A 52,993-nucleotide genomic window follows, 5' to 3' on the forward strand; every position below is an offset into this window, starting at 1 on the left:
CTCGCGCAGCAACCGCTCACGCTCGGCTTCGAGATCTTCCAACGACACACACGACATTGTTCCACCACCTGCCTGGTTGTTAAAGACACAACCAGACTAGAAGCCGACCTGGCCAAACCCCCGCAACCTACAAACGTGTCTCACACCCCGGACACGGCGTCGCCGGCTGCGCGACGGCCGGTGATCGGCCCGAGTTCACGTTTCGGTCCTTTTCTCACGGTGGTGTCGTGGTTACTGTTGCCGGTGGAGGGCCCAATGACAGTCTTCGTCACCAATGCGGGAATGCAGATCCTGGCACGCGTCACCTGGCGCCGCGCCACCGTCCTGCTGACCACCGGCGTGGCCCGCAATGTGGAGGGCACCCCGCTGGTGAAGGTGGTGCATTCGCCGACCATCACCCAGCCGGTGCACAAGGTGGTCGCCATCCGGCACGACGCCTACCGCCCGTATGCGGGCAAGTCGATGGACTCGTACGCCTCGTCGGAGGCGATTCTGCGACGCGACCAGTGGATCTGCGCGTACTGCGACGGTCCGGCCGACACCGTCGACCACATCGTTCCCCGCTCGGTGGGCGGGCCGTCGACGTACGGCAATCAGGTGGCGGCCTGCCGGGAGTGCAACAGCTTCAAGGCCGATCGCACCCCGCGTCAGGCCGGGATGGCGTTGCGCCACGCCCCGTTCGTCTACGACCCGTGGGCCCAGGACCAGAAGGAAGTCTGGGAGATGTTCGCCCTGCACGCCCAGCCGGCCTGACGCGCTACACGTCCGGGTGGCACCTACCTTTCTGCCAGCCGCGTTCCGAACGTAGGACACAGTGGTACCGTAACCCTGTACGATTAGTCCGGAGGTGTGCCGTGTCAATCAGCGCCAGCGAAGCCCGCAAGACCCTGTTTCCACTCATCGAGCGTGTCAATGACGACCGCGAAGCCGTTGAGATCGTGTCCCGCAAGGGCAACGCCGTTCTGATGGCCGCCGACGAGTACGCGGCATGGCAGGAGACGGCATACCTGTTCCGTTCCCCCGCGAACGCGCGCCGACTCCTCGACGCGTACGAGCGCGCACGGGCAGGCCGGACCGAGACGCACGAGCTCGATCGGGACGAGTGAATGCGGCTGGTCTGGGATCAATCGGCATGGGACGACTACAAACACTGGCAGACCGCCGACCGGCGGACCCTCAAACGCATCAACACGCTCATCGACGCGTGCCTGCGCGATCCGTTCGAGGGCATCGGCAAACCCGAACAGCTCAAGTATGGGGCGACGGGCGCGTGGTCACGGAGGATCACAGATGAGCACCGTCTGGTCTATCTGGTCGACGGCGACGACCTGATCATCCTCCAGGCCCGCTACCACTACTGAACCAGCCTGCCGCCCTCCGAGCACGTAAAGCACTCGGCCTCAACGCGACTCCTCAGCGCAGCTTCTTCCCGTACACGTGCCGCACGTGCAGCGCGGCCAGGACCCGCTGGTCGTCGACCATCACCTGCCGGTACTCGGTCCAGTCGGGGTGTTCGCCGGCGCCGAGCCGGTAGTACTCGACCAGCGCGTCCACGGCCGGACTGTCCGGGTCGTCGCTGGGTCCGTGCAGCACCACCTCGCCTTCGGCGGTGGCCCAGGTGTACTTGTCGTCGCCGGTGTATTCGATGGCCGCGCGCGGATCGCGGCGCAGATTCTTGGTCTTGGCGCGGTCGGCGGTCATCGAGATGTAGATGACGTCGGCGTCGCGGTCGTAGACGGCGGTGACGGGTGAGAGCTGCGGCAGGCCACTGGCTTTGAGGGTGGCCAGCACCCCGATCTTGGCGGAGGCGATCAAATCGCGCGGGTCGTAGTCGCTCACTTGACGGCCATCTCCCCCAGCTCGTCCCATTCGTCCCGGTCGATCTGCATGTTGCGCACCCGCGGCGTCTCCTGCAGCAGCGGCGGCAGATCCTGCTGCGCCTTGCGGAAGTGGTCGCTGGTCACGTGTGCTTCGGCGGCGTCGTCCTTGAAGGCTTCGACGAGGACGTATTCGTTCGGGTCGTCGAGGCTGCGCGACCAGTCGAACCACAGGTTGCCGGGTTCGGCGCGGGTGGCCTCGGTGAACTCCTTGGACAGTTGCGGCCAGTTGTCGGCGTGCTCGGGCCGGACCTTGAACTTGGCGACGATGAGGATCATGCCTCCACTGTGGCACCGATCCATGTCTGCTGTCATGTGCTCGCGCCGGCCTCGCGACCCGGGGCGCCGGTTCAGCCAGCGGGGGCCAGGTGCTGCGCCAGGTAGCGCCCGGTGACGCTGGCCGGGTCGGCGGCGATCTGGCCGGGAGTTCCGGTGGCGACGACGCGGCCGCCGTCGGCACCGCCGGACGGCCCGAGGTCGATGACGTGGTCGGCGTTGGCGATCAGATCCAGGTCGTGTTCGATCATCACCACGGTGCCGCCGCGGTCGAGCAGGCCCTGGAGGACGGTGAGCAGGACCCGCACGTCCAGCGGGTGCAGGCCGACGGTGGGTTCGTCGAACACGAACAGCGCCGAATCCTGCCGCCGGCGCAGTTCGGCGACCAGTTTGAGGCGCTGCGCCTCCCCGCCGGAGAGTGCCGGGGTGGCTTCGCCGAGGGTGAGGTAGCCCAGGCCCACGTCGATCAGACCGCTGAGTTTGCGGTGCACGGCCGGCAGGTCCGGGACGCGTTCGCGGGCCTGATCGACGGTGAGCGCCAACAGGTCCGGGAGGGCGACGGGGCCGTAGTCGGAGTCGCGGACGTGCTGCCAGGCGGCCGGGCCGTAGCGGCGGCCGTGGCAGTCGGGGCAGTCGATGTCGACGTCGGGCAGGAACTGCACGTCCAGGGAGATCTGGCCGGTGCCGTCGCAGCGCGGGCAGCGCAGCGATCCGGTGTTGTAGGAGAAGTCGGATGCGGTCAGTCCGGCGTCCTGCGCGGACGGGAGTCGCGCGTAGGCGCGGCGGAGCTCGTCGAGCGCTCCCGAGTAGGTGCCGACGGTCGAGCGCACGTTGATCCCGATCGGGGTGGCGTCCACCACGTCCACCTTGTCGATGCCGGCGGGGTCGAGGGAGAGCACGTGGGCCGGGTGCTCGCCGCGCAGGGCGGGGACGAGGGATTCGAGGACCAGCGTGGTCTTGCCGGAGCCGGAGACTCCGGTGACGGCGGTGAGGCGTCCGCGCGGAACGGTCACGTCCAGCGGGTGCACAGTGTGCACGGCGCCGGTCTGCAGCCGCAGGGTGCCGTCGCCGAAGACCTGTGCCGGGTCGGGGGTTTCGCGGACGATCACGTCGTCGGCTCCGGAGAGGAAGGGGCCGATCCGGGACTGCGGGTTCTCGCTCACCTCGGCGACGGTTCCCTGCGCGATGACCCGGCCGCCGTCGCTGCCGGCGCCGGGCCCGATCTCGACGAGGTGGTCGGCGCCGCGCAGCACCTGCGGGTCGTGGTCGACCATGAGCACCGAGTTGCCGCCGGCCACCAGGTCGTCGAGGACTCCCTGCAGGCCGATCAGGTTGGCCGGGTGCAGTCCGATGGACGGCTCGTCGAGGACGTAGAGCACGCCGGTGGTCTCGTTGCGGACGGCGCGGGCCAGTTGCACGCGCTGGCGTTCACCGGTGGAGAGGGTGGCTCCGGCCCGGTCCAGGCTCAGGTAGCTCAGGCCCAGGTCGACGAGGCGCCGGCTCATGCCGAGCAGGGTGGCGATCAGCGCGTCGCCCATCGGCTTCAGTTCGTCGGGCAGGGTCGCGGGCACCGTGGCCGCCCAGTCGATCACGTCGTGCAGCGGCAGCGCGGTGACGTCGGCGAGGTTGTCCGGGCCGATCCGCGGGGCGCGGGCGGCCTGTGAGAGCCGGGTGCCGCGGCAGTCGGGACAGGTGTGTTCGCTCAGGAACCGGCTGACCCGGGCGAGACGCTTCTCGGTGTTCGCGCGTTTGAGTTCCTCGGTGACGGTCAGGCGGGCGTTGCGGAAGGTGAAGTCGAGGTCGTGCACGCCTTTCACGGAGGTGACCGTGATGTGCTTCTTCTCTTCGGGGCCGCCCAGGACGATCTGTTTCTCGGCGTCGGTGAGTTCACGCCACGGGATGTCGGTGCGGACCCCGAATTCGCGGGCGATCTGCGGCTGGACGTTGAAGCCGAACATCTGCCAGGGGATGACGGTGCCGTCGTCGATGGACTTCTCGGGGTCGCGGATGAGGGTGGCGTCGTCCACGGCGCGGACGGTGCCGAGGCCTTCGCAGGCCGGGCAGGCGCCGGCCGAGTTGAAGGCGAGGGCTTCGGCGCCGGGGCCGAAGAAGCTGACGCCGCACTCGGGGCAGACGATGGGCTCTTCGGCGGCGACGGCCAGGGTGGGCGTCTGCCGGTGGCCGTTGGGGCAGACGTGGGAGGCCAGACGCGAGAACATCAGCCGCAGCACGTTGAGCAGTTCGGTAGAGGTGCCGAAGGTCGAGCGCGGGCCGGGGACGCCGGGGCGCTGGTGCAGCGCGAGGGCGGCCGGGACGTGCGCGACGTGATCGACGTCGGCGCGCGGGGCCTGCCCGATGCGGCGGCGGGTGTAGGTGGAGAGCGCTTCGAGATAGCGGCGTGAGCCCTCGGCGTAGACCACGCCCATCGCGAGGGACGACTTGCCGGATCCGGAGACCCCGGCGATGCCGACGAGTGCTCCGAGCGGGATGTCGACGTCCACGTCGCGCAGGTTGTGCACGCGCGCGCCGCGGATCTCGACGCAGGTCGGCGGGGTGCGGTCTCGGCGGCTGGTCATGGACACCTCCTGCCGTCCAGGGTGGCACAGGACATGCGCCAGGCCACCCCGGAGGTCACCGAGCATTCGCTCTGTGATCCGATGGGATGCGGACGACAAGTGCAGATCGCACTTCTCTGGCGAGCAGGAGGTCAAGGGGATGTCGATCGAGGTGACCGGCCACGCGCAGCGCGAGGCGTGGGCGAGCAAGGTGCTGCCGCCGGTCGAGGAGGTGCGGCCGGGCCTGTGGTCGATCCCGGTGCCGATCCCGGACAATCCGCTCCGCTACCTGCTGGCGTACGCGTTCGTCACACCCGACGGGGTGGCGCTGATCGATACCGGCTGGCTGGCCGACGACGCATGGGACGCGTTGGTGTCCGGTTTGCAGGTGGCCGGCCACGACGTGGGTGATGTGACCCATGTGGCGATCACGCATCTGCACCCGGATCATTTCGGGCTGGTGCCGCGGCTGCTGGAGAAGGCCGATCCGCAGTTGATCATCCACCGCAACGATGCGAAGCACCTGCGGTACTTCACCGACGAGGAGACCGCGGCGATGGACGCCGAGGACACTCTGGAGTTGGAGCGGCTCGGTATGCCGATCAACGTTCCCGATATCACCGGTCTGCCGACCTTCGTGCGGCTGCCCAAGGGACGGCGGGCCGACGTCGAACTCGAGCACGACGCGGCGCTCGACATTCCGGGATGGAATCTGCGGGCGGTGTGGACACCGGGTCACACGCAGGGCCATCTGTGCTTCGTCGACGACGATGCCGGCGTGATCGTGACCGGTGACCATCTGCTGCCGCGGATCAGCCCCAACGTGTCGACGGGTCCGTTCGGACGCCACAGTCCGCTCACCGAATACCTTGTGTCGCTGGCCAATACCGAGCGCATCGGAGACCTGGAGGCGCTGCCCGCACACGAGTACCGCTTCCGCGGCCTCGCCGGCCGGGTGACCGATCTGCTCGGCCACCACGAGGAGCGGCTGTCCGAGATCGCCGAGGCCATCGATGCGCATCCGCAGTCGACGGCCTGGGAGATCTCCCAGCGCGTGCACTGGTCGCGGCCCTTCTCCGAACTGTCCCCGCTCCTGTCGATGATGGCCCTGCGGGAGACCCACGCCCACCTCATCGTCCTCCGCGAGCGCGGCCTCGTCACCGAGACCTCCGGCACCCCCGCCCTCTGGTCCCCCGCCGCTAGCCGGTAATCGAGCGCTCCCCCTTCGCCGGTCGAGCGCCGTTCTTGGTGGTCGAGTGCTCGGCGACGATGCCGCCGTCCTGAGCATGCGCGGCGGAGCCCGCGACGACGCGCGGTCGAAGGGGACTGGTGTATCGAGACCCCTCCCCGAGCACCTAGTTCACAGTCAGCAGCGCAGACGCCTGTCGCGCGAAGCCCACCTGCACCGACGCTCCGCGCCGTACGTCCAGGCCGGCAGGCCGCGCGGTGAAACCGCCCTGCGCGTTCACCGCCGAGCCCGCCAGACGGGTCCCACGGACGGCGTGGATCGACGGTCCGGTCAGCTTCTGAACCGTGGCCGACGTGACGCCCGCGCCCCGGAACTTCACGGTCACATCTCCGCGCCAGCGCGGATCCAGGTTGTTGACGATCACGGTGATCCGCCCGTCGGGCATGCGTACCCCGTACGCAGTGACCTGTGCCTGCCCGTTGACGGTCGTACGCAGCATCCGTCCTCCCGCCACGTGGGAGACCATCAGCGCCGCATAGTAGTTCGGGTTCACCACGGCCGTATCCGACCGTCGCGCCGCCGCGGTGGGGAAACAGAAGACGGGATAGCTCTGGCAGTCGTCGACCTGGTTGTGCAGGTTGACTCCCGCTACCCCGGCGCGCGCCGCCGTCATCAGGTAGTCGACCGTCCACAGGGCCGCACCGAACGAGTTGGTGACGCCTTCGCGGCCCTCCTTCGCCGCTGAGTTCGTCTCCGACAGCAGTGGTTTCAGGCCGGCGCGGTGGGCGACGGCGGCGAACTGCCGCAGGAACCGTTCCTGTTTGGCGCGCGTCGCCGGTTCCAGCAGTCGATCGACGGTCGGCAGTGCTCCGGCCGCGTCGGCGGCACCGGCCGGCATCCCCAGCCGGGTCACATTGACCCACGGGTAGTAGTGCTGGTTGAGGTAGCGGCTCCGGTCACCGAAGGCGTCGACGTAGGCGTCGAGCCACGGCGCGACGACCTGGGACCACATGACGGGATCGACGGCGGGCACCCCGACCGAACCGGCCGCCAGGTCCGGTCCCTCGATCCGCACTCCGGGCGCTGCCGCGGCGATCGCGGCGCGGTAGACCCGCACATCGCGCACATAGCTGTCCGGAAGGTAGTTGCGCCGGTTGCCCTGGGGCAGATTCAGCAGGTAGGCGTTGGGTTCGTTGCCGATCTGGATCGATCGCAGTGACTCGCCGATCCGCCGGTGCGCGGCAGCAGCCTGATCGGCGGCGGCCGCCGGATCGAAGTGCCCCAGATTGACGCCGAGGTCCACACTCCACCCGGTCGCCCGCGCCAGCCGTCCCAGCCGGGAGAGATCCTCGGGCACCACGTGCTGACCGTTCGTCGTCCACGACGGTACCGGCTTGGTCGCGTCCGGCATCCAGGCGGTGTTATCGACCTGGTTCGCACTGAAGCGCAGGTTGCCGGTTCCCAGAGTGCGCAGCAGCGCGGCGACGTTGCCGCGGTCGGGGTCGGTCCAGGTGCGGTGCAGCTGGTCGGCCTCGAACGACAGTCCCACGAAGTCGTCCGGGATGAGCGTGCCGGGAGCGGCGGCGTCGACGATCACGGTGACCGTGGGCGACGGCGCCGCAGTGGCGGGGCCGGCGCCCAGCGTGCCGAGGGTGAGCAGAGCGCCCACCACGGTGGCCGTCGCGCGCGTGGCAGTTCGGACGGCCCCGCCGGACCGGAATCGGAGCATCATGACTGTGACCATAACGACGTCTCACCCGTCGCAGGGCCACAATCCGGGAGTGGACCGTGCCCCGGTCCGGCGGCCCTGTGGATCGTGATCTGGCAGTGTCGTCGCACGCCTCTACCCTGGGGGCCATGACCGACGGACCGATCTCGCGCCGACTGCTCACCAGGGTCCTCGACGAGTTCGATTCGGGAGCGCGGAACCGCGGCGCGGGATACTTCCGGCGCGGCTTCGCCACCGTCGTCTCGTCGGACGGCACCGAGCTCGTCGGCAACTGCCGCAACGACCGCGGACAGGTCTACAGCTGCACCCTGATTCTCGATCCCAGAGAACCGTACGCGCAGTGCAGTTGCCCGGTGGGCGCCTTCTGCAAGCACTGCGTCGCCGTGCTGCTCACCGCCGCCGACCAGGCTCCGGCGCGGCGCTCCCAGCGCAGTATGAACGACTGGCGCACCCTGATCAGCGAGCTGAGCACGCCGGCACAGCCGCTTCCGCCGGATGTCACGCCGCCGCGTCCGGTCGCCCTGATGTTCACCGTCGAGTCGAGCCACAGCGGTGACGTCGTCTCCGTGCGGCCGGCCACCACCGGCAAGACCGGGCGCTGGGTGACCTCCCGCCTCACCTGGCAGCATCTCCTGTACTCCCGTCCCGACGACGTGCACGATCCCGCCCACCTGGAGCTGCTGCGCCGCATCGCATCAGCTCTGCGCAACGCCACCGGGTTCAGCCCGTACACGGTCGACACGCTTTCTCTCGCCACCGCGTCGAGCGACTTCTGGGAGCTGCTGCGCGAGGCGACCGAGGCCGGCATCGACCTGGTCACCGCCACCGGACGCGGGCAGCCGTCCACGGTGGACCTGACCGACGGCTTCTCCACCGGGCTGCATGTCATGCGCGGGGAGTCCGGCGTGCACGTCGGCGTCCAGGTTCTGCTCGGCGGCGAGGTGATCGCGCCGCAGCGGCTCTGGCGCACCGGCCGGCCACGCACGACCGGTATCACCACCGTCCAGGCCGGTGAGGACGGCGACACACTGCTCCTCGGCCCCGTCGCACCGCTCTCCCCCACCGAAGAACGCCTGCTCGCCGGAAACACCACCCTTGTGGTCCCGCTCGACCAGATCGACGACTTCTCCCAGTCGCTGCCGGCCCTGACCGCCGCCCGCCGGGTGGCTGTGGACGACGGTGCGATCGTCCCTCAGGTCATCACCGGACCCGTTCTGGTTCTGCAGATCGCCGTCGACGACGATTTCACCAGCACGCTGCGCTGGCTCGTCGAGTACACCGTCGACGGTGAGCCCCGGAGCTTCGATGTCGCCGATCCGATCGGTATGGCCCGCTTCCGCAGTGCCGCAGCCGAGGCGGAGCTCTGGGACGCCGCGCGCGAGGACCTGACGGTGGTGACGGTCGACGTCTTCCCGATCTGGCAGCGGACCGTGCGCGATCTGCTCCGCGACCGGATCGACCGTCCCGAACCCTCGGACGACACGGGCGCACTGATCAGCGCGCTGAACCGGATCAGCCTGAGCGAGGATCCCAACGAGACCGTTGAGGCCGGCCCGGTCAGTCTGCTGGCGATCGCGCTCACTCTCCCGGCCATCGACACCGCCATGCTCATCGACCTGGTGATCCCGGAGGTGAGAGCCCGTGGCGCCGTGGAGGTCCGGATCCTCGGCGACGCCGAGTTCACCCTCGCCGAATCCGCGCCGGTCGTCCGTTTCGCCGGCAGCGTCGACGACAGCACCGACTGGTTCGACCTCACCGTCAGCATCGACGTCGACGGCCACCTGATTCCGCTCGCCGATCTCGTCGCCGCCCTGACTCTCGGCCAGGAGTACATGGTGCTGCCCGACGGCACCTACTTCCCGCTCGATGTTCCCGAGCTCGACGAACTGACCGAGCTGCTCGCCGAGGCCCGCGAGTTGGGCGAACTGGTCGGCGACCGCGTGGCCGGAGGCACCGTCAACGTCACGCTGTGGGAGGAACTGCTCTCGCTGGGCGTCGTCGACGATCAGCTGCGCGACTGGCAGGATCGCCTGACCCGGCTGTCGCAGGCCCGGCCGCCGCAGCCCGTCGGGCCGCCGGGCGGGCTCCAGGCCACGCTCCGGCCGTATCAGCAGGACGGCCTGGACTGGCTGAGCTTCCTGTGGGACAACGGGCTCGGCGGAATCCTCGCCGACGACATGGGGCTGGGCAAGACCGTGCAGACCCTCGCCCTCATCGCCCGGGCCGTGGAGCAGGATCCGCAGGCGCGGTTCCTGGTGGTGGCGCCGACCAGCGTCGTCGGGAACTGGGCTACTGAGGCCGCACGATTCGTCCCCGGTCTGGATGTGGTGGCCGTCGGCTCCACCGCCAAACGCTCCAGGAAGTCTCTCGGCACGGTGATCGGCGATGCGCAGATCGTCGTCACCTCTTATGCCCTGCTGCGGATCGACTACGACTCCTACGCCGGAATCGCCTGGGCCGGAGCGATCTTCGACGAGGGGCAGTTCCTCAAGAACCACAATTCGCAGGTGCATCAGGCCGCGCGGCGGCTGCCCGCTTCGTTCAAGCTCGCCATCACCGGTACGCCGATGGAGAACCGGATCATGGAGCTGTGGTCGCTGGTCTCGATCACCGCGCCGGGCCTGTTCAGCTCACCGAAACGGTTCAAGGAGCATTTCGCAGGACCCATCGAACGCGGCCACGCCCCGGAACGTCTCCACGTACTGCGTCGTCGGCTCAAACCGATCATGTTGCGGCGCACCAAAGACCAGGTGCTCACCGAGCTACCGGCCAAACAGGAGCAGGTGGTGGACCTGGTTCTCGAACCCACGCACCGCAAGATCTACGACACCTTCCTCGCCCACGAACGACAGCAGCTTCTCGGGCTGCTCGACGACTTCGACAACAACCGCATCCAGGTGCTGCGCGCACTGACCCGGCTGCGCCAGCTGAGTCTGCACCCCGGCCTGGTGGACGAGGCGCACGACGAGGTCAAATCCGCGAAGATCGCCTACCTGGCCGAACAGCTGCCGGTGCTGATCGACGAGGGCCACAGCGTGCTGATCTTCTCCTCGTTCACCGGTTTCCTCACCAGACTCGCCGGCACGCTGGATGGGGCGGACATTCCGTACAGCTACCTCGACGGCTCGATGTCCGCGGCCAAGCGCACCACGCAGATCGAGGAATTCACCGCCGGCCAGACCGGGGTATTCCTGATCAGCCTCAAAGCCGGTGGCTTCGGCCTGAACCTGACCACCGCCGACTACTGCTTCATGGCCGACCCATGGTGGAATCCGGCCGCTGAAAGCCAGGCCGTCGACCGCGCCCACCGCATCGGCCAGCAGCGCCCGGTGACCGTGTACCGCATGGTCTCAGCCGGGACCATCGAGGAGAAGGTGATCGGCCTGCAGAACCGCAAACGCGAACTCTTCGCCGCCCTCATCGACGACGGCGCCCAGTTCTCCGGTGCCATCACCGCCGACGACGTGCGTGCCCTCCTCGAGTAGATGACCGCCGGCTGGGTCGGTCTGACGCGGAGTCTGGACGGCGGGATCCCGGGAGGTCACGGCGCAGTCGGCCTCATACCTCTGGTGCCATAACCGCGAGGGAGCTACTGTTCGCCGGCCAGAACGGCGCGCGCTCAACCTTCATAGGGGTATCGAAACGCTGCCCTCGGACAGCTCCCGAACTAACGCCAGGCAGTAGGCAACTGCTTCGTCCTTCGCCTGCGTGGTCGCCTCGTGTACCTGACTCAGGATGTCATCCGGGAGCGCAAGCATGACCTCTCCAGCTTCCTCGGATACCGCCCGATGGTGACCATTCGGTGATCGGGACGCACAGATCCAGCCACACGCCCATGTCTCACAGCGGCATCTCGATCCCTTGCGGCAGAGCACTTTTCATCCGAACATCCGACACTCATCACCCCGGAAATGTCCGAAGCCTCGGATACGGTCCGAACTATCCCCCGAGCCCTCCACGGGCTCTCACGATCGGATCGCGCCAGGCATGCCTCGGGACAACGCGACCACAGGAAACCAGGAGGATCCATGAGCCGCGGATTCGCCGTACTCGATTTCGAGACCACCGGCCTCAATGCCGCCCGCTCGGACCGCATCGTCGAGGTCGGCGTGGTTCACCTCGACGACGACCTCGCCATCTCCAAAGCCCTGGAAACCCTGGTCAACCCGCGGCGTGACGTCGGTCCGACAAGGCTGCACGGAGTCACTGCACGTGACGTCTTCGACGCGCCGACCTTCGACCAGGTCGCGCCCGCCCTGCTCGACGCCCTCGACGGCCGCGTCCTCGTCGGTCACAACATCGCCTTCGATCTACGCTTCCTCGCCGCCGAGCTGCAGCGCCACGGACATGCCTGCCCCGAGGTGATCGCCCTCGACACCATGGCGCTCGCCCGCCGGCTCCTGCACGCCGACCCGCCGCCGTGTTACAAACTGCGCGACGTCGCCGCCCACCTCGGCTTCACGGTCGACGACGTCTTCGCGCACGCCACCGACGACGCCCGCACCGAGCACAGCGCCTACGGCGACGCCCTGGTCACCGCCCACGTTCTCGCCCAGTTCATCGTCGGGTCCTCCGGCTCCGACTTCTGGGCCCAGCACCTGGATCTGGCTGAACAGGTCCGCTGGCCGTCACGTCCGTCCGGCGGGTTCACGCCGGTCAAACTGCGCGGCCAATCTGCCTCGCAGCAGCCGCAGGCACCGACGATTCACGCCGTCCTGCGGGCCGTCTCCTCCGCGGCACAAACGCCGGTCAGCACCGCCCGCTATACCGCTCTGCTCCGCGATGCTCTCGCCGACCGGATTCTCGACGTCGACGAGGTCGACGCCCTGATCGAGACGGCCCATGTCCTCGGATTGGACCACGCAACGCTCGGATCGCTGCACCGCGGGCACTTCGACGCTGTCGTCACGCAAGCCTGGGCCGACGGAATTCTCACGCCGGATGAGGCCGCCGACATCATCCGGGTCGCCGAGCTCCTCGGCATCGACGGCGACTCGGTCCGCACCGCCCTACGCGGCCAGTACGACCACGCACCGGCCCAGTGCCAACCGGAGCCGGCACCACAGATCGTCCTCTCTCCCGGTTCGATCATTGTCCTCACCGGCGATATGACCGTCGCCCGCAGCGAGGTCGAAGCCGAGATCACCGCCCGCGGCTACGTCGTCGGCAAGTCGCTGACCAAGAAGACCGCACTGCTCATCGCCGCCGACACCTACACCCGGTCGACCAAGGCAAAGAAGGCCCGCCAGTACGGCATCACCGTCCTCGGCGAAGCCGACGGCCTCGCCCTGATCCGCCGCTGACAAGGACCCACACCGATGACTGTCGTCTCCCTCAAGGTTCTCGCCACCGCCGAGGACACCCGCGCCCTCTGGTCGGTCAACGTCCAGCACGACTTCGGCCCCGGCCGCCTCTGCGGCGCCTGGATCGACGCCGACGATCACACGCTCGCCCAGATCATCGGCGCACAACCGCTGCACCTGACCGCCGGCACCGACGCACCGACCGACCTCGACTGTGCCCTCCTCGACCTGCCGGCCACCCGCCAGGCGATGGTCGACGAGGTGGATCGCCTCGTCGAGCTCAACCGCGCGTCGAGAACCCCGAAGGGCAATCCGCGAGCACCGCTGCAGCGCCCGGATATCCCGGAACTGCCCACAACCGGAAACACCGACGAGGACCAACTCCGCGGTGTCGTCACCGACAATCCTGCGGCCCTCGAAGCCCTACGGTCAGCCCACTACCTCGCCGATCTCGCCGACGCCTGGTCCAGGATCGAAACCCTGCGCCTCAGCCGCGAATACCTCCGCGGCGATACGCCGCAGGCGCGCGAGTTTCCCTGCGTCACAACCGCAACCAGAGAAGCATGAAGTACGCCAAGCAGCTTCCGAGCAATCAACTCGTCAAACCTGGAGACGTTACCTCCGGCGATGCACTCGTGTGCCCGACCTGCGGCGCCGATGTCTTCCCACGAGGCGGCCGCAGCCGCACGAAACACTTCGCACACAAGCCGGGACTAGGTTCACCTGACTGCGACGAGTACGTTCCCGGTGCCGCTACCGGACGTGGAGTCGGCGTATCGGTGCTCCCGCTACAGTTGGTCGTCCTCGACAACGGGCAGTGGGAATTGTACGAATACGAGCAACTGCGGTCACCCCAGCGAACCGGCGCCTCGGCCGACTCTGGCGTCGCCGCCCGTCTCGCACACAACAACACCACCCGATTCACACGCTGGGCGGGCGACGGCAAGAACCCTGCGACTCAACCTCCCGAACGCCCGAGATCCGCGCGTGGGCAACCAAGCCGCACTTCACCACAGCGACAAAGCGAGATCGCGCCGGTCTTCTCGCGGAGCCGAATTCACATCTTCGTGCGCCACAACGGATCCGCTTATCGCGCACACGATCCAGCTCGAGACTCTCTCGTCTGGGGCGACGAGCTGATCATTCTGGTCGGCGAGAAGCGCCAGCACTTGCCGCTACCTGGAGCCAAACGGCTCCAGGTACAGAAGTTCGGTGACACAACCCTGCTCGCCTGGAGGTTCCAGCTACCGCGCGGGCCCGAAAAGACCATCAGCCGCTGGCTGTCCGATCACAGCATCCGTATCTGCTCACCCCAGGGTGTGCTGCGGATCGTCACACCGCCATTCAAGTACGACTCCAATGGCAACTGGTGGTACCCGGCCCGGACTCCAGTGACGGTGGCGACCGGCACCGCCCATGTCCAGATCACTGCTCGCGACGAGACCCGCGTGGTCGCACGGCGCAGGGTCGAGGCGACACCGTCGATCGTCGTCAGTGCTTCCAGCCACGGAGAGGTCACCGTCACGCCCGACGACGCCCAAACCACACTTAGCTACCACACCTATCGAAGGAAGACCGGACGGCCAAAAGTCCAAGAGTGGACGGTGCAGGTCGGGACCGACGAGTATCGGCCATTCTCCGTGGGCCAGTTTCCACCGGAGACACCGCCGGAAATCGTCGCCCCGAACACCGGCGTCCGATTCTCACTGGCCGCCGTTTCAGACGAGGGTGAGACGATCCAGCTCTTGGCCGCATCATCGTCTGAAGCAAACGACTGGCTGAAGTCGAACGCTTCCCGCACCCAAAGCATCGGGATCAGTGCGGGAGCGCTGGGAACAGTTCGGCTGGTTAGCGTTCCGTCGGCACAATCCGGCGATAGCTCACCGAACCTTGCGGCTGCCACCGCCCGCGACCTCGTATTGACTCCGGAATCACCCACGTCGGATGAGGCAGCCAAGCCCGAAGCAACGTCCGGCAGTTGGGCAGATCTACCGGCAGCGAGCGAATTGGCGCATCCTGGCGCCTTATCCGGGATGAGTCAGACTGCACGCCCCACCAATCAGCAGCGGAGATGGCCACTGGCCTTCGCCGCCGCACGACTAGATTCCGACGATCAGCCGATGCACTGGCAGATCCGGACTCACGTGCACACCCACAATGGAAGGACACGTCAGCGTTGATCAGGACAGGCTCAGTCGTCATCGGCCACCTCGAGTACGTCGATTCGCCCGCTAACTGGGGACGCGTCCAAGCAACAGCGATCAGCAACGGTGAACAGTGGCTGCCCGCCGACCCCGACGAATTCGGAAGCGGCTACGTCTACTGGTACGGCTGTGGCCGCTACGCAGAGGGCACTGTCGTCTGCTTCACAGTTGAGCCAAACTCCAAGGGCAAAGACAAGTTCATGGTCCGTCATCTAGTCCCGATCATTCGCATAATGGATCAGCGCAACAGCCCCTACGCCGAAGCGGTCAACAGACTGCATGCGGACAGGGTGCCGCTTCTCATAGGCCCCAATCAGGAACAGGCCTGGGTCGCGTGCGCGGACGACATCGTCGTCGGACCTATGACTATCGACAGGGACACCGCCGGCCAGGCTTTGCTGCGACCGAGTTCGAATCTCTCCGCGATTCACTTCCGCTCGGGTACTCGTCTCGCCGATCTCGCAGGATACGGACTGTGGATGCTCGCCGACACACCGAGCGACGGAGTTCTCGATTGCCGGTCAGATGTGGAGATTCTCCGATCCGCCTTGGGCGACGCTGCACGAGTCCTCAAGAATGACGGTCGAGATACTCCCGACTGGATCGCAACCTCCAAGCTCATCAGCGAGGCGATCACCAGCGAGAACGTCACATCACTCAGCTCCGCTGCTCAGGAACGGCTGAATCGGGCGCTCGAACTCTCCCAGAATCAGGCGACGGCGAACGCTTGTGCCGACAAGCTCGCCACAGTAGCCCTCGCTACCCCGGACGTCGCCACGGCCATCGACGAAGCGAAGGAGCGCGGTTACGAAGCGGGCTTTACCACCGCTGCCCATGACTTCGAGATCCGTCACAAAGAGGCCCTGGTCGACGTAGCGGAACTGGAGGCACAGACCACTGCACTGCGCACACAGCGTGATGCGATCACCGCACAGCTCGACCAGATGGAAGTCCATGTCGCGGAGACACTTTCCAGTACCTCGGCCTCTCTCGGCCGGACTGCTGCGGACGCGCTGCTCTTGCGTACGCTCGCTGGCGAGTCGACATCTGGACCCCGCAGATACCGGGTCGATTCTGCTCTGCCGCCTGTTCCCGCAGACGTACGGACTGTGAGCGCTCATCGAGTCTTCGGCCGCTCAAGCGATGTTTTCGGCGATAAAGCTCTGCGGACCGCACTCGCCCGGATTCATGCCGCACTGGGCGCCGGGATGTTACCGATCCTAACGGGCCCAGGCGCGACTGCGGTCGCCGAGATCTATGCCCGAGTCACCGTTGCAGGGAGAGTCGCCACCCTCCCCATCTCCCACGATTTTCTTCAGCCGCACGACCTTCTCGGCATCCGCTCGTCAGATGGTTCTCTCTCGCGCCCGTTCGGTGATCTCCTCGTGGCTGCGGCACGTGAAGTCTCGTCCGAGACCCCCGGTCTGGTGGTTCTCGAAGGCGTCAACCGCGCCCCGACAGAGACCTATCTCTCACCGTGGATGTCCCGACCCGGCCGAGAGATTCTTGTGCCGCAGTCCGCACGGACTGAGCTCGGCACGGACAGATTCTGCCCACCTCCCGAACTCCAGTTCATCGCTACGGCCGTGGCTGGATCCACCTGCGCGCCAGTGGGACTCGACCTCTGGACCCACTCCGTCGCAATTGAGGCCCCGGTCCCAGCCGCCCTGGACGACGACCTGCCTGTCAGCGTCGTGCTGGGTCGTCCCGTCGATACAAGTACGCCCAGCGCCAAGGTCCTGAGCACGATCGCGGAGGGCAAGGGAATCGCCGACAACCTCTGGCCACTCAGCACCACGATCTGGAATCAAGCTCTTCGCTTCGGATCCGAGCTTGAGCAGAACGACCGGTGGCGCCTCACGCAAGCGGTCACGCAATCGTTGCTACTCCCCGCGCTGGCGTCCGCCTTGCACGGTGACGATCTCATTCAAGCCAGTGAGATCATCTCGCGTTGGGCGAAACCACAGGACCAGATGTGGCGCAATCTCTGCATGAAGCAGAGCCTCCGACTGAATCGGACCTTCGGATGATTACACCGCTGCAGGTCGTTGCTGCCGAAACGGACGATCAGCTTCGGCAATTGACGAACGATCTCGGACTCGCCCCGACGTCTGACCTGTCCGCGGTCATGTACGAGCTGCTCCGCGCCGTATTGACGGCGTCGTCCATCGACGGCACGTCGATCGACGGGACCACCCTGATCGACCGCACCGTCGAGCTGATCCGGCCGGCGGCTAAACAGAAGGCTTCCCAGGTTCGGGCAGAGGCTGTTAAGGCTCTCGATGCCCTGCACCGGATCGGCGATGCCGGCAACGTCGACGACGACCGGTGGATCGGCTCGCCGACCTACCAGGTCGAGACCGAACGCCCTAAACGGACGCTGCTGGTATCCGGGCTTCCGCTATATCGCCTTCCTGAAGAGATCCGCCGCAGCACAGTCTCGGACGGGCCAGTACGAATAGTCGGGCCGAAACCGGCAAAGAACGCCAGACGAGTCGCAGCCGACCGATGGCTTTCCCCACCAGGTCAGCCGCTTGCAGAGTGGACGACCACGGCGCTCAACTCCGGCGGACTAGAAAGCGTCGACAAGTCGACCCTGACGTCCGCGGCATGGCACTGCTATCTCCCGGAGAAGGCCAAAGCCAGCACTCTGCAGCAGCAGCGATGGCGTGGCCTCCACAAGGGGGTCATGGGCCGCGTTCTCACTCGAGCGCAGCACCACGACCGAATCATTTACCTCATCGCGGCGTGCGAGAAAGGAGTGATCCGCCAGGCGCGGATCATCGACAGCGATTCGGCGCTGCGCCTCATGTACGGCCTCGACGCACGCGCCAGGAAGCCGACGGTCGCTCACCTAACGTCCAGTGGGCCCCGGCTGGAGTTGACCACCACCAACCCGCTTCCGATCCACGAAAGCCGGTCACTGATTCTCGCTGCAGACTCGGTCACCGGATCAAAATGGATACTTCCAGCGGACTATCCCCCGGAGATCCCGCCCCTGCGCGACCTCCGTGTGACTATCCGGCAAGATCCAGCAACGCAGGGAGCCTGAGTGACCACCTCGACGTTCATCTGGATGCAGCTCGACGCCACCCAGGCCGAACCCCGCCGGGAAACTTGTCCGTGCGCTGAGTGGGCCGCCCACGCAGGACTTCTTCGGCGTCGGACAGGTCCACGGAAGCTTCGCAATCGCCTTCTTACCGAGCATCCGGAGATCGTGCGCCGGCCCGGTCCGATCGCGATGAACGGCATGCTCATGCCGACAAATACGGCAACGTCAACTCCACGCACACAATGGGTGCCACGATGATGAACGGTATTCGGCGGCTCCGTCCGGGAAGAAACTCGGCACGCCCGCACGGGCCTGGTCGAGCGTGCGTCCGTCCGGCAGCTCGATCGGCGTGCCCGGCCGGACCAGCCAACCGTCGTCGGACGCGTCGAACGCCACCTGATCGGGGTAGATCCTCACCTGCGGCACCAGCCCGGTCACCGACAGCTGCGCCGATCCCGTTCCCAGAAGGCCGATCTCGCGATCCTGCACCGTGTCCGCACAAAAGCTGCCGTAGCGCTCACCGGCGTCGTCGACCAGATCCGCCACCAGGGTGTTCTCCCCCTCGATCAGACCGAACCCGGACGCCGTCGTCGACGCCTCGGCGAGGAAGCCGGGGACGGCACGGACCTGTCCGCTCGGGTGCAGGGCGGCGGCGATCATCACGCCCGACGGGTCGATCCACTGCCCGTACGCCCAGCCGTCGTCGTCGGGCCCGGCATGTCAATCGACCTCACTGCGATGCTCGTGCACGAAGTGCGCCACCGCCGCCCATCCCAGCAGCGGCAGGCCGACGCTCCCGAACAATCCGTAACTCATGGCTGGAGATGGTGGCAGAAGGTTCAGACACCTGTGCGTCGAACCCGGATCATGTCGTCCTGTGACTTGTATGGACCGTGGCGATGTCGCGATGCGGAGCGAGTCCGCAGCACTGTCCGAGCAGTGCCGTACGGTCACAGGGCAGTTCAGATCAGGGGGAAGCTCATGTCCGAATCCACGCCGACGTCCAACCGAAGTCCTATCGAGCTCCTGCTCGCAGTACTCGGCATTCCCGCCGGCGGCGTGGTGCAGGTGTGGATGGACGATCACAACGCCGGCCTGTACCGGATTCCCGACGACGATCACTTCGCCGCCGTGATCGGCACCGGAACGCTGACCCGCGCACTCATGGCCCCCGGCCGCTGCCGCGAGATCTGCCAGCTTCAGCCGAGTATCGGACTGCTGGTGCTCCAGGAGGATAGGCGGGCGAACCGCCGCACCGATTCCGGTTATCCAGCCGGCTACGGCTCCTACCAGGTCTCACCGGCCACCGAGGTGATCGGCGACCCGTGGAAGGACTTGAGCGAGTTCATCGCCCGGATCCTCGAACCGGCGTTCACACGCGGGGAACTCATCGCCGTCGAACCCGGCGGATGGCACCACGACCGGTCCGCGCCGTTCGTACTCATCGGTGCGACGATGATCGACGGCCAGACCCGTCTCGTCATCGAGACGCAGCCACCGGTGACCGACAGCGACATCTGGCCGCCGTCGGACGACCCGGAGGGCCCGAGCATCGCCGCGCCGCTTCACGACGGCACTCTCCGCAGCTGCGGGGCCTTCGCCGTCGACGCCGTCATGCGCTGGGGCGTCGAACCGTGGGATGTTACCGTCACCTATCTGGATCCGGAAGAGCTGCCGGAGTTCCGCGACTGAGCTGCACCTCCGCTGCGTCCCTCGCGCTACGTCGCCGACGGACGTCTCCCCCACTCGAATCTCCTCTTCAACGGTGCCACTGAGCCACAATTCAGACCATGTCCGAAGCAGACGCGAACTCGTCGCCCACTCCTCGCCCGCCCCGCCTCACCGGATCTGAGCCGTTACATTCCGGAGACGGCACACCGCTCGACCGGTCCCCGTCGACTGTCCTCGACTTCTGGGCATGGTCATCCTCCGACCTGATCGGCAACTCACTGCGAGGCGTCCTCGCCGAGTTCATCGTCGGCACGGCTATCGGCTGTATCGACACGAAGGACACCCGAGTCGAATGGGACACGGTCGACCTGCTCACCAGTGACGGCATCGGCATCGAGGTGAAGTCCACCGCGTACGTGCAGTCGTGGGGCACGACAACGCCCCAGTCCCTCGGTTTCACAATCAGACAGACACGCAAGTGGGACCAACCGACACGTACCTACGCTGTCGAACGAGAACGGCACGCCGACGTGTACGTGTTCTGTGTCTACAAACCGGCTGACAATGACAAGGCGGATCCACTCAACGTCAACGACTGGAGCTTCTACGTCGTCTCGACTCCCACGGTGAACGAGGTATTCGGCGAACAGAGGACCCTGACACTGTCGCGGCTCCGCCATACCGCCGAGCTGGACAACCGAATACGACGATGCACCTATGCGGAGTTGAAGTCCACCGTCGATCACTGTGCACCGCCGTCGTCCACATAGCGCCGGAGCGGATCGTCGCCGAGACGCCGCTCGGCCGGGAGCAGTCAGCTGTCGCAGCGAGCACCCTGCGAGAACGTGCAGGCGACCGACGGTGAGGCGTGCAGCACCGCCGAGATCGTCTCCTCACGCCCCTCGGGCGCGACGACCTCGGCACGGATCTGCGCCGGGACCGGCACCGTCCGCGTCTGTCCACGCACGGTGGCCGTGACCGGCCCTGCCGTGTAGTTGTGCGCCGACGAGACCAGGATGGTCTCGGCACCCGCCGAAATCAGCTGCTGCCGCAGCTGGTCGTCCAGCTCGGCCCGGTCGAGGATCGCGGTGAGCACCACTCCGGCCCTGCGGCCGTCCGCCCGTGCAGGGTGCTGAGCCCCGTCGCCGGGCGCCGCGATCGGCGGCGCCACCACATAGGCGCTCGAATCCTGCTGCACCTGATCGATCCGGTCTTCGTCCTCCGGGCGCACTCGCAGCCCGATCGTCCACTCGATCAGGTACGCGAGGACCAGCATCAGGCCGAACGCGTAGCCGATCACCGCGAGCAGCGCCACCACCTGATGGCCGAGCAGCGCACCGCCGCCGCCGGCGAAGATCCCGTCCTTGCCGGTCGGATTGACCGCCGCGTCCCCGAAGAAGCCGACCAGCAGCGAGCCGAGAATACCGCCGATGAAGTGCACAGCGACCACGTCGAGCGCGTCGTCATACTTGAAGACGTTCTTTAGGTGCAGCGCCAGGTGGCAGACCAGACCGGCGATCAGTCCGATGGCCACGGCGGCCGCCGTGCCCACGTAGCCGGCGGCGGGGGTGATCGTGGCCAGGCCGGCCACGCCCCCGGTCACCGCGCCGAGCACTGTCATGGTCCGGGTGGTCAGCCATTCGATCAGCAGCCACACGGCCATCGCCGCGGCACCGGCGACCTGGGTGTTGAGCATCGCCTGTGCGGCCAGACCGTCGGCACGCAGACCGTCGCCGGCGTTGAAGCCGAACCAGCCGAACCACAGGATGCCGGCACCGAGAATCACCAGCGGCACCGAATGCGGCAGCGGTGCGCGATCCGGGTACACCCGTCGACGGCCGAGCACGACGAGCAGCGCCAGCACCGCGGCACCGGCCGAAGTGTGAACGACCATTCCGCCGGCCCAGTCCTGAGCACCCATTTTGGTGGCCCAGCCATCGGTGGACCACAGCCAGTGCGCGATCGGCGGATACACCACGATCGACCAGGCGGCCAGCAGCACGATCCAGCCGAACGCTTTGAGCCGGTTGACCACCGCGCCGCTGATCAGCGCAGGAGTGATGATCGCGAACATCATCTGATAGGCGACGAAGGCCAGCGTCGGGATCGCCAGATGGCTTGCGGCATCGACGATGTGCCGCGGATTGTCCGGAGCCTGCCCCAGGTCACCGAGCCCGAACAGCTCGAAGTTCCCGATGAAGCTGGCGTTGTCCTTACCGAAGGCCAGGCTGTAGCCGACGATTATCCAGGTCAGGCTGATCACCGCGATCGGCAGGATGTTCTGCTGGAGCATCACCAGCACACTCCGGCGATCGACCATACCGGCATAGAACACTGCCAGCCCCGGTGTCATGAACAACACTAGAGCGGCACAGATCAACACCCAGGACGTATCGCCGGCGCTGACCGAGACCTGCTCCGCCAGAAGCGATTGCACACCACCATCCATGAAATTTTCCCCCTGCCGAAGACCTCGGCCGGATACTGCTATCGAGGCACACCGTACGGCAGTCGCAATCGGCGCGTAGCCGATCGGCGAAGCCTGGTCCAGATGCCCGTCCGCCGCCTCGCGTCGGACACCTACAGGCCCGACTTCACGACCTTGCCGTCGACGGTCACCGTCGTCTTGCGGGTCTTGACGTTGTAGGTGATCTTCCCGTGCTCGAAGGTCGTGGTGCGCAGATCACCCTTGGCGACCTCGTCGCTGGTCACCGCGCCGAGCGGGCCGGCCGAACCGTTCTTGCCCGACAGCGACGGCTGACCGTCCGCGTCGCGCTCGACGTTCCAGGCGTCCCGGATCCGACCCCAGGTGATGTACGCCGGAGTCCCCTCGTGATCGTTCTTCGCGGTGATCACTCCGCCCTCGAACTGCTGGAAGACCACACCGCTGTCGCGTGTACCGGCATTGTGATCACCGTTGAGCGGCTTACCGAGGCCGTCCTTCTGCTCCTCGGTCGCCGACGCGTACTTCTTAGCGATCGGCCCCGACAGCGTCACCTTGAAGCCGTCCTCGGCGGTCAGCTCCACATCGCCGGCCGCCGCCCCTGCGGCCGAGGCGCTTCCGCTGGTCGACGCCGATCCGGTATCCGTCGTCGTCGACGTATCCGACGCCGCCACCGACGATCCGGTGGTCGACGTCGCGTCGTCGCTGTCCGAGTCGCTGCACCCGGCCACGACGAGTGCAGCGGCGGCCAGGCCGGCGACCAATGCGCCGGTACGACGATGTGCGGTCAGAGTCATGCGGTTCCCTCCGGGTTCTTCACAGCCGGCTCCCCAGGCCGAACGCGGTCCGGTACGACTCAACCAGAGGCTGCGGGCGGTGTCGACCCACACGCGGGCCGGACGGCGCCGGCGCCCGGGCCTACCGCGCTCGTCGAGACGCCCGCTCGACCGATCAGCGCAGTCCGATCATCGCCGATCACTCTGCGCACCTCGGCCCGGACTCCCGACGGTCTCCACCCCACCAACTCGGCTCCACCCCACCGACTATTCGGCGGGGCGGACCCGATTCGGCAGGGCGGACCCAACTCGGCAGGGCTGAACCACACCCATCGGACGCGTGACCTGGAACAACGCGCACCCCTCCGAATTCGGTGACACATTTGTATTTAAATAACCCAAGTTGCGGCTTACTGTGGAGCTATGGCCGACACCACAACGACGAGTCCTGTGCTCGAATCCCTCGAGCTGTACTCCGAACTCGCCGGCGAACCCACCGCCGCCGTCTACCAGCGCTTCTTCGCGCTCCATCCCGAATCGAAGGAAGAGTTCGGCGGCGACGAGATCCTCGAGCAACGCATGATGGCCAGCCTGCTGCAGATGCTCGCCGACCTCGCCGACGGCGATCGCGCCCCCGCCGAATGCGACTACTGGGTGTGGGACCACATCGCCTACGAGGTGGACCTCACCATCGCCTTCGACATGTTCGGCGCCATCGTCGACACCCTGCGCGAGGGCGTCGGCGATCACTGGACGCAGAACATGGAGGACGGGTGGCGGGAGCTGATCGACTCCCTGCGGCCGGTCCTCACCACCACCTTCGAGCAGGCGCAGGGCTGACCAGACGCTCATCGAAACGGCTCCGCAACGCGCCGGACACACCCGTGCGCCACGATGGAAAGACGTGGACTGAGGAGCTGGTGCATGGCGGTAGACGATTCCCCCGCACCCGCTGTCTGGGAACCGGTCCGGCACCAGCTGCAGATCGCCGCCGACACCACCGGCACACGGATCTGGCTCGTCCTCGACGGCCTCGCCCTCGCACACACCACCGACCCGGACATCACCCAGCTGCGCAAGATCATGGTGCACGGCCGCACCCCCGCCGGCGCCCGCACCGACGCCGCAGCCCTGCTGATCCCCGTCCCGCAGACCGGTTCCGTACTCGCGATCGCCAATCCCGACCGGCACCGGCTGCCGGTGCGCGCATTCACTGAACTCGCCGAACAGGTCGATGCCCTCGCCGAACCCGTCATCGCCGCCCGCGAATCCCGCGCCGGTCTCGAAGCAGTCCTGATCAGCGAACTCATCTCCGCCACCCGGGACAGCGCCACCCTCGACCCGTGGACCCGGTCCTTCGGCCTGGCGCCCGGTCAGCGCGTCAAAGTGATCGCCGCCCGAGCCGAAACCGGCAGCAGCACAACCGAAGACGCAGGCGACGCCCACCAGCAGGCCATCGTCCGGGCGTTGCGGGATCTCGGATCCGTCTACTCCGGCCCCACCGTGGCAGGCCTGCACAACCACACGGTCTACGCGATGATCGGGCTGGCCGCGACCGAGACCGGCCCCTCGGACGTCTTCGCCGAGAGCGTGGAGACCATGCTGGAGGTCTTCACCCACCGGCACGGCGCACCGTTCGTCCTCGGCTCCGGAACCACGATGATGACCGGCCCCGGCGACCTCGCTCAGGGCCTGATCAACTCCCGGTCACTGCTCGAACGGCAACTCCGCGCCGTGCCTGCCACCGAGAACGACGACGCTCTGCCTCCCTCGCTGGCCGGCACACTGCTCGCCGACGATCCCGGTCAGACGCAGACGCTCGTCCGCTCCCTGCTCGAACCGATCATCGACTACGACAGCCGGCACGACAGCGACTACCTCAAAACCCTGCGCTGCTTTCTCCTGCACGACGGCGCGATCCGCGCCACCGCCGACGACCTGGGCATCCACATCAACACCCTGCGCTATCGGATCGACCGGATCGAACGCCTCACCCTGCGCGGCCTGTCCCGGATCCCCGACCGCGCCGACTACTACCTGGCGCTCTACCTGTACGAGAGCCCCCGCCGATCCGAACGATCCGACCACCACGGCTGAGCCGCCACCGGATCGAAGCCGGCGATCACCTCGTAGTCGCCGCCGCGCGCCCGGCCGATGTACGCCGGATGCGTGCTGTAGTGCTCATCGTCGAACCCGAACGCGATGCCCTCCGGGTTCTCGTCGACGGTCACCGAGCGCAGCGCCGACCGCATCTCCGCCACCTCGTCGCTGCCGGTCAGTTCGTAGGCGAGCGCCGCCGCCCGCACCCCGTTGTAGGCGCCGACCTGCGCGGCGTGCGCGCGGCGCTGTCCGCGTGCGGCCAGCTCGGCACGGAAGCGCGCATTGGCCGGCGATGTGAGTCCCGAGAAGTAGCTCGCGGCCATGTAGTGCCCGTCGCTCACCTCCGTCGGCATGTGCGCCAGATCGATCTCCGTGGTCACCGTCGCCGCGATCGGCATCGAGGCGGCGGTCAGCCCGGCCCGCCGGTGGGCGGTGTAGAACGAGGCCGTCGACTCCGCTCCGACCAGATTGCAGATGATCACATCGGGGGCGGCTCGGGCGATGTCCTCGATGACCGCATCGAGTTCGGTCTCTCCCAGCGGTGCGAACCAGTCGCCCACCGTCTCCAGCCCGCGCCGCCGTCCGAGCACCTGAATCGCCTCGCCGAGCACCCGCGGATAGATGTAGTCCGATCCGACGAGATACATTCTGCTGCCGAGATTGCCGGCGATCCACTCCAGGTAGCCGCCCAGGAACTGGTTGGGTGACGCACCGCAGTAGAAGACGTTCGGATCGGTCTCCTCGCCCTCGAAGTACGTCGGATAGAGCAGCAGCGCGTCGACCGTCTGCAACGCCGGGCGGACCGCCACCCGCGCCGCCGAGGTGTAGCCGCCGACGAGAACCTTCACCCCGCCGGCCCGCAGCGACACCGCGCCTTCGATGGTCCCGGCCACGTCGGAACGGGTATCGGCGATGACCGGTTCGATCGGCTCCCCGCCGATTCCGCCGGCCGCGTTGATCTGGGACACCGCGGCCAGCGCACCGTCGAGAATCGACTGTCCGATCTCCTGCCGGCGCCCGGTCAGCGAGCAGAGCACACCGAGTTTCACTGTCCCTCCTCACTGCTGTGCCGGGACCGCCCCCGCATGATCCGAGTCTATCGGCGCCGGTCTCCGTCGGCGCCCGAGGCGAACCCCGCACCTGTGACATCGGTGTTCCGATCACGTCTCCCGTGTTTCCGGCCGATGACCACCTCACCTCACAGACCTCCGGCCGCGGGCGTGAAACCCGCAGGTGAGAGCGCCGGCAGCCGATGCGCTGTTGGAGCTTCCTCCAAGCCCCCACCTGGCCGGAGATCCAATTGCCGTCCACTTCCCACCCGGCTTTCATCGGTGCACCAACCACCGACACCACCGGCAAGGAGACCACTCATGACCGAAGCACTCGCACCGGAAACCACTGCGGGACAAAATGTCCGGACCGCCGTCGACATCGGCGGAACGTTCACCGATGTGTTCGTCCAGCGCGCCGACGGACAGATCGTCACCGCCAAATACCCCACCCAGACCGACCCCATCGAAGGCGTCCTGGCCGGGATGCAGCAGGCCGGCGTGGACTGGGCCGACGTCGAGTTCTTCTCGCACGGCACCACCATCGCCACCAACGCGTTGATCACCCGGTCCTTCCCCAAGATCGCACTGGTGACCACCGAGGGATTCCGCGACGTCATCGAGATCCGCCGCGGCGACCGCGAGTCGTGGGACCCCTACCAGGAAGTGGCCGCACCGTTCGTGCAGCGGCGCAACCGGCTCACCGTCCCCGAGCGGATCGGCTACGACGGCGCCGTCCTCACCCCGCTCGACGAGGAGAAGGCCCGCGAAGTGGCCCGTGTCCTGCGCCGCCGCGAGATCGAGACCGTCGCCGTCTGCTTCGTCAACTCGTTCACCAACCCGGCCCACGAGATCCTGATGGCCGAGATCCTCGCCGAAGAACTGCCGGGCGTGGCGATCACCACCTCCTCGGATGTGCTTCCGGAGATCTTCGAGTACGAGCGCTTCTCCACCACTGTGGCCAACGCGGCCCTGGTGCCGATCATCGGCCCGTACGCACACACCCTCGAGGAGCGGCTCGCCGAGTCCGGCTATCAGCACGACGTGCTGCTGCTGCATTCGGGCGGCGGCGTGATGACTCCGGCGATGGCGGAGAAGTACGGTGCCCGCCTGGCCGCCTCCGGTATCGCGGCCGGCGCCATCGCCTCCCGGCACATCGCCCGCCAGTGCGGATACGAGAACTCCATCGGCTTCGACATGGGCGGCACCTCCACCGACGTCTCGCTCACTGAGAACGGCGTCCTGGGCACCACCAACACCTGGAGTGTCGAATTCGGCTACCCGATCTGCTTCCCCAGCATCGAGGTACTCACCATCGGCGCCGGCGGAGGCTCCATCGCCTGGCTCGACGACGCCGGCTCGCTGCGCAACGGCCCCCAGTCGGCCGGCTCCGATCCCGGCCCGGCCTGCTACGGCGGTGACGGCCTGCTGGCCACCAACACCGACGCGAACCTGGTACTCGGCACCGTCGGCACCACCCTGGCCGGCGGCGTGAAGACTCTGGACGTGCAGCGCGCCAAGGAGGCCATCGCTCTGGTCGCCGAGCCGCTCGGCCTGGACGTGGAGACCGCGGCACAGTCGATCATCAAGGTGGCCAACGCCAACATGGCCGACGCCGTCCGGCTCATCTCCATCCGCAAGGGTCACGACCCTCGCGACTTCGCTCTCGTCGGCTTCGGCGGCGCCGGACCGCTGCACGCCGCCTACCTGGCCAAGGACCTGGGCATCCCGACCGTCATCATCCCGCCGCACCCCGGCGTCACCTCGGCGATGGGCTGCATGCTCGTCGACGTCCAGCACGACATCACCAAGATGTACCTCGCCGACACCGCCGAGGCCGACCTCAAGCACCTCGCGGACTCCTTCGTCGAACTGCAGCAGGAGGGCAAGCAGCGGCTCGTCGCCGAACACGTCGCCGAGGAGGACATGGTCTTCGAGTACTTCCTGGACATGCGTTACGCCGGCCAGTGGCGGGCGATCGAAGTTCCGGTCACCATGCCGCTTACCAGTCTCGACGACGTCGTCGCCACCTTCCACGCCACACACCACAAGGAGCACAACTTCGCCGCCGAGGACGAGGCCGTGGAGATCTACCGGATCTCGGTGCGCGCGATCGGCTTGACCGCCAAGGGCGACGCCGCGCCGGCCGAACTGATCGACCCGGCGTCGTTCAGCCCGGAGGCGATCGACGGCCGCGAGGTCCTCTTCCCCGATGAGGACGCCCGGATCCTCACCCCGATCTACGACCGCGCCATGCTGCCGCCCGGCGCCGAGTTCGCCGGTCCGGCCATCGTCGACCAGCTCGACACCACCACCGTCGTGCCTCCGGCCACGCACGTCAAGGTCGACGAGTACTCCAACCTGATCATCACCTACACCGACTGAACGTCCGCACCGAAAACCGCCACACACCAAAAGAATTCAGGAGAACGTCATGCCTACCAGCCTCGATCCCGTGACCTTCGAAGTGATCAAGAACGCCTTCGTCAACACCGTCGACCAGATGGCCGAGCAGATCTTCCGCACCTGCTACTCCTTCGTCATCTACTCGCGCGACTTCTCGTCCGCACTGTGCGACACCGAGGGCAACACCGTCATGCAGGGCACCGGTGACATCGCCGCCCACGTCGGCACGCTGCACTACACCGCCAAAGCCGTGATCCGCGACTTCGCGGGCGACATCCATCCCGGCGACGTCTTCGTGATCAACGACCCGTACGAGGGCGGCAGTCACTTCAACGACACCCGCATCATCCGGCCGATCTACTACCGGGGCGAACTCCTCGGCTACGCCCAGGCCAACGGCCACTGGGCCGACGTCGGTGGTGCCACGCCCGGCTCGTTCAACGTCAAGGCCCTCGACCACATGGGTGAGGGCCTGCGCATCCCGGCCACCCGGCTGTGGAGCAAGGGCGAGTTCCTCACCGACGTGGCGCAGCTGATCGCCAAGAACACCCGCAACCCGCGCGACATCATCGGCGACATGCAGGCGCAGGCCGAGGCGACCAAGGTGGCCGAACGGGAGATGGTGCGGCTGTGCGACAAGTACGGCGTCGAGACCATCAAGACCGCGATGGTCGAGGTGCAGGACTACGTCGAGGAGCTCACCCGCGCCAAGATCGCCGACCTGCCCGACGGCGTCTGGTACACCGAGGACTACATCGACCAGGATCCGGCGCTCGACGAGGGCCTGATCCCGGTCACCATGAAGATGACCATCTCCGGCGACTCGGTGCACTACGACCTGTCCGACTCGCACGCCTCGATCTCGTCGATGCTCAACGCCGGCTTCGGCGGATCGTTCGCCGGCATCGTGGCCGGCACCAAGATGCAGTTCCCGGACATCCCGCTCAACTCCGGCTTCTACCGTGTGGTCACCGCCGACCTCGGTCCGATCGGCACCGTCGTCAACGCCGAATGGCCCCGGCCGTGCGCCGGTTTCTGCTCCGGTCCGTTCGAGAAGATCATGAACTCGGTCTTCGAGATCTGGTCCGACATCCAGCCCGAGCGGGCCATGGCCGCCACGTTCAACCTCGAGTACCTGCTGGTCGGCGGCAAGGACAATCGCAACGGCGGCAACGGAAACTACATGTGGTACGACTGGATGATGGGCGGCTGGGGCGCCCGCAACGGCGCCGACGGCTACAACGCCTCCGCCCCGATCTTCGGCGTCCAGTACGGCACCCAGCCCTTCGAAGGCCAGGAGCGCCTGGCCCCGGTGCTCACCTCCTGCCACGACCTCGTCCCCGACTCCGGTGGTCCCGGTAAGTTCCGCGGCGGGCTGGGCGCCGAAAAGGGCGGGCGCCTGTGGGCCAGCGACAACACCGTGATGTCGTACTGCTGCGACCGGGAACGCTCGGTCACCTGGGGTCTGTGGGGCGGCCTGCCGTCGATCCCCCACGGCGTCTGGCTCAACAAGGGCACCGAAGACGAGGAGTACCTGGGCTCGATCTTCGCCGCGGTGCCGATCAAGTCCGGCGACGAGTTCACCCGGCCGTCGGCCGGCGGCGGCGGGCTCGGGGATCCGTTGCAGCGCAGCGTCGACGAGGTCCTCGAGGACGTGATCGACGGCTACGTCACCATCGCCCGGGCCGAGGCCGACTACGGCGTGGTGATCACCGAGATCGACCCGGAGATCTGCGAATACGCCGTCGACGAGGAGGCCACCGCCCGGGCCCGCGAGTACATCCGCACGCACCGCAAGGACTGGATGGTCCGGGATCCGCAGGAGGTCTCGGAGGAGTACCAGCGCAAGCTGATCAACGAGATGGACTGCGTCCGCCGGTTCGGTGTCATCCTCGACTGGGGCACCGGCGAGGTACTCGAAGAGTCCACCGCACAGTTCCGCGACATGCTGGCCCGCCGCACGCTCGTGCACTGGACCGACGACCCCGATCAGCCGTACGTTCCGGGCACGCTGCGTCCGCACGACGCCGTGATCGCCTGACCCGGACACCCGAGAAACGAAGGCGCTCACCATGACTGTGCAAGCTCCCGAAGCCGCCGCCGGCGGCGGCGCCGCGGTCCCGCCGCTGCGCATCACCCATCACGACGACCCCCGCGTGCTGGCCAAAGCCGCCGCCGAGGACTACTCGCTGCACATCGTGCCGCTGTCCTGGCGGACCGGCCGGGCCTCGGTCGCCATGGCCTGGACCGGCCTGATGAGTGCGATGTTCTTCGTCGTCGTCGGGGCCACCGTCGCCCTCGTCGTCGGCACCGTCGACTCACTGATCGGCATCGGCTTGTCGGTGCTGGCCTACGGTGCGATCAACGCGGTGGCCGCGAGATTCGCCGCGGAGTCCGGGACCAGCGTGTCGCTGTTCTCCCGGGTCCTGTTCGGCCGGGCCGGGTCGGCGTTCGCCGCCGCCCTGTTCGGCATCACCATCACCTACTACGTGGTGGCCGAGGGCGCCATCGTCGCGTCGGCGCTGCACGCCTACTTCGGCTCGCTGCCGATCGCGTTCTGGTCGCTGGTCGTCGTGCTCTATCAGGCGCCGCTGGCCTGGCGCGGGGTGACGACCTGGCTCGACAAACTCAACGGCGTGCTGCTGCCGCTGTACGTGCTCGGTCTGATCGGGTCCGTGGTGTGGGCGATCGCCGAGTACGGCTACCACAACGAATGGCTCACCTACCGGCCCGAAGCGGCCGCGGACCTCTCGGTGCCCGGCTGGTGGTACGCGTTCGTCATCTACATGGGCGTCTGGGTGGTCACCATGATGGCGTGGGACTTTGCCCGCTTCGGCAAGCCCGAGGACGCGAAGTTCAACGGCCGGGTCACCTTCGGCACACCGTTCTACGTGGTGACCCTCCTGGTCAATGCGATGGTCGGCATCTTCCTCGCGCAGACCATCACCATCGCCGGGCCGCTGTCAGAGGAGTCCGCCATCCTCGGAGTGGTCGGGATGATGGGGATCTGGGGTCTGCTGTGGGTGCTCGCATCCCAGACCCGGGTCAACGCCGGCAACTTCTATCTGGCGTCGACCAACTTCCAGAACTTCTTCGCCCGCACGGTGAAACTGCAACTGCCGCGAACGTTCTGGGTCGGCGTGGTCGCGGTGATCGTCTATCTGATGATGCTCACCGACGTGCTCACCTGGATCACCACCTCACTGCAGTACCAGGGCGTGCTGATCGTCGGCTGGGTGGCGGTGGCGCTGGTGCACATCGGCTGGATGCGGCTGACCGGGCGGCACGCCGACTCGCTTGAGTTCCGGCCCGGACGGGTGCCGGCCGTCAATCCCGCCGGCACCGGCGCCTGGGGGATCTCCGCCGTGGTCGGCATTCTGATGGTGGCACTCGGCGGCGGGGACGGCGCCGTCTGGGCTCCCGTGGTCTCCTTCGTCCTGGCCGGCGCCCTCTATGCGGCGGCGCTGGCGGTACGCAGGGAGTCGTGGTTCACCCTGGCCCGGCCGTTCGACCCGCGCCACGACGTCGACGACGTCTGGGACAGCCGGATCGAGTGCCACCGCTGCGGTGACAGCTACATCGCCTACGAGATGGACCGTGATCCGTCGGCCGCGCATCAGGCCATCTGCCTGGCGTGCGCCTCCGACGATCTGGAGTTCCAGCGGGCCGCGACCGCCGAGGCGAAGGCCCTGCGGGATGTGGAAGGAGCCCCCAGCGCCACGGTGTGACCGCGGTACACGACGAGCCCGAGATCCCACCCCGCACTCATCCGGGGTGGGATCTCGGTGTGTCAGTCGGCCTCGTGGCGGCCCATGGCGTGCTGGACGTCGTGCTCGCGGTCGATCTCGCCGAGACCCAGACTGTGGCCGGCATTGGTCATCATGTCCGACGGCCCGGAGTTGTCCATCGCCAGGAACTCGGCGGTCTGCCGGTCGGCGGATTTCTGCCGGTCGGCGGATTCGCCGGACGGCTCGGGTTCGGCGTTCTCCTGCTCCGTCGCGTCCTCGGCCGACGGCGCCGGTGCGGTGAGCGGCTTGCCGGTGTCGGGGTCGATCCCGTGGCGTCGCAGGGTCGCCGCACGGCGCTCCATGCCCTGACGCATCATGGCCCCCTGCGCGGCCACCATCATGGTGGACTTGCCGGCCAGGATCCGGTCCACTTCCTTCGACTCGCGCCACCGCTTGCCGACGATCATGCAGGCGACGCCGATCAGCGCGTAGATGCCCATCTGCAGGAAGCCGCGCCAATACGGCTCGCCCACCCCGTACAGGATCTGCTTGACCATCTCGGTGATGCCGTGGCCCACCACGAACGGCTGCAGGAATCCGAAGAAGTCCGGGATCATCCAGGTCGCGAACGCCGCCCCCGACGCCGGCATCGACAGGAAGATGAACAGCAGCATCGCCGGGGCGGTGATGAACCGGCCGAAGAAGTACGACGCCCCGTTCACGAACAAGCCGATCGCGAAGATCCACAGGAACGCCAGCCCCACCAGCTGGAAGAAGTGGCTCATGTCGTACACGCCGAAGCCGGCGCCCACGATGAGGTTGGCGACCAGCGACAGCACCACCGCGCCGCCGGCCAGAATGCTCAGCCGCATCCAGTGCCCCAGCGGCGCGCCCATCATGCCGATGAACATCGCCACCATGTAGCCGGCGATGCACCACGACAGCATCATGTACATCGCGCCCTGCCCGAACGCGTCGGACTCCGGCAGCGGTGCGATGTCGGTGAAGGTGATCCCGTTCTGCGCAGCGAAGACCTGCTGCAGCGACTGCCGCGCCATACTCGCGCTCTGGTACTGGTGGGCGCTCGCGACGAAGACCTCCGCCTTGCCCTGCCCGTCGGCCGGAAGCTGCAGTGCCGCCGCCTCACTGCCGTCGCGCACCGCATCGATCGCCTTGTCCCGGTCCGGATAGATGCTGAAATCGAAAGTGCCCGGAGCGTGCTGCTCCACCTTCTCCATCGTCACCGCCGCGGCCGGCGAGTTCACCACGGCCACCGGGATGTGGTGCACCTGCGGCGAATGGAAGGCACCGATGTAGCACAGGCAGAACGCGATGATGAAGAACAGCGGCATCCACAACTGGAGGCCGATCATCTGCGCCGCCGGCGGCAGCTTTCCGTACTGTTCCCGCCACCACGTCGTCACCTTCGACATGCGCACCTCTTCACTCTCGCCGCTCACGAATCCGGCCACGACCGCACGCGCCGCCACCGCAGGTTCGCATCCGATAGTCGTCCCCCACCGGCGGATTCGGCAACTCGGGCAAAAGGTGCGACGCCCTCGCCGAGCGGACCGCGGCGCTGCCGGCTCAGCCCAGGTGCGCCTGCACCTCGGCACTCGACTTGTCGAGCCGCTCGAGCCGCCCTTCGGTCATCGACGCGATCTGGTCGACGACCACGCGCACCCGCTGATCCTCACTCTCCGCCGCCTCCCAGCGCGGCACGAAGAACGGGTCCAGATTGCCCGGCGCGGTGTTCAGCAGCAGCGTGCCCACCCGGTGGATGCGCTCGCGCTGACGGTCCTGGTTGGCCCGATGCCGGCGGTCGGAGAAGATGAACCGCAACGCCACCGTCTTGAGGGTGGCCACCTCCGCCGCGATCTCCGACGGCACCGACAGGTCGGCGTCGTACCGGCGCAGCGGCCGCTGGCCTTCGGCCGTGCGGGTCGCCGTGATCGCCGCCGACGCGAACCGTCCGATCAGCTCCGAGGTGAGCCGCTTGAGCCGCACCGAGGCGTCGAGCGAGCCGTCGTACGCGCCCAGCGACGCGAAGATCTCCATCTCCGACAGCCGCTGCGCCGCGTCGACGAGCGCCTCCGGATCCAGACCGTCGAAGTAGCGCACCCCGAGTTCGGCGAGCTCGCTCTGGTCGTCGGCGGATCCCAACTGCCGCAAGTCGATCCGGCCGCCGATCACACCGTCCTCGAGGTCGTGCACCGAATAGGCGACGTCGTCGGACCAGTCCATCACCTGCGCCTCGAGGCACCGCCGCCCCTCCGGCGCGCCCTCGCGCACCCAGGCCAGCGCGGGCTCGTCCTCCACATAGGCGCCGTACTTGGTGCCCGGCGCCTTGCGGCTCCACGGGTACTTGAGGGTGGCGTCGAGCGAGGCCCGCGTCAGATTCAGGCCGGCGCTGCGCCCGTTGGGCCCGAGCACCTTCGGTTCGAGGCTGGTGAGGATCCGCAGATTCTGCGCATTGCCCTCGAAGCCGCCGTGATCGCGCGCCAGTTCCTCCAGTGCGCGTTCACCGTTGTGCCCGTACGGCGGATGCCCGATGTCGTGGGCCAGCCCGGCCAGCTCCACCAGATCCGGGTCGCAGCCGAGGCCGACGGCGATGCCGCGCCCGATCTGTCCCACCTCCAGGGAGTGGGTGAGCCGGGTGCGCGGGTTGTCGCCTTCGCGGGGACCGACCACCTGGGTCTTGTCGGCCAGGCGCCGCAGTGCCGCACAGTGCAGCACGCGTGCCCGGTCCCGCGCGAAGTCGCTGCGGTGATCGGTCGCCGGCTGCGCGATGGCCGCCACCTTGGGAGCCTCGCTCACCACCCGCGCCACATCGTGCGCGGTGTAGACGGCCATCGCCGGACCGGCGGACCGATCGTCGGCTGGGACAGACAATCTCGTCGTCGTCAGCTCAGTCGTTGGACCAGTTGCGCGAACCCGCGAGGTCCATCAGCCGCGAGCGGATCGCCTGGATCTGCCGTGCGGTCAGGTCCGGCGAGGCGTCGAGCAGCAGTTCGGTGAACTCGTTGAACAGCGAGCCGCCGCCGCGGTGCTGCTGGCGGCGCGGACCCCGGTCGAACCGGTCGCCGCGATCACCGCGGTCCCGGCGATCCCCGCGGTCGTGCCGGTCGCCGCGGCCGCGGAAGTCGTCGCGGCGCTGCGCGCGCTCGGCCGCCGGATCCCCCTCCGGCGCCTCCTGGGTGACCTTCACATTGGTCGCCTTGGATCCACGCTCGGTGTCCTCGACCTCGAACTCCACGACGGCACCGGGCCGCAGCAGGTTCTCATCGATGTCCACGTCGTTGATGTGCAGGAAAACGTCGTCCCCGCCCTCCTCGGGCGAGAGGAAACCGAAACCCCGGTTCGTGTCGAAATGCACGACCTTGCCACTGACAGCCACCACTGAACTCACTCTCTGCGGCCCCTGATTCCGGGCCCCTTGCCCGCTTGTCGATCGCCTTCCACCACTATGCCTCATCGGCAACCAGATCTCGCACCGAAATCGCAGGTCCGCCCCGGTTCTGTGGCGGGCGGCACGCGAGCGGCCCCACCCGCGGCCCGCGCGGCGCTAGCGTGGATGCCAGTTCCATCCGCCGCGCAGCAGGGAGCACACCATGGCCTACACCGTCTCCGACCTCATCCTCGACACCGTGCACGCCGCCGGTGTCCACCGCATCTACGGCATTCCCGGAGACTCCCTCAACGGCTTCACCGACGCCTTGCGGACCAGCGACGACGTCTCCTGGCAGCACGTCCGGCACGAGGAGGCGGCGGCCTTCGCCGCGGCCGGCGAGGCCGGGCTGACCGGTGAACTCGCCGTCTGCGCCGGCAGCTGCGGGCCGGGCAACCTGCACCTGGTGAACGGCCTGTACGACGCTCACCGGTCACGGGTGCCGGTGCTGGCGATCGCCGCGCACATCCCGGGCAGCGAGATCGGCACCGGCTACTTCCAGGAGACCCACCCGGAGAAGCTCTTCGACGAATGCAGCGACTACTGCGAGCTGGTGCGCAGCGTCGACCAGCTCCCCCGCGTCCTCGACATCGCCGTGCGCACGGCCGTGGAGAAGCGCACCGTGGCGGTGCTGGTGATCCCGGGGGAACTGTTCCTGGCGAAGATCGACCGGCCCAAGCGCCCGGGCCGGATCCGGCCCACCCATCCGGTGATCCGGCCGTCCGACGAGGAGCTGCACCTGGCCGCGGTCCGGCTCAACTCCTCGGAGCGGGTGACCGTTCTGGCCGGTGCCGGCGCGGCCGGCGCGCACGATCAGCTCGTCGCCCTCGCCCAGAAACTGCAGGCACCGGTGGTGCATGCGCTGCGCGGCAAAGACGCCGTCGAGTACGACAATCCGTGCGATGTGGGGATGACCGGACTGCTCGGCTTCTCCTCCGGCTATCACGCGATCGAGAAGTGCGACACCCTGCTGCTGATCGGCACCGACTTCCCGTACAGCCAGTTCCTGCCCGACGACGCCTACACCATCCAGCTCGACGTGCGCGGCGAGCAGATCGGCCGGCGCACCCGGGTGGATCTGCCGCTGGTCGGCGCCGCCGCCGACACCCTGCCGGCGCTCACCGAGCTGATCAAGGACGGGCGCGACGACGAGCATCTGCGCACCGCCCGTGAGCATTACGCGCAGAACCGCGGCTTCCTCGACGAGCTCGCCGCCCCAGACGACGAGCTGCCGATCCGGCCCGAATACCTCACCCGGGTGATCGACCGGCTCGCCGCCCACGACACGGTCTTCACCGCCGACGTGGGCTCACCGGTGGTGTGGGCCGCCCGCTACCTGACGATGAACGGCGCCCGCCGGCTGATCGGCTCGTTCAACCACGGCTCCATGGCCAATGCGCTCTCCCAGGCCGTCGGCGCCTCGTCGGCCGCACCCGGCCGGCAGGTGATCGCGCTGGCCGGCGACGGCGGGCTGGCCATGCTCCTGGGCGAACTGCTCACCCTGGTGCAGAACGATCTGCCGGTGAAGATCGTCGTGTTCAACAACTCGTCGCTGAACTTCGTGGAGCTGGAGATGAAGGCCGCAGGCTTCGTCACCTTCGGTACCGACCTGCACAACCCGGACTTCGCGAAAGTTGCCGAGGCGACCGGCATCTACGGCCGCCGGGTGAGCGCGGCGAGCGAGGTGGAGGACGCGGTGGCCGAGTTCCTGGCGCACGACGGCCCCGCACTGCTCGACGTGATCACCGCCCGGCAGGAGCTGTCGATCCCGCCGGCGATCTCCGCCGCCCAGGCCAAGGGCTTCACCCTGTGGGCACTGCGCACCGTGCTGTCCGGGCGCGGCGACGAACTGCTCGACCTGGCCGAGACCAACCTGTTCAGTCGCCTCAAGCGCTGATCGGCACGGCCCCGCCGGCCGGGTGCCCGCCGGGTGTCCGCCGAACACCCGACACGCCGTAACTGCGGGGTGAGCGACGGAAACACTGAAGGCGCACTCTAGGGTTTCTTGCATGATTGCCGCTCCCCCGGTGACCGGACGACGTTCTCCGCTGATCGACGCTCCCCACCCGCCGACAGCGCTCCGCCTGCCTCACCGCGCCCTGGGCGCGCTCAGCCTCGCCGCCTCGGCCGCGCTGCTGACCGCCTGCGTCAACGACGGCCCGGTGCCCGACGGCAGCGCCGGAACCGCCGCTGCCGCAACATCGTCGGTCGACGAGCCGGCCACCTTCTCCGGCACCCCCACCGTCTGCGTGCTCAACGCCGGCGGCACCACCGGACTCGGCGCCACCGTTAACGCGGCGATGACCCGTGCCGGCTTCACCATCGCCGAGGAACCCACCAACCTGGTCACCTCCGCGGTCGTGGAGAACACCGTCTTCTACCGGGCCGGCCAGCGCGCCGAAGCCCAGCAGGTGGCCGACGCGGTGCCCGGCGGCGCACAGGTGCAGCCGCGCCCGGCCGGCTTCACCCGGTGCGGGGACGCGGTGGCCGTCGTCGTTCTCTCCGCCTGATCCGCCGGGCCCGGCCCGACGGCCGTGCCGCACCGTCCTACCTTTAGGGTGAGGCGGTGACTTCGCTCCGACGTGGCGCCGTAGCCGCCAGCGCCGCCCTGATCGGCCTCTCCGCCCCACTCACCGCAGTCAGCGGACTCGCCGGCGCCGCCGTCACCGCCCCGGTCGGCGGCGGCACCGCGATCGTCGTCGACGGCAAGGCGACCTGCACGATGACCGCCGTGGGCCGTGACCGCAGCGGGCGTCTGGTGGGTCTGACCGCCGGGCACTGCGGGAAGGTCGGCGCCTGGGTCGGCGCCGAACGGCATTCGCGGGCGGGCGTGATCGGGCAGGTGGCGCTCACCTCGACGCGCAGCGACGTGGCCGTGATCGCCCTCTACCCCGAGCGGGTGCGCCCGACGCGCACGGTCGGCCGCGCCACCGTCACCGGTATCGGCACGTTCCCGGGTCCGGGCACCACCGTCTGCAAGCAGGGCCGGACCACCGGATTCACCTGCGGCCCTGTGCTGTACGGCGCCGGGAACCGGTCGAGCAGTTATGTGTGCGGCAACTCCGGCGACTCCGGCGCCCCGATCCTGCAGGGCCGACGCCTGGTGGCGATGCTCAACGGCCGGCAGAAGATCCCCGGTACCGATGTGGCCGTGCACTGTTACAACCCGAACGTCCCGATCTTCACCCCCACCGTCGCCACCTCCATCACCTCGGTACTGGCCGAGTTGAACCGGCGCGGCGGCACCGGAGCCGGGTTCCGACTGATCTGACCGCAAAGATCGTCCGCTGAGAGCGCCTCCGAGGGCAAATAGCCCTCGGAGCGGCGCTGAGCGGACGATCTTTGCAGCGCTACTCCAAGACGCGGGCGAAGAAACCGTCGAACGCCGCCCACTGCGCGGCGTCGAGGTCGGTGTGCTCACCGCCCGCCACCGCCGCCCGATACGGCACCCCGTTCAGGGTCAGGTCGGCGGCCAGTTTGGCGTGCAGCGGCGACGGCACCGTCAGATCGAGGGTGTTGAGCACCAGCAGGATCGGCGCGTCGTAGCCGCTGACCGGCACCGCCATGTAGCGGTGCAGCGCCGCCGGCAGCGGCCCCTGACCGAGCGGCCGGCTCAGCAGCGAGCCGAAGGCCATGCCCTCGTCCCATTCCGGGCGGCACTGGTCGTCAATCGAGTCGACGAACTTCCGGCCCGCCGGGGTCAGATAGCTGTTCACCCGCGCCGACGGGTCGGCGTCCCGCAGGCCGGCGAGGATGGCGCCTAGGAAGCCGTAGCTGCCGCCGAGCGGCGGCACAGGCGGGACGTACGGTCCCAGCAGCGGCATCACCTTCTCCACGTCCGACTCGGGGTCGATGGCCACCACGCCGCGGAAATCGGTCTTGGGACCGTAGGTCTGCTGCCGGTGCGCGGTGACCAGCGCGGCCTGACCGCCCTGCGAATCACCGGTGACCGCCCAGGTCCGCGAGAGAGTCGGCTCGAGGCTGCGGGCGGCCGTGAACAGGTCGATGGTGGCGGCGGATTCGCTGCGGCCGTCGAGATACGGGTGCACGCCGGTGTCGTACGGCCCGAGGCCCACATAGTCCGGTGCGATCACCGCGTACCCGGACCGCACCAGCCGGGTGATGTAGCGGTTCTCCTGCGCATCGGCGAAACTCTGTCCGCCGCAGCCCGTTCCGTAGCCTGAGGTCCCGTGGTCGTAGGCCACCACCGGCCAGCCGCCGGCGGGCGCCGGGCCGTCGGGCAGGAAGAGGGCGCCGCTGGCCTTGACCGGCCGGCCGTCGGAGTTCTGCGTCCAGTAGTAGATCGCACGCCCGTTGTTCAGGCCGCGCCAGCCGTCGGGCCGGACGGTCTGCCCGATCACGCTTCCGAACTTCCCGGTCTCCTCGGCCTGCGCCGGTGCTCCGGCACCGCCGGAGAGCAGCGAGACCGACAGCGCCGCGCTGACGGCAAGGATCAGGGCTCGAGTTCGGCGACCTGCACGCATGTGTTCACTTCCACTTCTCCGGCGGTTTCCCTGTGCTTCTCCGAACACTAACCCTTGAGCGGCGGGGCCGACAGCCGGATCGGGGCAGGCGGGGCGGTCGGGCGCATCGCGCTGTCGGTGGCTGCTGCTCTACTGAACACGTGCCGTTGCGCGCCGGCCGCGGCATCGCTTCGATCGGGGGATTCGAGATGAGCCTGCATCGCCGACTGACCACCGGGGATCTGCGGCGGATGATCGCCGAGCTCCGGGCACAGCTGCCCGACGGCTACGACCCGTGGCTGGACCACTGGGCTGCGCCGTACGACTGCGACTGCTGCGCGGACGTGCTCGACGAGGACCAGCCGGAGACGGGCTGGCCGCGGGCCGGCTGATCGGCCGGTCCCGCAGCGCGCCGGATCAGGCGCCGAGGAGTTTGCCGCCCAGGTACTCGGACACCTTGTCCAGGGCGACGCGCTCCTGCGTCATGGTGTCGCGTTCGCGGATGGTGACGGCCTGGTCGTCGAGGGTGTCGAAGTCGACGGTGACGCAGAACGGGGTGCCGATCTCGTCCTGGCGGCGGTACCGCTTGCCGATGCCCTGCGCGTCGTCGAAATCGATGTTCCAGTGCTTGCGCAGTTCGGCGGCCAGGTCGCGCGCCTTGGGCGAGAGCTGCTCGTTGCGCGAGAGCGGGAGCACCGCGGCCTTGACCGGGGCCAGGCGCCGGTCGAGCTTGAGGACGGTGCGCGAGTCGGTGCCGCCCTTGGCGTTGGGCACCTCCTCCTCGGTGTAGGCGTCGCACAGGAAGGCCATCAGCGAGCGGCCCAGGCCGGCCGCCGGCTCGATCACGTACGGGGTGTACTTCTCGCCGCTGGCCTGGTCGAAGTAGACCAGGTCCTCGCCGGAGTGCTCGCTGTGCGTGGACAGGTCGAAGTCGGTGCGGTTGGCGATGCCCTCGAGCTCACCCCACGGGCTGCCGGCGAAGTCGAACTTGTACTCGATGTCGATGGTGCCCTTGGAGTAGTGCGAGAGCTTCTCGAGCGGGTGCTCGTACAGCCGCAGGTTGTCCTCCTGGATGCCCAGGTCGACGTACCAGTTCTTGCGGGTCTCGATCCAGTACTTGTGCCAGTGGTCGTCCTCGCCCGGCTTGACGAAGAACTCCATCTCCATCTGCTCGAACTCGCGGGTGCGGAAGATGAAGTTGCCCGGCGTGATCTCGTTGCGGAAGCTCTTGCCGATCTGCGCGATGCCGAACGGCGGCTTCTTGCGGGCGGTGGTCATCACGTTCTTGAAGTTGATGAAGATGCCCTGCGCGGTCTCCGGACGCAGATAGTGCAGACCCTCGTCGGACTCGATCGGGCCGAGGTAGGTCTTGAGCATCATGTTGAAGTCGCGGGGCTCGGTCCACTGCCCCTTGGTGCCGCAGTCGGGGCAGGCGATCAGGTCCATCGACACCGTGTCCGGATCGTCGATGCCCTTCTTGGCGGCGTAGGCCTCCTGCAGGTGGTCCTGGCGGTGCCGCTTGTGGCAGTTGAGACATTCGACGAGCGGGTCGTTGAACACCGAGACGTGGCCGGAGGCCACCCACACCGGGCGGGGCAGGATCACCGACGAGTCCAGGCCCACGACGTCGTCGCGGGAGGTGACCATCGCACGCCACCACTGGTCCTTGATGTTGTTCTTGAGCTCCACTCCCAGCGGGCCGTAGTCCCAGGCGGAGCGGGTACCGCCGTAGATCTCACCGCACGGGTACACCAGGCCCCGCCGCTTGGCGAGATTGACGACGGCATCGACTTTGGACTGCACAGCCACGGTTAACGCATCTCCAGGACGTAGGGGTGTTGCGCGAGCGGCCGCGGAAGCGCCGCACGTTTCCTATACAGGGTAGTCACTCCCGGCGGGCCGGCCGGACACGGCCCACACGGCGGGCCGCCCAGTTGGCAACCGTTTTCAGCTAGACTTGATTCCTGCCCGCATCACCGAAGGATCCCACCGTGAGTCACCCCAGCCCGCTCGCCACTGCGCCGCTCGCCACCCCGCCGCTCGCACCGGCCCTGGCCGACGACGGTCGGCTGCCCGCCGCGGCGCTGACCGCCCAGGACCACCAGGCGACCAGCGATCTGCTGCGGGCACTCGCGGCTCCGGCCCGCGTGGCGATCGTGCTGGCCTTGCGCGAACGTGCCATGTGCGTGCACGAGCTGGTCGACGCCCTGCATCTGAACCAGCCCCAGGTGAGCCAGCATCTGAAGGTGCTCAAGACCTCGGGCGTGGTGGAGGGCCATCGGCGCGGGCGCGAGGTGGAATACGTGCTGACCGACGAGCACATCGCGCACATCGTCTGCGATGCCCTCAGTCACGCCACCGAGGGCCGCGAGGTGGAGCCGTGACCACCCCGCCGCTCACCGGCCAGCGCACCACCCGCCAGCGCGAGGCCATCGCCTCGGTGCTGGCCACCACCGACGACTTCCTCTCCGCGCAGCAACTCCACGACGAACTCACCGCACGCGGCGAGAAGATCGGGCTGACCACCGTCTACCGCAACCTGCAGGCACTCACCCGCACCGGCCAGGTGGACGCGATCTGGGACGGCACCGGCGAGACCCGGTACCGGCACTGCTCCGACGGGCACCACCACCATCTGGTGTGCCGAGAATGCGGGTCGACGGTCGAGGTGCAGGCCGAGCCGGTGGAGACCTGGGCCGAGCAGGTGGCCCGCCACCACGGGTTCAGCGCCATCAGTCACACCGTCGAGATCTTCGGCACCTGTCGCGACTGCACCGCCGCCGCCGAGGACTGACTTCTCGCCTGCCGGGGCCTCGATACACCGCCCTCGTCCCTCGGGCGGCACTCGGCCACCAAAACCAGTGCCCCCAGGAGAGCAGTACCCTCGGGAACGCGCTCGACCACGCGCCGGAGGAGCGGGCCGCGGCTGGGCTACGAACCGTCGTGCTGGGCGACGCAGAACTGGTTGCCGTCGGGGTCGGCGAGGACCGTCCAGGCGAACCCCGGCATCTGTTCCTCGGCCACGACGGTGGCGCCGGCTGCCGTCAACCGGGCGACCTCGGCAGCGCGGTCGTCGGTGGCGATCCAGGTGCAGGCGGTTCTTACCGGGCGTCGGATCGTCGACCTTCTGGAACGCCAGGAACGGACGACCCTCACCGATCGAGATCCGGACGAACCAGCCGTCGTTGGTCTCCAGGACCTCCCCGCCGAGCTGCTGTGCCCACCAGCCGCCGAGGCTCTCGGCGTCCTGCGTGTCCACGGTGATCATCCCGAGCGAAAGCGTCATGGTCTCACCGTAGTTCCGGCGGGCCCGTCGACGGTCGGTTGTGGGGGAATCGGCCGGGCGGGTGGGGCCTCGATACACCGCCCTCGTACCTCGGGCGGCACTCGACCACCAACGAAAGGGCCCCGGGCACTGACGAAAGGGCACTCGACCACCAACGAAAGGTCCCGGGCACTGACAGAGCGGTGCCCGGCAGCGGTGACACGGTCTAGGTGGCGCCGCCGAAGCGGCGGTCGCGGCGGGCGTACTCCAGGCACGCATTCCACAGGTCGCGGCGGTCGAAGTCGGGGAAGAGCTTCTCCTGGTAGACCATCTCGGCGTAGGCGCTCTGCCAGAGCAGGAAGTTGGACAGGCGCTGCTCCCCCGACGGGCGCAGGAACAGGTCGACGTCGGGCATGTCGGGCTCGTCGAGGTACTTGCCGAAACTCGACTCGGTGATGCGCTCCGGGTCGATCTCGCCGCGCGCGGCCCGGCGCGCGATCTCCCGTGCGGCGTCGGCGATCTCGGCGCGGCCGCCGTAGTTGACGCACATCACCAGGGTCAGGACGTCGTTGTTCTTGGTCAGTTCCTCGGCGGTCTCGAGCTCGGTGATGACGCTGCGCCACAGCCGCGGCCGGCGGCCCGCCCAGCGCACCCGCACCCCCATCTCGTTCATCTCGTCACGCCGTCGGCGGATCACGTCCCGGTTGAAGCCCATCAGGAACTTCACCTCTTCGGGGCTGCGCGACCAGTTCTCGGTGGAGAACGCGTACGCCGACAACCACTTGACGCCGATCTCGATGGACCCGCAGACCGCGTCCATCAGCACGGCCTCCCCGCGCTTGTGGCCCTCGGTGCGCGGCAGACCGCGCTCCTGCGCCCACCGGCCGTTGCCGTCCATCACCAGCGCCACGTGATCGGGCACGAACTCCGGTGGAATCTCCGGCGGAACGGCCCCGGACGGGTGCGGGTCGGGCGGCCGGATCGGCCGGTCGACGGCCTGGACGGGCCGGCGGCGGCTCATGCGGGCCATGCGTCACTCCTCGGGTCGGGGTGGTCGGTCATGCGGTGGGCGCCTGCACCGCGGGCCGTCGCCCGGCGGCGATCTCGTCGGCGATCCGGTGCGGCGCCTGCCGTTCGATCAGCGGCAACGTCCGCAGCTGTCGTTCCAGATGCCACTGCAGGTGCGCGGCGGTCAGTCCGGTGGCCTGCCGGCGCTGCGAATCGGTGGCCGCGGCCACGTGCTCCCACTGCCCGCGCACCAGAGCGTCCATCAAGTCCAGCACACCCACCGACGGGGTCGCCGCACCGGCCGGACGGCAGTACACGCACACCGCACCGCCGGCGGCGACGTGGAAGGCCTTGTGCGGTCCGGGGCCGGCGCAGCGGGCGCACACGTCCAGTGCCGGCGCCCAGCCGGCCGCGCCCATGGCACGCAGCAGGAAGGCGTCGAGGATCAGCTGGCGGTCCCGGCGGTCCTGCGCGATCGCCGACAACGCTCCCACGGTGAGCCGGTAGAGCTGGCGGGCCGGGGCGCGTTCCTCACCGGCGAGGCGTTCGGCGGTCTCGAGGACCGCACAGGCGGTGGTGTAGCGGCCGTAGTCGCCGGCCATCGCCTCGCTGAAGGCGTCGAGGGTGTGCACCTGGGTGACGATGTCCAGATTGCGGCCCGGATAGAAGTTCACGTGCACATGCGCGAACGGTTCGAGGCGGGCGCCGAACTTGGAGCGGGTGCGCCGGATGCCCTTGGCGACGGCGCGCACCAGACCGTGCTCGGCGGTGAGGAGGGTGATGATGCGGTCGGCTTCGCCCAGCTTGTGCTGGCGAAGGACCACACCCTCGTCCTGGTAATTCCTCACTGGGGCATTATCTCACTCCGGGGTGACAGGGTGGGTGTCCCACACGGGGCGGGAGGCCGATAGGCCGGCCGACGAAGGGAGGTCCGGCGGGGTCAGAAGCCGAGGCGGCCGAGCTGTTTGGGGTCGCGCTGCCAGTCCTTGGCCACCTTGACGTGCAGGTCGAGGTAGACGCGGCAGCCCAGGAGGCGTTCGATCTGGCCGCGGGCCACGGTGCCGACCTCCTTGAGGCGGGCACCCTTGCGGCCGATGACGATGCCCTTCTGGGAGTCGCGCTCGACGTACAGCAGGGCGTGCACGTCCACCATCGGCGGATCGGAGTCCTCCCGCGGGATCACCTCCTCGATGGTCACCGCCAGCGAATGCGGCAGCTCGTCGCGCACCCCCTCGAGCGCGGCCTCGCGGATGAACTCGGCCATCAGCACCTGCTCGGGTTCGTCGGTGAGCTCGCCGTCGGGATAGAACGCCGGCCCCTCCTCGCACAGCGAGACCAGCACGTCGACGAGCACGTCGAGCTGCTGACCGGACTGCGCCGAGCAGGGCACCACTTCGGCACGGTCACCGAGCAACTGCGAGAGGGTGATCAACTGCTCGCCGACCTTGTCCGGGTTCACCTTGTCGATCTTGGTGACGATCCCGACCAGCCGGGTGCTCGCCGGCAGCTCACTGATCTGCTCGATGATCCACCGGTCGCCGGGGCCGATGGCCTCGTCGGCCGGAACGCAGATGCAGACGATGTCGACCTCGGAGTAGGTGTCGCGGACCAGATCGTTGAGCCGCTTGCCGAGCAGGGTGCGCGGCCGGTGCAGGCCGGGGGTGTCCACCAGCACCAGCTGCGCGTCGGGCCGGTTCACGATGCCGCGGATGGCGTGCCGGGTGGTCTGCGGCCGGTTGGAGGTGATCGCGATCTTGTCACCCACCAGGGCGTTGGTGAGCGTCGACTTACCGGTGTTGGGCCGGCCGACGAAACAGATGAAGCCGGAGCGGAATCCGGTCTCGGGGGTGTTCACGCATTCTCTCCGATCGGATGATCCCGGCCCGGCTTCGACGCCTTCTCGGCGCCGCTGCTCGTCTCGTTCTTGCGGTTCGTGTCGTGCTCGCGGTTCTTGTCGTGCTCGCGGCCCGCGTCGTGTTCGTGGTCGCGGCGCACCAGCACCGAGGTGATGCGCTGCCGGCCCGACCGGTCGGCGCCGCCCTCGGCGGTGAGCAGCAGACCGTGGGTGCGCACCCGCGTCCCGGGCAGCGGCACCCGGCCCAGCCGCAGTGCCAGCAGTCCGCCGACCGTCTCCACCTCGTCGTCGTCGATCTCGACGTCGCCGTACAGCTCGCCGAGGTCTTCGACCGGCAGTCGCGAGGACACCCGGTAGTGCCCCTCCGACAGCTCTTCGACGGGCGCCACCTCGTCGGTGTCGTATTCGTCGGTGATCTCGCCGACGATCTCCTCGAGCACGTCCTCGATGGTCACCAGGCCCGCGATGCCGCCGTATTCGTCCACCAGCAGCGCCATGTGGTTGCGCCGCGCCTGCATGTCCGAGAGCACGTCGTCGAGCGGCTTCGAGTCCGGCACGAACACCGCCTCGCGCATCACCTCGGCCACCGGCAGATCCGACAGCTCGCGCCGGGACTCGTCTCCGCTCGAATGCGACGCGGCCAGTGCCGGCAGCATGCGTTCGACGAGGTCCTTGACGTACACCACGCCGATCACATCGTCGGGGTTCTCGCCGATCACCGGGATCCGCGAATGCCCGGACTTGACCGACAGGCTCAGCGCCTGGGTGGCGGACTTGTCGGCCTCGATCCACACCATCTCCGGACGCGGCACCATCACCTCGCGGGCGTTGGTCTGGTCCAGGTCGAACACCGACTGGATCATCCGGCTCTCGTCGTCGTCGACCACACCCTGCGCCCGTGCCAGGTCCACCACCTCACGGACCTCCACCTCGGTGGCGAACGGCCCGTTGCGGTAGCCGCGGCCGGGGGTGAGCGCATTGCCCAGCACGATCAGCGCACGCGTGACCGGCCGCAGCAGGACGCCGAACGCGGTCAGCACCGGCGCCGCGACCAGCGCGATCGAATAGGCGTGCTGCTGGCCCAGGGTGCGCGGGCCGACGGCGATCGCGATGAACGAGATGACCGCCATGGCCGCGATCGTCACCGTCAGACCCCACCCGCTGCCGAGCTCGTCGACGGCCACCACCGCCACGAAAGCGATTGCCGCGGTTTCGAAGACGGCCCGCAGCAGCACCGTCAGCCCCACATAGGAGGCGCGGCGCTCGATGGCCGCGGCCAGACGTTTGGCGCCGAGCCGCTCATCCTTGACCAGGTCGTCCACCCGGGCCGGGGAGACCGTGGTCAGGGCGGTGTCGGCGGCGGTGAACATTCCGGCGATCACCGTGAACACCACCGCGACACCCAGAAAGACGATGTCGCGCACCATCGATCAGCTCTCCCGTGAGGTCGACGACGGGCCGGAGTCGAAGCCCAGGTTCCGCAGCAGCCGCGCGTCCTTCGCGTCCTGCCGCTGGGCCCGGGAGCGCTGGTCGCGGGCGTCGTACCAGTCGGCGATGATCTGGTTCTGCAGGCCGAACATCTCCCGCTCCTCCTCGGGTTCGGCGTGGTCGAAGCCCAGCAGATGCAGCACGCCGTGCGTGGTGAGCACCGCCAGCTCGTGCTGATAGCTGTGCCGCTGCTGCGCGGCCTGATCGGCGGCGAACTGCGGGCAGATCACGATGTCGCCGAGCATCGACGGACCCGGCTCGTCGGCGTCCGGCCGCCCGCCCGGGGTGAGCTCGTCCATCGGGAAGCTCATCACATCGGTGGGTCCCGGCAGGTCCATCCACTGCATGTGCAGTTCGGCCATGGTGTCCAGGTCGACGAGCTGGATGGACAGTTCGGCGGCCGGATGCACGTCCATCCGGCCCATCGCGAACCGTGCGATCTCGATGATCAGATCCTCGGGAGCCTCGGCCCCCGACTCGTTGAACAGCTCGATGCTCATCGGCGGCGCCCGCTCCCGTGTGCTTGTGTCCGTCCCGGCAGCTGCGATCGGCGCTGCGCCCGGTTTCCGCCGGCCGTGCCGGTGGCCTCGGCCCGCCCGTAGGCGTCGACGATATCGGCGACCAGCTTGTGCCGCACCACGTCCGCACTGGTCAGCTCGGCGAAGTGGATGTCGTCGATGCCCTGCAGAATCCTTGCCGCCGAACGCAATCCGCTCTGCGCTCCGCCGGGCAGGTCCACCTGGGTGGTGTCCCCGGTGACCACCATCTTGGCGCCGAAGCCGAGCCGGGTGAGGAACATCTTCATCTGCTCGCCGGTGGTGTTCTGCGCCTCGTCGAGCACCACGAATGCATCGTTGAGCGTGCGCCCACGCATGTACGCCAGCGGCGCCACCTCGATGACCCCGGACTCCATCAGCTTGGGGATGGTCTCGGGATCCATCATGTCGTGCAGGGCGTCGTACAGCGGCCGCAGATAGGGGTCGATCTTGTCGCTGAGCGAGCCGGGCAGAAAGCCGAGCCGCTCCCCCGCCTCCACGGCGGGCCGGGTCAAGATGATGCGGCTGATCTCCTTGCGGTGCAGCGCCTGCACCGCCTTGGCCATCGCCAGATAGGTCTTGCCGGTGCCGGCCGGGCCGAGTCCGAAGACGATGGTGTTCTGGTCGATCGCGTCGACGTAGTGCTTCTGCCCCAGCGTCTTGGGCCGGATCACCTTGCCGCGCCGGGACAGGATGTCCAGGCTCAGCACGGCGGCCGGACTCTCCCGCTGCTCGTCGTCGGCCAGGATGGACATCGATTCGCGCACCAGGTCGGGGCTGAGCGGGGTGCCGGTGCGCACCAGCGCCACCAGTTCGGCGATGACCCGCTCGGAGGCGGCGACGTCGGCGGGCCGGCCGGTGAGGGTGAGCCGGTTGCCGCGCACGTGGATGTCGGCGGGGAGTTGAGACTCCAGGGTTCGCAGATTGACGTCGGCCGCTCCCAGCAGCCCGACCACCAGCTCCTGGGGGATCTCCATACTGGAGGTCACCGCGCGGCCGGCGGGGTCGTTGTCACTCACTACGTTGTTCAACTCCTGGATCTCGAGTGCGGGTGAAACCCCAGTGTATCGCGCTACAGACCGAGAAGGCGCAGGGTCTGACGGTGGCCGGGCGAGGCCGGGTCGACGAAGTCGGGGTGGCCGCCGGGCACCTCGTAGAGCGCCGTCGCCTGCCCGCGCGCCGACTGCTGCGCCACGTAGTGCCGGCTCAGCTCGATCGGCACGGCCTGATCGTCGACGGTGTGCACCACCGCCACCGTGGCCGCGGTGACCGGGGCGTGCGCCGGGGACGCCTGCGCATAGCGTTCGGGGATCTGCTCGTACGGAGCGCCCATCAGGGCCACCACCGAGTCTTTCGTCCGCACCTCCGGCACGGTGAAGTCGAGCACGGCGGACTGCGGGATCACCAGGGAGACGGTGTGCTCACGGGTCTGCGCGCCGAGTTCGGCCACCGCCCACGCCGCCAGCTGACCACCGGCTGAATGGCCCACCACCGCCACCGCGCGGCGGTCGACGGCGATCCCGGCCACGGCCAGCTGCTGGGCCACCGGACCGTCGAGCGCCGCCAGTGCGGCCAGCACGTCGCGGCCGGTGCCCGGCCAGCCGCCGCCGTCCTCCTCGACGCGCCGGTACTCGATGTTCCAGACCACGGCGCCGCGGGCGGCCAGGTCGCGGGCGACGGCGCTGTAGACGACCAGCGCGAACTCGGTGGACCAGGAGCCGCCGTGGATCAGCACCACCAGCGGTGCGCGGCCGGCACCGGGAGCGACGGCCGGCAGGTACAGGTGCCCGTACTGGCTCGGCGCGGAACCGTAGGCGAGCTTGCGCCGGGTCGGGCGGCTCACCGGCGTCCCCAGCGGCGGGTCAGCGCCCCCAGCGCACCCAGGGCCACCGCCCCGGCCGCCGCGGTGCGCAGGACCTCCGGCCCCAGCACCACCGACTGTCCGCCGAGCGCGGTCAGGTCGCCGACCTCCTCCTCGGTGAGCCCGCCCTCCGGACCGATCACCAGCATCACCTCGGTGGCCTCGGCCAGCGCCAGTGAGCCGAACGCGGTGCCGGCCTCCTCGTGCAGCAGCGCGACGATCCCGCCGCCGGCGGTCACCGCGGCGCAGCGTTCGCGCACGTCGATGGTGGTGGCCAGGTCGGTGACCTCGGGGATCCACGGGCGCCGCGCCTGCTTGGCGGCGGTCGCCGCCGTCGCCCGCCACTTGTCCACGCCTTTGACCGCCCTGCTGCCCGACCAGCGCGCGATGGATCGGGCGGCCTGCCACGGCACGATCACATCCACCCCGGCCTCGGTCATCAGATCGACCGCCAGATCGGCGCGCTCGGCCTTGGGCAGCGCCTGCACCACCGTGGCCAGCGGGGCCGGCCGCGGAGTGAACTCGGTGCGCCCGGCCCGCACAGAGAGCCGGTCCTTGCCGGTCACCTCGGTGACCGTGCACTCGGCGCGGTTGCCGCGGCCGTCGCCGAGAATCACCGGTTCACCGGCTTTGATGCGGGTGACGGTGACCGCATGCCGTCCTTCCGGGCCGGTCAGCTGCGCCTGTTCACCGGCACGCGGAACCTGGTCGACCCAGAAGAGCGGCGGCGTCATCGACCGGCGAAGGCGTTGCGGAGTTTGGAGAACAGCCCGCCCGAACCGGACTTGGAGGAGGCGGTGACCAGTTCGACCTGATCGTCGCCGGCGGCGCGCAGCTGATCGAGCAGGTCGCGCTGGGCGCCGGTGACCCGCTCGGGCACCACCACGTCCAGGTGCGCCAGCAGGTCGCCGCGCATCCCGGTGTTCAGGTGCGGCATGCCGTGGCCCTTGACCTTGACGACGGTGCCCGGCTGCGTACCCGGCTCGATCACCACGGTGGCGACGGTGTCGAGCACCGACGGGACCTCCAGCTCGGTGCCGAGCGCCGCGTCGACCATCGGCACCCGCAGCGTGCAGTGCAGGTCGTCGCGGTCGCGGACGAAGACCTCGTCCTCGGCGACGCTGATCTCCACGTACAGGTCGCCGGCCGGTCCGCCGCCCGGACCCACCTCGCCCTGCCCGGACAGCCGCACCCGCATGCCGTCCTCGACGCCGGCCGGGATCTTGACGGTCATGGTGCGCCGCGAGCGGACCCGGCCGTCGCCGCCGCATTTGATGCACGGATCGGGGATCACTTCGCCGGCGCCGCGGCATTCGGGGCATTCGCGCACCGACATGACCTGGCCGAGGAAGGACCGCTGCACGGTCTGGATCTCGCCCTGCCCCTGACAGGTGGGACAGGTGACCGGCTTGGAGTTGTCGCGGGTGCCCGAACCCTGGCAGCTGTCGCACAGGATGGCGGTGTCGACGGTGATCTCCTTGTTGGCCCCGGCCGCCGCCTCCTCGAGGGTCAGGCTCAGGCCCACCAGCGCGGGCTCACCGGGACGCACCCGGCCGCGCGGGCCGCGGCCGCCGCCGAAACCGCCACCGCCGCCCCCGCCGAAGAACTGGTTGAAGATGTCGCCCAGGCCGCCGCCGAAGTCGCCGAAGCCCCCGGCCCCGCCGGCGCCGGCCAGCGGATCCCCGCCGGCGTCGACGATGCGGCGCTTGTCCGGGTCGGAGAGCACCTCGTAGGCCGTGGTGACCTCTTTGAAGCGCTCCTCCTCGCCCGGATTCACATCCGGATGCAGTTCACGCGCCAGCTTGCGGTAGGCACGCTTGATCTCCTGGTCGGTCGCACCCCGGGAGATCCCCAGGATGCCGTAATAGTCACGAGCCACAGTGCAATGCGTCCTTCTCGAAATGTTCTATCGGTCGGCGAGCACTTCGCCGACATACCGCGCCACGGCCGCCACCGACGCGATGGTCCCCGGATAGTCCATCCGGGTGGGGCCCACCACACCCAGTCCGCCGAACACGGTGCCCGAAGCACCGTACCCGGTGGAGACGACGGCGGTACTGCGCAGGTTCTCGGCGAGCGTCTCCTCGCCGATCTGCACGGTGACCGAATCGCTCTGCCGCGCATGTGCGAGCAGTTTGAGGATCACCACCTGTTCTTCCAGCGCCTCGAGGACGTTGTCCATTCCCCCGCCCGCGGGAAAATCGCTCAGCGACCGGGCCAGGTTGGAGGTGCCGCCGAGCACCAGCCGGTCCTCGTCGCGTTCGACGAGGGTCTGCACCAGCACACTCGCGATCTCCAGGATCGGCTCCTGCAGTTCGGCCGGCGCGTTGTTGGCGAGTTCGGCCACCGCATACGAGGCCTCCTCGAGCCGCTGGCCGTCGAGCGCGGCGCCGAACAGGCTGCGCACCCGGGCCAGCGTGTCGTCGTCGAGCGCCGAGCGCAGCGAGACCATCCGCTGCTCCACCCGGCCGGTGTCGGTGATCACCACCAGCAACAACCGTTCCGGGCTGAGCGAGACCACCTCGAGGTGGCGCACCCGGGCTGTGGAGAGCACCGGGTACTGGATCACCGCTACCTGCCGGGTGAGCTGCGCGAGCAGCTTGACCGACCGGCGCAGCACGTCGTCGAGATCGACGGCGTTGTCGAGGAAACTCAGGATGGCTTTGCGTTCGGCCGACGACAGCGGCTTGACCTCGCTGATGCGGTCGACG

46 protein-coding genes and 1 pseudogene are annotated in these 52,993 nt (G+C 68.3%); 23 read left to right on the forward strand and 24 right to left on the reverse strand.

The features are described from left to right. Positions 1-255 precede the first annotated feature (255 nt). The 3 genes from ACJMNC_RS03010 (at position 256) to ACJMNC_RS03020 (ending at position 1,361) form a co-directional block, all read left to right on the forward strand. Positions 256-753, forward strand: a complete 498-nt coding sequence (locus ACJMNC_RS03010; RefSeq protein WP_408946472.1) for an HNH endonuclease — start codon at positions 256-258, stop codon at positions 751-753. 101 nt (positions 754-854) lie between these two features. Further along, positions 855-1,106, forward strand: coding sequence for a type II toxin-antitoxin system Phd/YefM family antitoxin (locus ACJMNC_RS03015; protein WP_408946473.1), 252 nt, complete (start codon positions 855-857; stop codon positions 1,104-1,106). Beyond that, complete coding sequence (locus ACJMNC_RS03020) at positions 1,107-1,361, forward strand: Txe/YoeB family addiction module toxin (RefSeq protein WP_408946474.1); 255 nt, start codon at positions 1,107-1,109, stop codon at positions 1,359-1,361. Between the two features lie 52 nt (positions 1,362-1,413). On the opposite strand, the gene ACJMNC_RS03025 is transcribed toward ACJMNC_RS03020, so the two are convergent. The 3 genes from ACJMNC_RS03025 to ACJMNC_RS03035 all read right to left on the reverse strand — a co-directional run bounded on the left by ACJMNC_RS03025 (position 1,414) and on the right by ACJMNC_RS03035 (position 4,729). Then, the gene (locus ACJMNC_RS03025; protein WP_408946475.1) at positions 1,414-1,839 is read right to left on the reverse strand and encodes a PPOX class F420-dependent oxidoreductase; all 426 of its coding nucleotides are present in this window, start codon (positions 1,837-1,839) and stop codon (positions 1,414-1,416) included. Beyond that, entirely contained in the window at positions 1,836-2,156 is a 321-nt protein-coding gene (locus ACJMNC_RS03030; RefSeq protein ID WP_408946476.1) for a putative quinol monooxygenase, read from the reverse strand. Before ACJMNC_RS03030 ends, ACJMNC_RS03025 begins: the two co-directional genes overlap by 4 nt. 71 nt (positions 2,157-2,227) lie before the next feature. After that, the gene (locus ACJMNC_RS03035) at positions 2,228-4,729 is read right to left on the reverse strand and encodes an excinuclease ABC subunit UvrA (protein WP_408946477.1); all 2,502 of its coding nucleotides are present in this window, start codon (positions 4,727-4,729) and stop codon (positions 2,228-2,230) included. A gap of 139 nt (positions 4,730-4,868) precedes the next feature. On the opposite strand from ACJMNC_RS03035, the gene ACJMNC_RS03040 reads away from it, so the two are divergent. Further along, positions 4,869-5,918, forward strand: a complete 1,050-nt coding sequence (locus ACJMNC_RS03040) for an MBL fold metallo-hydrolase (RefSeq protein WP_408946756.1) — start codon at positions 4,869-4,871, stop codon at positions 5,916-5,918. 145 nt (positions 5,919-6,063) lie between these two features. On the opposite strand, the gene ACJMNC_RS03045 is transcribed toward ACJMNC_RS03040, so the two are convergent. Further along, positions 6,064-7,629: a hypothetical protein gene (locus ACJMNC_RS03045; RefSeq protein ID WP_408946478.1), complete on the reverse strand. Its 1,566-nt coding sequence runs from the start codon at positions 7,627-7,629 to the stop codon at positions 6,064-6,066. A gap of 125 nt (positions 7,630-7,754) precedes the next feature. On the opposite strand from ACJMNC_RS03045, the gene ACJMNC_RS03050 reads away from it, so the two are divergent. From ACJMNC_RS03050 to ACJMNC_RS03075, 6 genes are all read left to right on the forward strand, one after another. Further along, positions 7,755-11,111 carry an SNF2-related protein gene (locus ACJMNC_RS03050; protein ID WP_408946479.1) on the forward strand — a complete coding sequence of 1,119 codons (3,357 nt, stop codon included), beginning with the start codon at positions 7,755-7,757 and terminating at the stop codon, positions 11,109-11,111. Between the two features lie 543 nt (positions 11,112-11,654). After that, positions 11,655-12,929, forward strand: coding sequence for an exonuclease domain-containing protein (locus ACJMNC_RS03055; RefSeq protein ID WP_408946480.1), 1,275 nt, complete (start codon positions 11,655-11,657; stop codon positions 12,927-12,929). Between the two features lie 15 nt (positions 12,930-12,944). Then, complete coding sequence (locus tag ACJMNC_RS03060) at positions 12,945-13,496, forward strand: hypothetical protein (RefSeq protein WP_408946481.1); 552 nt, start codon at positions 12,945-12,947, stop codon at positions 13,494-13,496. After that, on the forward strand, positions 13,493-15,109 hold the full coding sequence (locus ACJMNC_RS03065) for a hypothetical protein (protein ID WP_408946482.1): 1,617 nt from the start codon (positions 13,493-13,495) through the stop codon (positions 15,107-15,109). The genes ACJMNC_RS03060 and ACJMNC_RS03065 overlap by 4 nt, the downstream gene beginning before the upstream one ends. After that, positions 15,106-17,163, forward strand: a complete 2,058-nt coding sequence (locus ACJMNC_RS03070; protein WP_408946483.1) for a hypothetical protein — start codon at positions 15,106-15,108, stop codon at positions 17,161-17,163. The genes ACJMNC_RS03065 and ACJMNC_RS03070 overlap by 4 nt, the downstream gene beginning before the upstream one ends. Then, entirely contained in the window at positions 17,160-18,185 is a 1,026-nt protein-coding gene (locus ACJMNC_RS03075) for a hypothetical protein (protein WP_408946484.1), read from the forward strand. The genes ACJMNC_RS03070 and ACJMNC_RS03075 overlap by 4 nt, the downstream gene beginning before the upstream one ends. Positions 18,186-18,410: 225 nt before the next feature. Here ACJMNC_RS03075 and ACJMNC_RS03080 read toward each other — a convergent pair whose 3' ends face one another. Next, positions 18,411-18,845 carry a hypothetical protein gene (locus tag ACJMNC_RS03080; protein WP_408946485.1) on the reverse strand — a complete coding sequence of 145 codons (435 nt, stop codon included), beginning with the start codon at positions 18,843-18,845 and terminating at the stop codon, positions 18,411-18,413. A 321-nt stretch (positions 18,846-19,166) separates the two neighbouring features. Between ACJMNC_RS03080 and ACJMNC_RS03085 the strand changes: the two genes are divergently transcribed. Beyond that, positions 19,167-19,877: a hypothetical protein gene (locus ACJMNC_RS03085; RefSeq protein ID WP_408946486.1), complete on the forward strand. Its 711-nt coding sequence runs from the start codon at positions 19,167-19,169 to the stop codon at positions 19,875-19,877. A gap of 98 nt (positions 19,878-19,975) precedes the next feature. Next, positions 19,976-20,626 carry a hypothetical protein gene (locus ACJMNC_RS03090; protein WP_408946487.1) on the forward strand — a complete coding sequence of 217 codons (651 nt, stop codon included), beginning with the start codon at positions 19,976-19,978 and terminating at the stop codon, positions 20,624-20,626. Positions 20,627-20,670: 44 nt separating this feature from the next. Here the strand turns inward: ACJMNC_RS03090 and ACJMNC_RS03095 are convergent, their stop codons facing one another. Further along, positions 20,671-22,305, reverse strand: a complete 1,635-nt coding sequence (locus ACJMNC_RS03095) for an ammonium transporter (RefSeq protein ID WP_408946488.1) — start codon at positions 22,303-22,305, stop codon at positions 20,671-20,673. A gap of 131 nt (positions 22,306-22,436) precedes the next feature. Next, positions 22,437-23,096 (reverse strand): LGFP repeat-containing protein, encoded by a 660-nt coding sequence (locus tag ACJMNC_RS03100; RefSeq protein WP_408946489.1) that lies wholly within the window; start codon positions 23,094-23,096, stop codon positions 22,437-22,439. 402 nt (positions 23,097-23,498) lie between these two features. Between ACJMNC_RS03100 and ACJMNC_RS03105 the strand changes: the two genes are divergently transcribed. Both ACJMNC_RS03105 and ACJMNC_RS03110 read left to right on the forward strand, forming a co-directional pair. Beyond that, on the forward strand, positions 23,499-23,915 hold the full coding sequence (locus ACJMNC_RS03105) for a hypothetical protein (protein WP_408946490.1): 417 nt from the start codon (positions 23,499-23,501) through the stop codon (positions 23,913-23,915). 84 nt (positions 23,916-23,999) lie between these two features. Beyond that, positions 24,000-25,172, forward strand: a complete 1,173-nt coding sequence (locus ACJMNC_RS03110; RefSeq protein WP_408946491.1) for a PucR family transcriptional regulator — start codon at positions 24,000-24,002, stop codon at positions 25,170-25,172. On the opposite strand, the gene ACJMNC_RS03115 is transcribed toward ACJMNC_RS03110, so the two are convergent. After that, a complete protein-coding gene (locus ACJMNC_RS03115) occupies positions 25,121-26,224 on the reverse strand; it encodes a transporter substrate-binding protein (protein WP_408946492.1) in 1,104 nt (367 codons plus the stop codon). The two genes, ACJMNC_RS03110 and ACJMNC_RS03115, sit on opposite strands and share 52 nt — an antisense overlap. 321 nt (positions 26,225-26,545) lie before the next feature. On the opposite strand from ACJMNC_RS03115, the gene ACJMNC_RS03120 reads away from it, so the two are divergent. The 3 genes from ACJMNC_RS03120 to ACJMNC_RS03130 are packed head-to-tail and all read left to right on the forward strand — an operon-like array spanning position 26,546 to position 32,358. Continuing rightward, the gene (locus ACJMNC_RS03120) at positions 26,546-28,609 is read left to right on the forward strand and encodes a hydantoinase/oxoprolinase family protein (RefSeq protein ID WP_408946493.1); all 2,064 of its coding nucleotides are present in this window, start codon (positions 26,546-26,548) and stop codon (positions 28,607-28,609) included. Positions 28,610-28,658: 49 nt separating this feature from the next. Further along, positions 28,659-30,671, forward strand: a complete 2,013-nt coding sequence (locus ACJMNC_RS03125) for a hydantoinase B/oxoprolinase family protein (protein ID WP_408946494.1) — start codon at positions 28,659-28,661, stop codon at positions 30,669-30,671. Positions 30,672-30,702: 31 nt separating this feature from the next. Further along, complete coding sequence (locus ACJMNC_RS03130; protein ID WP_408946495.1) at positions 30,703-32,358, forward strand: purine-cytosine permease family protein; 1,656 nt, start codon at positions 30,703-30,705, stop codon at positions 32,356-32,358. A 62-nt stretch (positions 32,359-32,420) separates the two neighbouring features. Here the strand turns inward: ACJMNC_RS03130 and ACJMNC_RS03135 are convergent, their stop codons facing one another. The 3 genes from ACJMNC_RS03135 to ACJMNC_RS03145 all read right to left on the reverse strand — a co-directional run bounded on the left by ACJMNC_RS03135 (position 32,421) and on the right by ACJMNC_RS03145 (position 35,755). Continuing rightward, on the reverse strand, positions 32,421-33,791 hold the full coding sequence (locus tag ACJMNC_RS03135) for an ABC transporter permease (RefSeq protein WP_408946496.1): 1,371 nt from the start codon (positions 33,789-33,791) through the stop codon (positions 32,421-32,423). A 154-nt stretch (positions 33,792-33,945) separates the two neighbouring features. Beyond that, positions 33,946-35,211, reverse strand: a complete 1,266-nt coding sequence (locus ACJMNC_RS03140; protein WP_408946757.1) for a deoxyguanosinetriphosphate triphosphohydrolase — start codon at positions 35,209-35,211, stop codon at positions 33,946-33,948. A gap of 55 nt (positions 35,212-35,266) precedes the next feature. Then, positions 35,267-35,755 carry a cold-shock protein gene (locus tag ACJMNC_RS03145; RefSeq protein WP_408946758.1) on the reverse strand — a complete coding sequence of 163 codons (489 nt, stop codon included), beginning with the start codon at positions 35,753-35,755 and terminating at the stop codon, positions 35,267-35,269. Between the two features lie 214 nt (positions 35,756-35,969). On the opposite strand from ACJMNC_RS03145, the gene poxB reads away from it, so the two are divergent. From poxB to ACJMNC_RS03160, 3 genes are all read left to right on the forward strand, one after another. Further along, positions 35,970-37,703 carry a ubiquinone-dependent pyruvate dehydrogenase gene (gene poxB, locus ACJMNC_RS03150; RefSeq protein WP_408946497.1) on the forward strand — a complete coding sequence of 578 codons (1,734 nt, stop codon included), beginning with the start codon at positions 35,970-35,972 and terminating at the stop codon, positions 37,701-37,703. A gap of 112 nt (positions 37,704-37,815) precedes the next feature. Further along, a complete protein-coding gene (locus ACJMNC_RS03155) occupies positions 37,816-38,316 on the forward strand; it encodes a LytR C-terminal domain-containing protein (protein ID WP_408946498.1) in 501 nt (166 codons plus the stop codon). 56 nt (positions 38,317-38,372) lie between these two features. Continuing rightward, the gene (locus tag ACJMNC_RS03160; protein ID WP_408946499.1) at positions 38,373-39,077 is read left to right on the forward strand and encodes a peptidase S1; all 705 of its coding nucleotides are present in this window, start codon (positions 38,373-38,375) and stop codon (positions 39,075-39,077) included. Between the two features lie 79 nt (positions 39,078-39,156). Here the strand turns inward: ACJMNC_RS03160 and ACJMNC_RS03165 are convergent, their stop codons facing one another. Continuing rightward, a complete protein-coding gene (locus ACJMNC_RS03165; RefSeq protein WP_408946500.1) occupies positions 39,157-40,290 on the reverse strand; it encodes an alpha/beta hydrolase family protein in 1,134 nt (377 codons plus the stop codon). Positions 40,291-40,430: 140 nt separating this feature from the next. Between ACJMNC_RS03165 and ACJMNC_RS03170 the strand changes: the two genes are divergently transcribed. Beyond that, on the forward strand, positions 40,431-40,661 hold the full coding sequence (locus ACJMNC_RS03170; RefSeq protein ID WP_408946501.1) for a hypothetical protein: 231 nt from the start codon (positions 40,431-40,433) through the stop codon (positions 40,659-40,661). 25 nt (positions 40,662-40,686) lie between these two features. Here ACJMNC_RS03170 and ACJMNC_RS03175 read toward each other — a convergent pair whose 3' ends face one another. Continuing rightward, a complete protein-coding gene (locus ACJMNC_RS03175; RefSeq protein WP_408946502.1) occupies positions 40,687-42,078 on the reverse strand; it encodes a glycine--tRNA ligase in 1,392 nt (463 codons plus the stop codon). Positions 42,079-42,320: 242 nt separating this feature from the next. Between ACJMNC_RS03175 and ACJMNC_RS03180 the strand changes: the two genes are divergently transcribed. Next, a complete protein-coding gene (locus ACJMNC_RS03180; protein ID WP_408946759.1) occupies positions 42,321-42,653 on the forward strand; it encodes an ArsR/SmtB family transcription factor in 333 nt (110 codons plus the stop codon). Then, positions 42,650-43,063, forward strand: a complete 414-nt coding sequence (locus tag ACJMNC_RS03185; RefSeq protein ID WP_408946503.1) for a Fur family transcriptional regulator — start codon at positions 42,650-42,652, stop codon at positions 43,061-43,063. Before ACJMNC_RS03180 ends, ACJMNC_RS03185 begins: the two co-directional genes overlap by 4 nt. Before the next feature lie 137 nt (positions 43,064-43,200). On the opposite strand, the pseudogene ACJMNC_RS03190 reads toward ACJMNC_RS03185, so the two are convergent. The 11 genes and pseudogenes from ACJMNC_RS03190 to ACJMNC_RS03240 form a co-directional block, all read right to left on the reverse strand. Further along, positions 43,201-43,555 (reverse strand): annotated as a pseudogene (locus tag ACJMNC_RS03190) (VOC family protein). A 205-nt stretch (positions 43,556-43,760) separates the two neighbouring features. After that, positions 43,761-44,564 carry an isoprenyl transferase gene (locus tag ACJMNC_RS03195; RefSeq protein ID WP_408946504.1) on the reverse strand — a complete coding sequence of 268 codons (804 nt, stop codon included), beginning with the start codon at positions 44,562-44,564 and terminating at the stop codon, positions 43,761-43,763. Positions 44,565-44,592: 28 nt separating this feature from the next. Then, positions 44,593-45,390, reverse strand: a complete 798-nt coding sequence (gene recO, locus ACJMNC_RS03200; protein ID WP_408946505.1) for a DNA repair protein RecO — start codon at positions 45,388-45,390, stop codon at positions 44,593-44,595. A gap of 92 nt (positions 45,391-45,482) precedes the next feature. Next, entirely contained in the window at positions 45,483-46,397 is a 915-nt protein-coding gene (gene era / locus ACJMNC_RS03205; protein WP_408946506.1) for a GTPase Era, read from the reverse strand. Continuing rightward, a complete protein-coding gene (locus tag ACJMNC_RS03210; RefSeq protein WP_408946507.1) occupies positions 46,394-47,824 on the reverse strand; it encodes a hemolysin family protein in 1,431 nt (476 codons plus the stop codon). Before ACJMNC_RS03210 ends, era begins: the two co-directional genes overlap by 4 nt. Positions 47,825-47,827: 3 nt before the next feature. Further along, the gene (ybeY, locus tag ACJMNC_RS03215) at positions 47,828-48,385 is read right to left on the reverse strand and encodes an rRNA maturation RNase YbeY (protein ID WP_408946508.1); all 558 of its coding nucleotides are present in this window, start codon (positions 48,383-48,385) and stop codon (positions 47,828-47,830) included. Next, a complete protein-coding gene (locus ACJMNC_RS03220; RefSeq protein ID WP_408946760.1) occupies positions 48,382-49,398 on the reverse strand; it encodes a PhoH family protein in 1,017 nt (338 codons plus the stop codon). Before ACJMNC_RS03220 ends, ybeY begins: the two co-directional genes overlap by 4 nt. Positions 49,399-49,493: 95 nt before the next feature. Then, positions 49,494-50,264 carry an alpha/beta hydrolase family protein gene (locus ACJMNC_RS03225; protein WP_408946509.1) on the reverse strand — a complete coding sequence of 257 codons (771 nt, stop codon included), beginning with the start codon at positions 50,262-50,264 and terminating at the stop codon, positions 49,494-49,496. After that, complete coding sequence (locus ACJMNC_RS03230; protein ID WP_408946510.1) at positions 50,261-51,016, reverse strand: 16S rRNA (uracil(1498)-N(3))-methyltransferase; 756 nt, start codon at positions 51,014-51,016, stop codon at positions 50,261-50,263. The genes ACJMNC_RS03225 and ACJMNC_RS03230 overlap by 4 nt, the downstream gene beginning before the upstream one ends. After that, complete coding sequence (gene dnaJ, locus ACJMNC_RS03235) at positions 51,013-52,161, reverse strand: molecular chaperone DnaJ (RefSeq protein ID WP_408946511.1); 1,149 nt, start codon at positions 52,159-52,161, stop codon at positions 51,013-51,015. The genes ACJMNC_RS03230 and dnaJ overlap by 4 nt, the downstream gene beginning before the upstream one ends. A 27-nt stretch (positions 52,162-52,188) precedes the next feature. After that, positions 52,189-52,993: HrcA family transcriptional regulator (locus tag ACJMNC_RS03240; RefSeq protein WP_408946512.1), on the reverse strand; the 805-nt coding region annotated here is incomplete at its 5' end.

Source organism: Gordonia sp. VNK21 (assembly GCF_046098115.1).
GTDB lineage: Bacteria > Actinomycetota > Actinomycetes > Mycobacteriales > Mycobacteriaceae > Gordonia.

What these genes read in the sequence shown, in the direction of transcription:
- ACJMNC_RS03010 (WP_408946472.1), top strand. Translation starts at nt 256, where the DNA reads ATGACAGTCTTCGTCACCAATGCGGGAATGCAGATCCTGGCACGCGTC.
- ACJMNC_RS03020 (WP_408946474.1), top strand. Translation starts at nt 1,107, where the DNA reads ATGCGGCTGGTCTGGGATCAATCGGCATGGGACGACTACAAACACTGG.
- ACJMNC_RS03030 (WP_408946476.1), bottom strand. Translation starts at nt 2,156, where the DNA reads ATGATCCTCATCGTCGCCAAGTTCAAGGTCCGGCCCGAGCACGCCGAC.
- ACJMNC_RS03035 (WP_408946477.1), bottom strand. Translation starts at nt 4,729, where the DNA reads ATGACCAGCCGCCGAGACCGCACCCCGCCGACCTGCGTCGAGATCCGC.
- ACJMNC_RS03040 (WP_408946756.1), top strand. Translation starts at nt 4,869, where the DNA reads ATGTCGATCGAGGTGACCGGCCACGCGCAGCGCGAGGCGTGGGCGAGC.
- ACJMNC_RS03045 (WP_408946478.1), bottom strand. Translation starts at nt 7,629, where the DNA reads ATGATGCTCCGATTCCGGTCCGGCGGGGCCGTCCGAACTGCCACGCGC.
- ACJMNC_RS03050 (WP_408946479.1), top strand. Translation starts at nt 7,755, where the DNA reads ATGACCGACGGACCGATCTCGCGCCGACTGCTCACCAGGGTCCTCGAC.
- ACJMNC_RS03055 (WP_408946480.1), top strand. Translation starts at nt 11,655, where the DNA reads ATGAGCCGCGGATTCGCCGTACTCGATTTCGAGACCACCGGCCTCAAT.
- ACJMNC_RS03060 (WP_408946481.1), top strand. Translation starts at nt 12,945, where the DNA reads ATGACTGTCGTCTCCCTCAAGGTTCTCGCCACCGCCGAGGACACCCGC.
- ACJMNC_RS03065 (WP_408946482.1), top strand. Translation starts at nt 13,493, where the DNA reads ATGAAGTACGCCAAGCAGCTTCCGAGCAATCAACTCGTCAAACCTGGA.
- ACJMNC_RS03075 (WP_408946484.1), top strand. Translation starts at nt 17,160, where the DNA reads ATGATTACACCGCTGCAGGTCGTTGCTGCCGAAACGGACGATCAGCTT.
- ACJMNC_RS03080 (WP_408946485.1), bottom strand. Translation starts at nt 18,845, where the DNA reads ATGATCGCCGCCGCCCTGCACCCGAGCGGACAGGTCCGTGCCGTCCCC.
- ACJMNC_RS03085 (WP_408946486.1), top strand. Translation starts at nt 19,167, where the DNA reads ATGTCCGAATCCACGCCGACGTCCAACCGAAGTCCTATCGAGCTCCTG.
- ACJMNC_RS03090 (WP_408946487.1), top strand. Translation starts at nt 19,976, where the DNA reads ATGTCCGAAGCAGACGCGAACTCGTCGCCCACTCCTCGCCCGCCCCGC.
- ACJMNC_RS03095 (WP_408946488.1), bottom strand. Translation starts at nt 22,305, where the DNA reads ATGGATGGTGGTGTGCAATCGCTTCTGGCGGAGCAGGTCTCGGTCAGC.
- ACJMNC_RS03100 (WP_408946489.1), bottom strand. Translation starts at nt 23,096, where the DNA reads ATGACTCTGACCGCACATCGTCGTACCGGCGCATTGGTCGCCGGCCTG.
- ACJMNC_RS03105 (WP_408946490.1), top strand. Translation starts at nt 23,499, where the DNA reads ATGGCCGACACCACAACGACGAGTCCTGTGCTCGAATCCCTCGAGCTG.
- ACJMNC_RS03110 (WP_408946491.1), top strand. Translation starts at nt 24,000, where the DNA reads ATGGCGGTAGACGATTCCCCCGCACCCGCTGTCTGGGAACCGGTCCGG.
- ACJMNC_RS03120 (WP_408946493.1), top strand. Translation starts at nt 26,546, where the DNA reads ATGACCGAAGCACTCGCACCGGAAACCACTGCGGGACAAAATGTCCGG.
- ACJMNC_RS03125 (WP_408946494.1), top strand. Translation starts at nt 28,659, where the DNA reads ATGCCTACCAGCCTCGATCCCGTGACCTTCGAAGTGATCAAGAACGCC.
- ACJMNC_RS03130 (WP_408946495.1), top strand. Translation starts at nt 30,703, where the DNA reads ATGACTGTGCAAGCTCCCGAAGCCGCCGCCGGCGGCGGCGCCGCGGTC.
- ACJMNC_RS03135 (WP_408946496.1), bottom strand. Translation starts at nt 33,791, where the DNA reads ATGTCGAAGGTGACGACGTGGTGGCGGGAACAGTACGGAAAGCTGCCG.
- ACJMNC_RS03140 (WP_408946757.1), bottom strand. Translation starts at nt 35,211, where the DNA reads ATGGCCGTCTACACCGCGCACGATGTGGCGCGGGTGGTGAGCGAGGCT.
- poxB (WP_408946497.1), top strand. Translation starts at nt 35,970, where the DNA reads ATGGCCTACACCGTCTCCGACCTCATCCTCGACACCGTGCACGCCGCC.
- ACJMNC_RS03155 (WP_408946498.1), top strand. Translation starts at nt 37,816, where the DNA reads ATGATTGCCGCTCCCCCGGTGACCGGACGACGTTCTCCGCTGATCGAC.
- ACJMNC_RS03165 (WP_408946500.1), bottom strand. Translation starts at nt 40,290, where the DNA reads ATGCGTGCAGGTCGCCGAACTCGAGCCCTGATCCTTGCCGTCAGCGCG.
- ACJMNC_RS03195 (WP_408946504.1), bottom strand. Translation starts at nt 44,564, where the DNA reads ATGGCCCGCATGAGCCGCCGCCGGCCCGTCCAGGCCGTCGACCGGCCG.
- ACJMNC_RS03210 (WP_408946507.1), bottom strand. Translation starts at nt 47,824, where the DNA reads ATGGTGCGCGACATCGTCTTTCTGGGTGTCGCGGTGGTGTTCACGGTG.
- ybeY (WP_408946508.1), bottom strand. Translation starts at nt 48,385, where the DNA reads ATGAGCATCGAGCTGTTCAACGAGTCGGGGGCCGAGGCTCCCGAGGAT.
- ACJMNC_RS03220 (WP_408946760.1), bottom strand. Translation starts at nt 49,398, where the DNA reads ATGGAGATCCCCCAGGAGCTGGTGGTCGGGCTGCTGGGAGCGGCCGAC.
- ACJMNC_RS03230 (WP_408946510.1), bottom strand. Translation starts at nt 51,016, where the DNA reads ATGACGCCGCCGCTCTTCTGGGTCGACCAGGTTCCGCGTGCCGGTGAA.